Annotated in this window: 53 protein-coding genes, 1 tRNA gene and 3 pseudogenes (1 of these 57 running past the window's edge); 31 read left to right on the top strand and 26 right to left on the bottom strand. The window is 61.2% G+C overall.

Translation table 11 applies throughout. The features are described from left to right. On the top strand, positions 1-840 hold the 3' portion of the coding sequence (locus tag B0W55_RS11700; RefSeq protein WP_077046152.1) for an OprD family porin. The gene continues 429 nt to the left of window position 1, outside the view; the window shows 840 of its 1269 coding nt (coding positions 430-1269); its start codon lies off the left edge, out of view; its stop codon occupies positions 838-840. Positions 841-850: 10 nt separating this feature from the next. On the opposite strand, the gene B0W55_RS11695 is transcribed toward B0W55_RS11700, so the two are convergent. Next, a complete protein-coding gene (locus tag B0W55_RS11695) occupies positions 851-1078 on the bottom strand; it encodes a DUF2790 domain-containing protein (protein ID WP_077046151.1) in 228 nt (75 codons plus the stop codon). A 118-nt stretch (positions 1079-1196) separates the two neighbouring features. On the opposite strand from B0W55_RS11695, the gene B0W55_RS11690 reads away from it, so the two are divergent. Continuing rightward, positions 1197-2159 carry a LysR family transcriptional regulator gene (locus B0W55_RS11690; protein WP_077046150.1) on the top strand — a complete coding sequence of 321 codons (963 nt, stop codon included), beginning with the start codon at positions 1197-1199 and terminating at the stop codon, positions 2157-2159. Positions 2160-2188: 29 nt separating this feature from the next. On the opposite strand, the gene B0W55_RS11685 is transcribed toward B0W55_RS11690, so the two are convergent. The 5 genes from B0W55_RS11685 to B0W55_RS11665 form a co-directional block, all read right to left on the bottom strand. Next, positions 2189-2830 (bottom strand): 3-oxoacid CoA-transferase subunit B, encoded by a 642-nt coding sequence (locus tag B0W55_RS11685; protein ID WP_077046149.1) that lies wholly within the window; start codon positions 2828-2830, stop codon positions 2189-2191. Between the two features lie 8 nt (positions 2831-2838). Continuing rightward, positions 2839-3531, bottom strand: coding sequence for a 3-oxoacid CoA-transferase subunit A (locus tag B0W55_RS11680; RefSeq protein ID WP_077046148.1), 693 nt, complete (start codon positions 3529-3531; stop codon positions 2839-2841). A 216-nt stretch (positions 3532-3747) separates the two neighbouring features. Beyond that, a complete protein-coding gene (locus B0W55_RS11675; RefSeq protein WP_077046147.1) occupies positions 3748-4098 on the bottom strand; it encodes a lysozyme inhibitor LprI family protein in 351 nt (116 codons plus the stop codon). Positions 4099-4300: 202 nt separating this feature from the next. Continuing rightward, positions 4301-4582 (bottom strand): hypothetical protein, encoded by a 282-nt coding sequence (locus B0W55_RS30780; RefSeq protein WP_175645500.1) that lies wholly within the window; start codon positions 4580-4582, stop codon positions 4301-4303. An 11-nt stretch (positions 4583-4593) separates the two neighbouring features. After that, positions 4594-8679 (bottom strand): DEAD/DEAH box helicase, encoded by a 4086-nt coding sequence (locus B0W55_RS11665; protein ID WP_077046145.1) that lies wholly within the window; start codon positions 8677-8679, stop codon positions 4594-4596. A 283-nt stretch (positions 8680-8962) separates the two neighbouring features. Between B0W55_RS11665 and B0W55_RS30775 the strand changes: the two genes are divergently transcribed. Continuing rightward, entirely contained in the window at positions 8963-9121 is a 159-nt protein-coding gene (locus tag B0W55_RS30775; RefSeq protein WP_175645499.1) for a hypothetical protein, read from the top strand. Positions 9122-9177: 56 nt separating this feature from the next. Here the strand turns inward: B0W55_RS30775 and B0W55_RS11660 are convergent, their stop codons facing one another. The 3 genes from B0W55_RS11660 to B0W55_RS11650 form a co-directional block, all read right to left on the bottom strand. Then, positions 9178-9369, bottom strand: coding sequence for a DUF2790 domain-containing protein (locus B0W55_RS11660; RefSeq protein WP_139340897.1), 192 nt, complete (start codon positions 9367-9369; stop codon positions 9178-9180). A 17-nt stretch (positions 9370-9386) separates the two neighbouring features. Continuing rightward, complete coding sequence (locus tag B0W55_RS11655; RefSeq protein WP_077046143.1) at positions 9387-10685, bottom strand: carbohydrate porin; 1299 nt, start codon at positions 10683-10685, stop codon at positions 9387-9389. A 126-nt stretch (positions 10686-10811) separates the two neighbouring features. After that, the gene (locus B0W55_RS11650) at positions 10812-13217 is read right to left on the bottom strand and encodes a glucose/quinate/shikimate family membrane-bound PQQ-dependent dehydrogenase (RefSeq protein WP_077046142.1); all 2406 of its coding nucleotides are present in this window, start codon (positions 13215-13217) and stop codon (positions 10812-10814) included. A 371-nt stretch (positions 13218-13588) separates the two neighbouring features. On the opposite strand from B0W55_RS11650, the gene B0W55_RS11645 reads away from it, so the two are divergent. The 4 genes and pseudogenes from B0W55_RS11645 to B0W55_RS31125 form a co-directional block, all read left to right on the top strand. Further along, positions 13589-14098, top strand: a complete 510-nt coding sequence (locus B0W55_RS11645) for an SMI1/KNR4 family protein (RefSeq protein WP_077046141.1) — start codon at positions 13589-13591, stop codon at positions 14096-14098. 7 nt (positions 14099-14105) lie between these two features. After that, the gene (locus tag B0W55_RS11640) at positions 14106-15773 is read left to right on the top strand and encodes a hypothetical protein (protein WP_077046140.1); all 1668 of its coding nucleotides are present in this window, start codon (positions 14106-14108) and stop codon (positions 15771-15773) included. Positions 15774-15777: 4 nt separating this feature from the next. After that, the gene (locus B0W55_RS11635) at positions 15778-16722 is read left to right on the top strand and encodes a hypothetical protein (RefSeq protein WP_077046139.1); all 945 of its coding nucleotides are present in this window, start codon (positions 15778-15780) and stop codon (positions 16720-16722) included. Positions 16723-16743: 21 nt separating this feature from the next. Then, positions 16744-16890 (top strand): annotated as a pseudogene (locus B0W55_RS31125) (GMC oxidoreductase); the annotation flags it as partial. Positions 16891-17052: 162 nt separating this feature from the next. On the opposite strand, the pseudogene B0W55_RS11625 reads toward B0W55_RS31125, so the two are convergent. From B0W55_RS11625 to B0W55_RS31120, 6 genes and pseudogenes are all read right to left on the bottom strand, one after another. After that, positions 17053-17549, bottom strand: a pseudogene (locus B0W55_RS11625) (hypothetical protein). A 610-nt stretch (positions 17550-18159) separates the two neighbouring features. Next, entirely contained in the window at positions 18160-18429 is a 270-nt protein-coding gene (locus B0W55_RS11620; protein ID WP_256576270.1) for a hypothetical protein, read from the bottom strand. Then, positions 18426-18740 (bottom strand): hypothetical protein, encoded by a 315-nt coding sequence (locus B0W55_RS11615; RefSeq protein ID WP_077046138.1) that lies wholly within the window; start codon positions 18738-18740, stop codon positions 18426-18428. The genes B0W55_RS11620 and B0W55_RS11615 overlap by 4 nt, the downstream gene beginning before the upstream one ends. Before the next feature lie 551 nt (positions 18741-19291). Further along, entirely contained in the window at positions 19292-19417 is a 126-nt protein-coding gene (locus B0W55_RS31530; protein ID WP_371807265.1) for a DUF4406 domain-containing protein, read from the bottom strand. Positions 19418-19562: 145 nt separating this feature from the next. Further along, positions 19563-19778: a hypothetical protein gene (locus B0W55_RS30765; protein ID WP_175645498.1), complete on the bottom strand. Its 216-nt coding sequence runs from the start codon at positions 19776-19778 to the stop codon at positions 19563-19565. Then, positions 19751-19954: pseudogene (locus B0W55_RS31120) on the bottom strand (DNA cytosine methyltransferase); the annotation flags it as partial. The pseudogene B0W55_RS31120 and the gene B0W55_RS30765, both read right to left, overlap by 28 nt. A 49-nt stretch (positions 19955-20003) precedes the next feature. Here B0W55_RS31120 and B0W55_RS11595 point away from each other — a divergent pair. After that, entirely contained in the window at positions 20004-20399 is a 396-nt protein-coding gene (locus B0W55_RS11595; RefSeq protein WP_077046136.1) for a hypothetical protein, read from the top strand. 100 nt (positions 20400-20499) lie between these two features. Continuing rightward, the gene (locus B0W55_RS30760) at positions 20500-20658 is read left to right on the top strand and encodes a hypothetical protein (protein WP_175645497.1); all 159 of its coding nucleotides are present in this window, start codon (positions 20500-20502) and stop codon (positions 20656-20658) included. Between the two features lie 748 nt (positions 20659-21406). On the opposite strand, the gene B0W55_RS11590 is transcribed toward B0W55_RS30760, so the two are convergent. Next, positions 21407-21494 (bottom strand) — tRNA-Ser (locus tag B0W55_RS11590). 123 nt (positions 21495-21617) lie between these two features. Here B0W55_RS11590 and B0W55_RS11585 point away from each other — a divergent pair. Continuing rightward, the gene (locus tag B0W55_RS11585; RefSeq protein ID WP_077046135.1) at positions 21618-22289 is read left to right on the top strand and encodes a Bax inhibitor-1/YccA family protein; all 672 of its coding nucleotides are present in this window, start codon (positions 21618-21620) and stop codon (positions 22287-22289) included. 66 nt (positions 22290-22355) lie between these two features. Here the strand turns inward: B0W55_RS11585 and B0W55_RS11580 are convergent, their stop codons facing one another. Then, positions 22356-22793 (bottom strand): Lrp/AsnC family transcriptional regulator, encoded by a 438-nt coding sequence (locus B0W55_RS11580; protein ID WP_077046160.1) that lies wholly within the window; start codon positions 22791-22793, stop codon positions 22356-22358. 136 nt (positions 22794-22929) lie between these two features. Here B0W55_RS11580 and B0W55_RS11575 point away from each other — a divergent pair, with 136 nt between their 5' ends. Continuing rightward, positions 22930-23823: a DMT family transporter gene (locus B0W55_RS11575; protein ID WP_077046134.1), complete on the top strand. Its 894-nt coding sequence runs from the start codon at positions 22930-22932 to the stop codon at positions 23821-23823. A 7-nt stretch (positions 23824-23830) separates the two neighbouring features. On the opposite strand, the gene B0W55_RS11570 is transcribed toward B0W55_RS11575, so the two are convergent. Together B0W55_RS11570 and B0W55_RS11565 are read right to left on the bottom strand one after the other, a co-directional pair. Beyond that, a complete protein-coding gene (locus B0W55_RS11570) occupies positions 23831-24850 on the bottom strand; it encodes an FUSC family protein (protein WP_077046159.1) in 1020 nt (339 codons plus the stop codon). 68 nt (positions 24851-24918) lie between these two features. Further along, positions 24919-26544: an NADP-dependent glyceraldehyde-3-phosphate dehydrogenase gene (locus B0W55_RS11565; RefSeq protein WP_077046133.1), complete on the bottom strand. Its 1626-nt coding sequence runs from the start codon at positions 26542-26544 to the stop codon at positions 24919-24921. A gap of 279 nt (positions 26545-26823) precedes the next feature. Between B0W55_RS11565 and B0W55_RS11560 the strand changes: the two genes are divergently transcribed. The 17 genes from B0W55_RS11560 (at position 26824) to B0W55_RS11475 (ending at position 44148) form a co-directional block, all read left to right on the top strand. Then, on the top strand, positions 26824-27720 hold the full coding sequence (locus tag B0W55_RS11560) for a Dyp-type peroxidase (protein ID WP_077046132.1): 897 nt from the start codon (positions 26824-26826) through the stop codon (positions 27718-27720). After that, positions 27717-28685: a Gfo/Idh/MocA family protein gene (locus B0W55_RS11555; RefSeq protein ID WP_077046131.1), complete on the top strand. Its 969-nt coding sequence runs from the start codon at positions 27717-27719 to the stop codon at positions 28683-28685. The genes B0W55_RS11560 and B0W55_RS11555 overlap by 4 nt, the downstream gene beginning before the upstream one ends. Positions 28686-28884: 199 nt before the next feature. Next, entirely contained in the window at positions 28885-29637 is a 753-nt protein-coding gene (locus tag B0W55_RS11550; protein WP_077046130.1) for a GntR family transcriptional regulator, read from the top strand. Then, positions 29634-31364 carry a fumarate reductase/succinate dehydrogenase flavoprotein subunit gene (locus tag B0W55_RS11545; protein ID WP_077046129.1) on the top strand — a complete coding sequence of 577 codons (1731 nt, stop codon included), beginning with the start codon at positions 29634-29636 and terminating at the stop codon, positions 31362-31364. Before B0W55_RS11550 ends, B0W55_RS11545 begins: the two co-directional genes overlap by 4 nt. A 22-nt stretch (positions 31365-31386) precedes the next feature. Then, a complete protein-coding gene (locus B0W55_RS11540) occupies positions 31387-31632 on the top strand; it encodes a ferredoxin family protein (RefSeq protein WP_008060065.1) in 246 nt (81 codons plus the stop codon). Between the two features lie 297 nt (positions 31633-31929). Further along, complete coding sequence (locus tag B0W55_RS11530; RefSeq protein ID WP_077046127.1) at positions 31930-33336, top strand: ABC transporter substrate-binding protein; 1407 nt, start codon at positions 31930-31932, stop codon at positions 33334-33336. Positions 33337-33473: 137 nt separating this feature from the next. Further along, the gene (locus tag B0W55_RS11525; RefSeq protein WP_077046126.1) at positions 33474-34256 is read left to right on the top strand and encodes an ABC transporter permease; all 783 of its coding nucleotides are present in this window, start codon (positions 33474-33476) and stop codon (positions 34254-34256) included. Continuing rightward, positions 34256-35104: an ABC transporter ATP-binding protein gene (locus B0W55_RS11520; protein ID WP_077046125.1), complete on the top strand. Its 849-nt coding sequence runs from the start codon at positions 34256-34258 to the stop codon at positions 35102-35104. Before B0W55_RS11525 ends, B0W55_RS11520 begins: the two co-directional genes overlap by 1 nt. Continuing rightward, positions 35101-36063, top strand: coding sequence for a HEAT repeat domain-containing protein (locus B0W55_RS11515; protein ID WP_077046124.1), 963 nt, complete (start codon positions 35101-35103; stop codon positions 36061-36063). Before B0W55_RS11520 ends, B0W55_RS11515 begins: the two co-directional genes overlap by 4 nt. After that, positions 36060-36356 carry a DUF971 domain-containing protein gene (locus tag B0W55_RS11510; RefSeq protein WP_077046123.1) on the top strand — a complete coding sequence of 99 codons (297 nt, stop codon included), beginning with the start codon at positions 36060-36062 and terminating at the stop codon, positions 36354-36356. Before B0W55_RS11515 ends, B0W55_RS11510 begins: the two co-directional genes overlap by 4 nt. Before the next feature lie 160 nt (positions 36357-36516). Beyond that, positions 36517-37134, top strand: a complete 618-nt coding sequence (lexA, locus tag B0W55_RS11505; RefSeq protein WP_077046122.1) for a transcriptional repressor LexA — start codon at positions 36517-36519, stop codon at positions 37132-37134. After that, entirely contained in the window at positions 37134-37751 is a 618-nt protein-coding gene (gene imuA / locus B0W55_RS11500; RefSeq protein ID WP_077046121.1) for a translesion DNA synthesis-associated protein ImuA, read from the top strand. The genes lexA and imuA overlap by 1 nt, the downstream gene beginning before the upstream one ends. 7 nt (positions 37752-37758) lie before the next feature. After that, the gene (locus B0W55_RS11495) at positions 37759-39174 is read left to right on the top strand and encodes a DNA polymerase Y family protein (protein ID WP_077046120.1); all 1416 of its coding nucleotides are present in this window, start codon (positions 37759-37761) and stop codon (positions 39172-39174) included. Further along, entirely contained in the window at positions 39150-42248 is a 3099-nt protein-coding gene (locus tag B0W55_RS11490) for an error-prone DNA polymerase (RefSeq protein ID WP_218189762.1), read from the top strand. Before B0W55_RS11495 ends, B0W55_RS11490 begins: the two co-directional genes overlap by 25 nt. Before the next feature lie 165 nt (positions 42249-42413). Further along, positions 42414-43094, top strand: a complete 681-nt coding sequence (locus B0W55_RS11485; protein WP_077046119.1) for a CsgG/HfaB family protein — start codon at positions 42414-42416, stop codon at positions 43092-43094. A gap of 29 nt (positions 43095-43123) precedes the next feature. Further along, positions 43124-43492, top strand: coding sequence for a DUF4810 domain-containing protein (locus B0W55_RS11480; protein WP_077046118.1), 369 nt, complete (start codon positions 43124-43126; stop codon positions 43490-43492). Then, a complete protein-coding gene (locus tag B0W55_RS11475) occupies positions 43489-44148 on the top strand; it encodes a DUF799 domain-containing protein (protein ID WP_077046117.1) in 660 nt (219 codons plus the stop codon). Before B0W55_RS11480 ends, B0W55_RS11475 begins: the two co-directional genes overlap by 4 nt. Before the next feature lie 33 nt (positions 44149-44181). Here B0W55_RS11475 and B0W55_RS11470 read toward each other — a convergent pair whose 3' ends face one another. The 7 genes from B0W55_RS11470 to B0W55_RS11440 form a co-directional block, all read right to left on the bottom strand. Beyond that, entirely contained in the window at positions 44182-44844 is a 663-nt protein-coding gene (locus B0W55_RS11470) for a flavin reductase family protein (RefSeq protein ID WP_077046116.1), read from the bottom strand. Positions 44845-44854: 10 nt separating this feature from the next. After that, positions 44855-46342 carry an amidohydrolase family protein gene (locus tag B0W55_RS11465; protein ID WP_077046115.1) on the bottom strand — a complete coding sequence of 496 codons (1488 nt, stop codon included), beginning with the start codon at positions 46340-46342 and terminating at the stop codon, positions 44855-44857. Continuing rightward, positions 46339-47535 (bottom strand): amidohydrolase family protein, encoded by a 1197-nt coding sequence (locus B0W55_RS11460; RefSeq protein WP_077046114.1) that lies wholly within the window; start codon positions 47533-47535, stop codon positions 46339-46341. Before B0W55_RS11460 ends, B0W55_RS11465 begins: the two co-directional genes overlap by 4 nt. A 252-nt stretch (positions 47536-47787) precedes the next feature. Continuing rightward, positions 47788-48840, bottom strand: coding sequence for an extracellular solute-binding protein (locus B0W55_RS11455; RefSeq protein ID WP_077046113.1), 1053 nt, complete (start codon positions 48838-48840; stop codon positions 47788-47790). 17 nt (positions 48841-48857) lie between these two features. Next, on the bottom strand, positions 48858-49646 hold the full coding sequence (locus B0W55_RS11450; protein ID WP_059405972.1) for an ABC transporter permease: 789 nt from the start codon (positions 49644-49646) through the stop codon (positions 48858-48860). Then, positions 49643-50563 carry an ABC transporter permease gene (locus tag B0W55_RS11445; RefSeq protein ID WP_077046112.1) on the bottom strand — a complete coding sequence of 307 codons (921 nt, stop codon included), beginning with the start codon at positions 50561-50563 and terminating at the stop codon, positions 49643-49645. Before B0W55_RS11445 ends, B0W55_RS11450 begins: the two co-directional genes overlap by 4 nt. Before the next feature lies 1 nt (position 50564). Next, complete coding sequence (locus B0W55_RS11440; RefSeq protein WP_077046111.1) at positions 50565-51647, bottom strand: ABC transporter ATP-binding protein; 1083 nt, start codon at positions 51645-51647, stop codon at positions 50565-50567. 141 nt (positions 51648-51788) lie between these two features. Between B0W55_RS11440 and B0W55_RS11435 the strand changes: the two genes are divergently transcribed. The 3 genes from B0W55_RS11435 to B0W55_RS11425 all read left to right on the top strand — a co-directional run bounded on the left by B0W55_RS11435 (position 51789) and on the right by B0W55_RS11425 (position 57572). Next, entirely contained in the window at positions 51789-52478 is a 690-nt protein-coding gene (locus B0W55_RS11435; RefSeq protein WP_077046110.1) for a GntR family transcriptional regulator, read from the top strand. 234 nt (positions 52479-52712) lie between these two features. After that, a complete protein-coding gene (locus tag B0W55_RS11430; RefSeq protein ID WP_077046109.1) occupies positions 52713-54824 on the top strand; it encodes a PAS domain-containing sensor histidine kinase in 2112 nt (703 codons plus the stop codon). A 117-nt stretch (positions 54825-54941) separates the two neighbouring features. Further along, complete coding sequence (locus B0W55_RS11425) at positions 54942-57572, top strand: excinuclease ABC subunit UvrA (RefSeq protein ID WP_077046108.1); 2631 nt, start codon at positions 54942-54944, stop codon at positions 57570-57572. The last annotated feature ends 99 nt before the right edge of the window (positions 57573-57671 follow it).

Genomic DNA, 57671 nt, shown 5'->3' with positions numbered 1-57671 from the left:
AACTTGCCGGTGCTGTTCTTCAGTGATATCCGCCTGCTGCCACCCAGCTACCAGGGGGCGAGCATCAGTTCCGGCGAGATCGATGGCCTGACGATGCAAGGTGGGCATCTGAGCTCCACGCACCTGCGCAACGAGGGCGGCGACGAGAAGATCCAAGCCATGCTCGGCTACGTGCCTCAGCGTCAGGTCAGCAGTGATGCCTACAACTACGGGGGCGGCGACTACGCCTTCAACGACAAACGCACCAGCGTCAGTGCCTGGTACGGGCAACTGGAGGACATCTACCAGCAGGGCTTCCTGGGCCTCAAGCACAGCCAGCCATTCGGCCGGTGGACCCTGGGCGCCAATCTCGGTTATTTCGACGCCCGGGAGGAGGGCAAGAAGCTGTTGGGCAACATCGACAACCAGGCGTTTTTCTCCCTGTTGTCGGCCAAGTACGGCGGCCATACCTTCTACGTCGGCTACCAGGGCATGTACGGCGAGAGCGCGTTTCCTAGAGTGTTTGCCAACATCTCGCCGCTGGGCAACGAAGTGCCGACCTATGAATTCGCCTCCACCGACGAACGCTCCTGGCAGGCGCGCTACGACTACGATTTCGCCGCCCTCGGTGTGCCGGGCCTGACCACCACTGTGCGCTACATCACCGGCAACAACGTCGACACCGGCAAGGGTTTTGAAGGCAGGGACCGCGAACGCGACCTGGACCTGGGTTATGTGGTGCAGAGCGGCACCTTCGCCGGGCTTGGCGTGCGGGTGCGCAATGCCATGGCGCGCTCCAATTACCGCAGCGATATCGACGAGAACCGACTGATCCTGAGCTACACCTGGACGTTGTTGTGAGGGAGGTCCATCAAACCCCCGAGCAATTGCCCATCACTTGGTAAGTCACCTGGCGAGTTTCACCCTGATGGTCGATGTACACCATGGTCGCCGGAACGACGTCGCAGGCTGTCGAGGTGTCGGTGACCGAAATGACGGTCGCGATATCCAGGGTTGGCGTTGTCGTGGCCGGGCTGTTTTCGCCGGCCATGACCGCGGTGGTGGTCAGGGCCAGCAGGACGCTCAACAAGGCCTTCATGCTTTTTCTCCGTGGTGTTTTGATGAGTGAATTTTATTCTTTTGCAGGCAGGGATAAAGAGGGCTGGACATGATGCAGCGTTACATCAGATGCAACAGTTGTAGCCACGGGAGGCTTCATGGACTTGCTTAACAGCCTGCGGGTATTCGTGCGTGTCGCCGATGCGGGCAGCTTTACCACCGCGGCCCAGGCGCTGGACTTTTCCACGGCGCAAGTATCCCGGCTGGTGGCTGACCTCGAGCAGCACGTGCAGGCCCGCCTGCTGCAGCGCACCACCCGCCGATTGAGCCTCACCGAAGCCGGGGAACGCTTCCTGTTGCGGGCGCGGCAAATACTCGATGACATGGCCGAAGCCACCGCTGAAGCGCGCGGCGCTCACCTGGAGCCCAGTGGCCGTTTGCGCCTGCATTGTTTGACCGGACTGGGTGTGCTGATGACACCGCTGATCGCCCGTTACTGCGAGCTTTACCCGGACGTGGTGGTTGAGTTGACCCTGTCGCAACGCAACCCCGACCCTCTCGAAGACGGGCACGACGTGGTCATCTCCATTGCCCAGGAACTGGCCGATTCACAGTTCGTTGCCCATACCGTAGGGCGCATTTTCAGCATGCCTTGCGCCTCGCCTGCGTACATTGCGCGTCGGGGCCTGCCTACGCACCCCGAACAACTGAATGAACACCGCTGCCTGCGCATGCTCGACCCGTTGTACGGCGATGAGTGGGTTTTTCGTAACGAAGAGGGTGAGCATGGCGTGGTGCCTGGCAAGACCTTCCAGAGCAACGTGCCCGAGGCAATGGTCAATGCGTCGGAGGCGGGGATGGGCATCAGCCTGCTGCCGTTCTACACCGCATCCCGGTCGCTGCGCGAGGGCACGCTGGTGCGCGTGCTGGGGGAATACCGGCTCAGGGAGCGCAACGTCTATGCACTCTATCCTTCCAAGCGTTTTCTGGACGCCAAGGTGAAGACCTGGGTGGACTTTCTCAAGGCAGAGTTGCCCGGGCTTTTTTCCGGGCACGAGGCGACGGCGAATGATGTCCGGTACTGGGGGAGTGCAGAGGCACTCGTTGCCGGACTGGCTTGAGGCCGTCCGGCAGGAGGCTGCCCAGTCCGTTATCGGATCAACGGCACGCCACTGAGCGTTTGCAAGTCCTCGAAGCTGATATCGGCAACAATTTCCCGAACCTTCAAGCCTTGCGCAGTGACGTCCAGAATGGCCAGGTCCGTATAAATGCGGGTCACGCAGCCAATGCCGGTCAGCGGGTAGGTGCATTGCGGCACCAGTTTGCTTTCGCCGGTCTTGGTCAGGTGATCCATCATGACGAACACCTGACGTGCGCCTGTGGCCAGGTCCATCGCGCCGCCCACTGCCGGAATGGAACCTTCGGCGCCGGTGTGCCAGTTGGCAAGATCGCCTTTGACCGACACCTGGAAGGCGCCCAGCACGGCGATATCGATGTGACCACCGCGCATCATCGAGAACGAGTCGGCGTGATGAAAATAGGCACCGCCGGACAGCAGCGTCACATGCTGTTTGCCCGCGTTGATCAGGTCATCGTCTTCCTCACCCGGCGCAGGGCTCGGGCCCATGCCCAACACGCCGTTTTCACTGTGCAGGAACACTTCCTTGTCACCCAGGTAGTTGGCCACCAGCGTGGGCACGCCAATGCCCAGGTTCACGTAGGAGCCTTCGAGAATATCGTCGGCCACGCGTTGGGCCATTTCGCTGCGCGAGAGTTTTTTCATGACGGTCATGGCGGGCCTCAGTTGACGTTGGCTTTGGAGAGAAGGGCGCGCGGCACGGCGACCACGCGCTGAACGAAGATCCCCGGCGTAATGATGTGCTCGGGGTCCAGCTCGCCCAACTCGACGATGCTATTGACCTGGGCGATCGTCGTTTTCGCCGCCATGGCCATGATCGGTCCAAAATTTCGCGCAGCTTTGCGATAGGTGAGATTGCCCCAGCGATCGCCTTTTTCAGCCTTGATCAGTGCGACGTCGGCGTGCAACGGCATTTCCAGCACATAGTTGCGACCGTCGATCACGCGGGTTTCCTTGCCTTCGGCCAGCAATGTGCCGTACCCGGTGGGCGAATAAAACGCACCGATGCCAGACCCCGCCGCGCGAATGCGTTCGGCCAGGTTGCCTTGTGGCACGACCTCCAGCTGCACCTTGCCCGCCAGGTAGAGTTCGTCGAACACATAGGAATCGGATTGGCGTGGAAACGAACAGATGACCTTGGCCACGCTTCCGGCCTTGAGCAAGGCGGCCAGACCGATTTCGCCATTGCCGGCATTGTTGCTGATGATGGTCAGATCGCGAGCGCCCGAAGCGATCACGCCATCCACCAACTCCGACGGCATCCCGGCAGTGCCGAAACCACCCACCATGATGACCGAACCATCGGCAATGCCGTCCAGCGCAGCAGCGACGGATTCAAACGTTTTATTGATCAAAGAGGACTCCTGTTTTCATGTTGGCTGACCAGAATGATCCGAAGGAAAACTGCATGAATCACTGTGCCGTTGATGATGTGCCTAGCGTGCCAAGAAATCGGGCACAGTGGAGGGGTCGGCAGGCGATGTCGTGCGATTAACGAACAAAAACCGATTAACGAACAAGGCGGGAGGCCCATTGGCGGCAGGTTGAACATGACGTGCGCAGGCGTCTTTTCAAAACGGCCCATGGGTGACCACCCGGGTATCGATGATGTCTCGCAACGTCTCGATGCGCTGCTGATAGACACCCGTCAGGCAAGCCACCCTGGCGCCACAGGCCTGTCGTTGCCTGAGCCAGGCTTTTTGCTGATCGATCAACGCATCGCGTCCACCCATGGGCACGAAGCGCTTATCGAGTTCGAAGAGCAGCGCCATCTTCACGTCCATGTCGTTGAGCGCGCGGTGGGCGCAGATGGCTTTTTCATCGGTGGCAGCCGCCTTGTCGCAGTCGAAGCTGGCGGCCCAGGTGGTTGAGGCAGACAGCAGAACGGCGATCATCGACGCCTGGGAGATTTTTTTGATCATGGACAGCACTCGTGGGGGCAGGAAAACTGCAGGGTGGTGATCCTTAAAGGGTTGGGGTGTTAACTGTAGTTTTGTATTGCGGGTAGGGAGCTGGAATGTCAGGCATTCACGGCAGGAAGCTACCGTTCGTCGGGTCCAGTGCACCTTCTGTCTGCAGGTTAATCAATGAATTAGCCCAAATAGACAGGTTTCTATGCGATCTCTAATTATTAATATGCCCAATGGCCGAGAGCTCATTGATGAGCTGGATCTGGCTACCGAACAGATGATGGCCCTGCCGGTCGAGCTCATTGGCAGCCCTGAGTGGGAGCAGGCTGCCAAACGGCAGTATCAGGCCTTCAGGAAATGGCGCGAGTACCTCCATCACATGGCGGATGGGCGGGGGCGAGGCCTTAGGAAAGAGGTGGCTTAGGTTTCTGAAATAACGAAACGCACCCGCATTTTTGCGCGCTTCTCGGGTCAGGCCTGACAAGAGATCAGGCACCCATGGCGTTTCTAGCCTTTAAGCAATTCCAACAACGCATCAGCGTCCAGTTTTGCGCTGATCTCGCCACCGTCGAGCAAGCTGTCGGCCAGGTCCCGTTTGCGTCCATGCAAATTCACGATCTGCTCTTCGATGCTGTTTTCGGTGACCAGGCGGTAGATCGTCACAGGCCGTTGTTGACCCATCCGATGGGCACGGTCGCTGGCTTGATCTTCAACGGCCGGGTTCCACCAGGGATCGAGATGGATCACGTAGTCCGCCGCCGTCAGGTTGAGCCCGCTGCCGCCTGCCTTGAGGCTGATCAAAAAGATGTCGCCCACTCCGGATTGAAAGGCATTGACCCGGTTCTGCCGTTCTTTGACGGGCGTTGCGCCGTCAAGGTACTGGTAGGCGATGCCCTGCTGGTCGAGCCAGGCGCGAACGATATTCAGGTGGTCGACGAATTGGCTGAAGACCAACGCTTTGTGCCGGTTCTCAAGCAGTTCGCTGACGATTTCGGTGAAGGCCTGCAACTTGCTGCTCTGCAGCGTTGAGCCAGGCAGAACGAGCGAGGGGTGGCAGCAGAAGCGTCGCAGGCGGGTGATTTCGGCCAGCACTTGCAGGGATTTGCCCGCCGCTGAGGCGGGGCGCGAGAGGGTCTCCACCGCCTGCTGACGCAAGGCTTCATATTGGTGGGCTTCTTCGTTCGATAACGGCACCTTGTAGGTGATCTCGGTCCGTGCCGGCAGTTCTGCGAGCACCTGACTTTTCAGTCGACGGAGAATAAAGGGCTGGATCAATGCCTTGAGTGCCCGGCGTGCCGCTACGTCACCTTGTTCGATGGGGGTGGCGAAGCGGGCGGCGAAGCTTTCCTGACTGCCGAGCAGGCCGGGGTTGATGAATCGGAACAGGTTCCACAGTTCGCCAAGATGGTTTTCCAGCGGGGTGCCGGTGGCGACCATGCGAAAGTCAGCCTGCAACGCCATGACGCTCTGGGAGCGCTTGGTCTGGGCATTCTTGATGGCTTGCGCTTCGTCCAGCACCACGCTGGTCCAGTGCAGCTCGGTGAATGCAGTCGTGTCGAGCTGCAACAAGCCATAGCTGACGATGACCAGATCCCCGGGGCCGAGGTCGCTCAGGCTGCGCTGCTGTTGATAGAGGCGCAATTTGAGGCTTGGAGCGAAGCGTGCGCTTTCGGCTTGCCAATTGAGCGTGACGGATGTCGGGGCTACGACCAGTTGCGGTCCGAGGCTGGCGCGTTGCAGCAGCAGGGCCAGCGTCTGGACGGTCTTGCCCAGACCCATGTCGTCGGCCAGACAGGCGCCGACACCCCACCGGGCAAGGCGCGCCAGCCAAACGAACCCGTCGCGTTGATAATCGCGCAGCTCGGCTTGCAGGGTGCCGGGCACCAGGGGTTGATAGTCTCGCAGCGATTGCAGTTTTTCGAGGTGTGTCTGCCAGCTGGCGTCGGCGTCGAACTGGCCGACTTCCTGAGCCAGGCTGGCAAGCAGCGGCGAGGTGAGCGGGCTCAGGCGCAAGCCCTGGTCACTGACCCGGTCCGTCAGGTGAGCCAGTTCATCGAGGCGTTTGCGCAAGCTGTCGTCGAGGGCCAGCCAATCGCGTTCGTTGAGTCTCAGAAAACGACCGGGACTGGCCTTGAGCAGCTCCATCAGCTCTTTGAGCTGCAGCACCTTGCCGTCGTCGAGGGTGATATTGCCCTGCAGAACGAACCAGTCGCCCTGCTGACGAAGACCCAGCTTGAGCAGGGTCAGGCCCGGGCGGGCCTTGATCCGCATGCGCTCACCTTCCGGCCAGATGCAATGCAGCAGATCGCCGTCCAGTGCGTGCAATTCGCTGAGCAATTGCAAGGCATGCTGGGGCTGGTCCAATTGCCACTCCTGACCGTCGCTGTCGGCATAGGCGAGTCCCGGGCAATTTTGCAGTACCTGTTGCAGGGCGTGGCGTTCACCGGCCAGGTCTCGAGAGACCTGCAGCGGCCTGCCATCGCGTTCGCCCAGCAGATTCTCTGCGCCGTGACCGGGCCGCAACCAGCTGCCGTCAGCCAATGGGCGCACCAATAACTGCAGACGCACCCCTTCCGCCAAGGGCAGCAGGTGGGCGTAAAGACGGGTGTCGGCAGGTTCTCGATCGAGGTGCCCTGTGAGTTCGGGGATGTTCGAGTGGATCGGCAGCAGCGGCGCGATGGCCCCCACGGCTTCGATCAGTTGCGCCTTGGCCGATGTCGGTACGCTCAGGCCCTGGCCGACGATTTCTGCAACTTTGCGCAGTTCGCGACTGATGGCGTAGACCAGCAGACGTGTTGGGGTCTCTTTGTGCAGGTAGGTTTCACCTGCCTCGAGGATGCCGGGTGGCTCGAGGTGAAGGCGAATCTGCTCGGCATGGTTCTCAAGATGCAGGGCGGCCTGGCCCGCGTGCAGATCGATGCGCACGTCCGGCGCGTCCTGCCAGTAGATCGCGGGATGACCGATCAGGCGAGGCAAAGCATGGATGGCGGCCAACTCGTACTCGGGGCTGTGGTAGTGATAGCTCACCTGAATGGCGCTGATTGCCTGTCGGTCCTGTTCGCAGAGAAAGTCCATCAGAGTGCCGTCCTCCGCCAGGCGTTTGAGTGCCACCGCGCGCCCCTTGCTCCACTGCCCCTTCGCGTTGCGCTTCTGTTCTCGGGGTTCCACCGTGGTCCAGTACCCCCCTAACTGGACGTACCAGGCCAGGCGCGTGTTTTTCTCGTCCGCCTGGGGGGCGGTTGACCGCTTGCCCGACCTCAGTTGGCTCAGCGCAGCCAGGGCATGTTCCCACGCTTCCTGGCGTTGGCAGAGTGCAACCAGGGGCTGCAAGCCCGAACGTTGATGTACATCGGCCAATTGCCGGGGTTGACCGAATTGCACGGCAATCAGCGCGTCGAATTCCGCCGCCAGCCAGAGGTATTCATCCCGAGCCAGTGCATCACGGTAATCCTGCAGGGTGGTCCGCCACTTCTCCTGGCGTACCTGAGGCGCATCGAGCCAGTACAGGGCGATGGCGCGCACCAGTCCGTCCAGGCCATTGAGCGAGGAGGGCAAAAAAAGGGGAAGGGACGGTTGTTCTCCCGCCAATTGCTCCAACAGACCTTGTAACGCTGTGTAGGCGTTCCCGTAGTGTTCCTTGATACCCAGCGCGATGGCTTGCTTGAGCGAGGCACGCTGCAGTGGGTCGTTCTCCGCGATCAGCGCAAGGCAGTAAAACGTGTTGAGTACGGGGGGCAGATCGATCTTGCGCTTCTTGGTCAGCCTGCGCATCTCGGTCAGCCAGGTACGCAGCACCTGCAGCGTTTCGCTCACGCGGCCGCGAAGCAACAGATGGATGGTCTGTTGCAGCAACGTCAATTCATCGATGTCGATGTGTTCAAGGGTGACCCAGTCTGCTCGCCAAAGGGCCTGAAGCGCCAGTTCCAACCCCAGTGCCCGGTTGGGCCGAGCCTCCATCTCACGCTGGGCCAGTGAGTAGCTACGGCCGGCCGGGCCGAGCAGGGTGTTGATCAGATGGAGATGATCTTCGACCAGCAACAGGCGGATGTTGGCGTCAAGTCGGGCGAACACTTCGAGACCTTCAGCGTCGGACTGCAGCGAACGCATCGGATGTATAACCGGCAACTGTGGGTGTGAGAACAAATAGGCCGCCAGACGCAGGGAGCGCGCCAGCTCACCCAAATCACCCTTGAGCAGGTTAAGCCAGAGGTCCTGCAATATCCGTGGTCGGGACGGGGTTTGCCACTCGCTGAGCAACGGCAGGCTGGCCTGGATCTCGTGCAGCCATGCCTCGCGATCTGCCGACTTCAAAAGGCTCAGCAACACGCGGTTGAATCGCTCGGGCGTAACGTTGAGATAGCGCCCTTCGGGCCGCTCCTCCAAGGTGATCCAACGCTCACGTTGCAGCGACTCCAAAAGCGCGATCAGCGTTTCGTTGTCCAGCAATCGGCCGTCGGCGTCCTGCACGCCCTTCGTGCGCAACAGTTTCAGCAGCGACGCCTTGCCCTTGCCGGGGAATGACGTCACCAGGCCGTACAGAACCGCCATGCAATGATTTGGCAAGTGGTCGGGTGCGATTGACTCGGGGAGCATGCTGGACCTCGTGGCGCTCAGCCTTTCGTGAACGTGGCGGTCTCAACCCGCAGCGAAGAGATGCATTTTTCACGAGTCGGCCCGGCTTGTCGACTCACGATCCCGTGAGGCCATCCGATATAAAACAGCCCCGCGCCCGCATGCAGGCGCAGTGCCACAGGCCTTCATGGGCAAAGGCGGGTTCTTGCCTCTGGAAGACAACGCCAAGCTGTTTCGGGATCGTTGACCGGTGGAAGGGGGCAGCCTATACAATCCGTTCTTTCAATTTTTGTGTCGGTAAGCCATGAGCGAAGAACGAGATATTCCAGAGCCCGAGCACGACCACCTGCTCGATCATGAATTTCATGATGACCAGTCATGGGTCGAAGAAGACGCTCAGGCCATTGTTGATGAAGAAGAGGATGAAGTTGATTTTCTTGATCAGATTGATCAGGACGAGTGACGCGGCATTCAATGTCTTGAGTATCGGTGCATCCGCACGGGTCCAGATGGATGGAATCAAGCCCTGGCAACCGCCGGGGCTTTTCGTGTCTGCGGGCAGGGCTTGATGGTGGAGGGTATCGCTTCAACCTCGATCACCTTGGCGATATCCAAAGGCTGGGAGTAATCGTAAGCGCCGTCATTTTGCGCAGAGGCCATTGTTGCGACGGAACCTGACAACAGGGCGGTGATCGCGAGCAGTTTCATCATGTCTCTCCAGGTTGAGATCAGAGCGAAGCCTTCACCTGCAATCCGAACACCAGCGCATTGTCGATCTCCTGCCCGGAAAACGCGCCCGGCTCGATGATGTACTGCATATTCGGGCGCAGCGTCAGCCAGGGCGTGGCCTGGTAGCCGTAGCCAAGTTCGATCAATTGTTCAGCACTGTCCAGATTCGGCAACGTTGTGCCGTTGGCCTGCGCAGCGTCCTGCTGCACATCGCGGCTGCGCGGATTGGGTACAGCCCGGCCATAGCCCAGAGCGACGGTGTCACGCGGGCGACCTTCGAACGGTTTGTACAGAACCACGCCGGTGCCGTACCACTTGCTGAACGGTGAAGCCGCCTCGCTGGCCGCCGAGTACTGGCCGAAGGCGTGCAGGCTGCGGCCCTCGGACGATTGCGAACGCCACACGGCCTGATCAATCAGCAGGTAATGACCACTGCGGCCGGACACTTCTTTGTCGCTGCCGATGCGTTGCACGTCGGAACTGTCGTAGTAGTAGCCCACCTTGTACTCGCCCGGCAACTCACCCGCGTGCTTGTACACCAGTTCGATCGGCACCACGGTGCCGGTCGTGTGTTTCGGGCCCAGGTGCCAGGCACGGCTGGAATTGCCGTTGCTCTCGGGGTCGACATTGAAGGCCGCCACACGCAGTTGCCAGGATGACGACAAGTCGTACTTCACGCGCACCCCCAAGTGGGCGTTGGGGTAATTGGTCCAGCCACTGCCGCCGGACATGTTCAGCGGATGGCCGCAGAAACCGGCGTTCATGAAGTTGCAGAGAATGCCGCTGTCCAGGCCACCGAGGTCGTTGCCCATGGCCATGTAGCCCAGCTTCACGTTGAGCGCCGGGGTGAACAGGCTGCGCTCGTAACTCAATTCAGTCAGGCGGGTGTAGAGACCGCCGTAGTTTTCCTGGATGGGCAGACGGTTGCCGACCAGATCCTCGGAGGCGCTGTTGCCGCGTCGGTCGTTGATGGTCAGCTGGATCTTGCCGGCATTATCCACGCCATACAGTGTGCTCAGGTCGAACTGCGCGCCGAGCTTGATGTTTTGCGAATACCGGGCCGAATGGTGCAGGCCGCCATCGGCGTTGTAGGCGGTTTCGCCGCTGTATTCGCCGGTGAATTTGATGCCGTCCTGAGCCATCTGGTGGCGTAGACCACCCCAATCACCGGTCAGGGTATCGCGGGTCAACAGGTTCGAATCGGTATCGGCGAAGGCGGGCAGGGTGGTGCTGCAGATCAGGCCCAGGAGCAAGCCGTTGAGCCAGCCTGCATGGGAAAAGCGAACAGCCAAAAACATGTGAGTCTTCCTGGTGCAATCTTCAATGATTTCGCAAGACGGCGCGGCACCTGCAGCTGCCGCTGCCGCTGCCGCTGCCGCTGCCGCGCACAGAGAGTTGCCCGCCAGTGAGGCGGGCACGGCGGCTTACGGCAAGGCGTAGGCCATCACGTAGTCGCCGCGATCGGTCGACTGGCGCGCACCACCGGCGGTGATGACGATGTATTGCTTGCCGGTCTTCGGTGAGACGTAGGTCATTGGGCCGCCCTGGCTGCCGACGGGTAGGCGGGCTTTCCACACCTCTTCACCGTTGCCGCTGTTGAAGGCGCGCAGGTAGAAGTCCTGAGTACCTGCGATGAAGATCAAGCCACCTTGAGTCGACAGGGTGCCGCCGAGGGTCGGCAGACCGATCTTGATCGGCAGGTGCATGCGAATACCCAGCGGGCCGGTGTCTTCAACAGTACCGACCGGGACCTGCCAGGCGACTTTCTGCGTCTTCATGTCGATGGCGGTCAGCGTGCCGAACGGCGGTGCCTGGCAAGGAATGCCGGCGACCGAGAGGAAGCGGTTTTTGTTCACTGCATACGGCGTGCCCTTGAGCGGTACGGCGCCCATGCCGGTGTTCAACGCTTCGCCACCGGAAGTGGCCTGGCCTTTATTCTGCGACGGGATCATCTGAATCCACAGGCCCAGACGCATGTCGTTGACGAAGATAAAGCCGTGCACCGGGTCGGTGGAGATACTGCCCCAGTTCATGCCACCCAGCGACCCGGGAAAGCTCAGGGATTTATCAGTGCCCGGCGCGGTGTACAAACCGTCGTAGCGCATGCCCTTGAAGTCGATGCGGCAGAGCAGTTGATCGTAAGGCGTCGCCCCCCACATGTCGGATTCGGTCAGGTGCTGAGCACCGATCTGCGGCATGCCCACCGATTTCGGTTGGGTGGGCGAGTAAGGCTCGTCGGGGATGTTTGCCGCCTTTACCGGCACTTCTTCAACGTCGGTCAGCGGTTTGCCCGTGGCACGGTCGAGCACGTAGATTTGCCCGGCCTTGGTGCCGATGACCAGCGCCGGGATGCTTTTACCGTCCTTGGTAAAGTCGATCAGGCTCGGCTGCATCGGCAGGTCGAAGTCCCAGAGGTCGTTGTGAACGGTCTGGAACACCCACTTTTCTTCACCGCTGTCGGCGTCCAGCGCCAGGATCGAGGCTCCGTAGGTGTGGTCGAGCTTGCTGCGCTCCACGCCATAGATGTCGGTGGAGGAGCTGCCCATCGGCAGGAAAACGGTATGGGTTGCCGCGTCGTAAGACATGGGCGCCCAACTGTTCGGTGTGCTGCGCACATAGGTGCTGCCGTCTGCGGGCGCCTTTTTATCCTGCGGATTGCCCGGGTCGAAGGCCCAGCGCATGGCGCCCGTCATCACGTCGAAACCACGGATCACGCCACCGGGCATGTCGGTTTGCACGTTGTCGGCCACGCGACCGCCCACCACCACGGTGGTGCCGGCCATCAGCGGGGCGGAGGACAACTGATAGTAGCTGTCCGGGACATCACCCAGGCCGGCCTTGAGATCCACCTGGCCCTTGTTGCCAAAACCCTGGCAGAACTCGCCCGTGTCGGCATCCACGGCAATCAGACGAGCGTCGATGGTGTTGGTCAGCAAGCGACGCTGGCAGTTGGCGACCGGTGCGGTTTGAGACGCCGCGACTGGCGAGCTGCCTGGCTTGGCAACTGCCGCCGTGGCGTCGAAGTACGCCATGCCACGGCAACGCTGCCAGACTTTGGATTGCGCGTTGATCGCGTTTTTCCAGAGTTCCTTGCCGGTATCGGCGTCCAGCGCGATCAGGTTGTTGTGTGGGGTGCAAATGAACACCTTGTTGCCAATCTGCAGCGGGGTGAGCTGATCTTCAGCCCCGTTGCCGTCGCTTTCAGCGACGTCACCTGTGTGATAGGTCCACGCCACCTTCAGCTTGTCGACGTTGGCGCGATTGATTTGATCCAGTGCGGCGAAGCGGCTGCCACCTTCGGTGTTGCCGTAGTGCGCCCAGTCCTTCTGCGCCTTGTCCGGCTCGACCGGCGTCAGCCCAGGGCCTGTGCCGGTCGCGGAGACTGTCGGATGTGCAACGAACATATTGCCGGCGGCCACCGCCAGACCGATCGCCAATACAGCAGTGACGCCATAGGCGCCATGGCCCGGAACGTCACCGTTGGCACGCTTGAGCAGTGGATAGACCAATGTCACGGCAAGGCCGATCGCGCTGAACATGAACAGGCGCGAGAACATCGGCCAGAACACCAGGCCCACGTCGCTAACGGCCCAAATGGCTGTGCCCAGCAGAAACACAGCAAACAGCCAGGCCCCTGCTGATTTGCATCTGGCGATCAGCACACCGGAAACGGCCATCACCAGCCCGCCCACCAGGAAATACCAGGAACCTCCCAGGCTGACCAATTTAAAGCCGCCTGCAGTCAGTGCCAGGCCGAGCAGGGCGATGATCACACCCAGTCCGACCAGAATGAATTTCGATATGCCCGAGAGGCGTTGACTTTGCTTCACGTTGAACGTCCCGTTGAAATGATGAGTGCATTATATAGATAGCTAACTATCTAGTTAAATCATAAATTCAAAATAAAACGGACTTCGCTGCTTTGCCGCGCCTGCCCACAGTGGCGGGTGAGCAGGGAATTTTGCAGAGGGGGTGGAAACGTCTGCTTGAGTCTTTTTTTTGTCAGGCCACAGGGAAGTATTGACAGGTTTTGGCCAAAGCGCAGTGGTGCGAGTCGTCAGGCACGGAATGCAGTGTTCGAACATGGCTAAAGTGGACATGACAAGCCAGGATTGTTAGGGCACGATATTGAGTGGTATCTAAGTGCTATCAGTCAGAATTAACGAAAAGCTGCGCGTTGCGGCGATCATGGAGGATTACTTTGCAACAGCTATGGCATGAACTTGAGACTTTTCTGAAGACCAACAATCCAGAGCAACTGGACGACCTTAATCCTCCGGCGTCTAGCGCCCAGATCCATGAGCTCGAGAAACTGTTGGGTGTGACATTGCCTGATGACTTCAAGACGTGTCTGATGCGGCACGACGGGCAGCGGGGTGGCGCTGAATGGTTGTTTGAGGGCTATGAATTTCTTTCAGCGCGCAAAATCGGCCTCGAATGGTCAGCCTTGCGCCGACTGTTGGATCGAGGCGATCTTGATGAGCCATTGGGCAAGCCAGACCCTGCGGTGCGTCATGCCTGGTGGGATCCTCATTGGATTCCTTTCGCGGCTAATGGGGCCGGTGACAATCTCTGTCTTGACCTAGCGCCGACACGCGAAGGGAACCACGGCCAGGTAATAAGCTATTCCCACGAATTCCCCCGACGCTCGGTGAAAGCACCAGATTTCTCCGCATGGTTCAAAGCCTTCGCCAACCGTTTGTGCGCCTGAGGCTTCCATGGATCTGACGCTTACTGAAATGCGCGAGCAGCGCCTTCAAAAATTATTCAGCGATTGCCAGCAACAAGTCATCGGGCAAATCATCGGGCCCTTTGGACTGTCAACGGCGATGTTCGATGACAAGAACGGTGGGAATGTCACCACTCTGCACAATTTTTCCCGAGACGACGATCAATACGTTGCGACCGCGTCAGATAGGGCTCTGCACACCCACTCAAAGACCGAGTATGACGAGCAGACGCGCGCCCAGTACGAGATCGATACCAAAACGAAAGCCAAGGCTGCCGGAGGTAAAACCTGGGAGCAAAAACGTGCAGAGCGGATTGCCGAGGGGCGTGACGAGTACACTGGTGCCGAGGTGGCAAGCGACGGTACGACCAAAACGCACCGGGGTGAGACCGTCACCGTTGAGTTGGATCACGTGGTCTCTATTGGCGAGACCCACCGCACCGCCAAGAACCATCTAGCCCTTGGGGATGTAGTAGTCGACCCTGCGACGGGCGAGCAGCGCGTCGATGCCGGGCGCATGCGAAAAATGGTCAACGACGATGACAACCTTGCACTGACCAACAAACCTGCCAACGGATCGAAAAAAGCTCACGATCTGGACGAGTGGGCGAATCGTGAACGCCCTGATGGAAGTACCAACGCAGACGAGTTCGGACTCGATCCGGCATTGGTTGATGCGGCCTATCAGAAAGCCCGGGCGCATGCAGATCGTACTGCCAACAGAGCACTGCTAAAAAAACAGGCTGGTGAGCTCTTCACTACCGGTGGTAAGCAGGCAGCGATGATGGGACTGAGACAATCGATGGGCGTGTTACTGACCGAACTGGTCAACGGTCTTTTCAATGAGTTCAAGGTGTTGATCAAGGCCGGGGTCAGCGCAGGCAAGTCACTGTTTGAGGAGATCAAAGAGCGTCTGCAGCGGGTTATCGCATCGGTCGTGAAAAAAATCCCAGACGCTGCCTCCCAGGCCCTTCAGGGGGGAGTCAGCGGGTTCATGAGCAATTTGATCACGTTCCTGATCAACAACTTTCTGTCTACCGCCAAGCGCTTCGTCACGATCATTCGCGACGGCCTTCTGGGCTTGGTCAAAGCAATGAAGATGATCATGTTTCCGCCCAAGGGGATGACCAATGATCAAGCTATCCAGGAAGGTTTGAAAATACTCACGACGGTAGTGGTTACCAGTGTGGGGTTTCTCCTGCAAGAGAGTGTGGCGACCTTCTTGAAGACGCTGCCATTGCTGCTACCAGTCGCCGATATCGTCGCGAGTGTGCTGGTCGGCATGTTGACTGGGTTGCTCAGTGCCTTTTTGGCCTATCAGTTGGATAACCTGTTCGAGCGATACCGCTACGGCTACGACGAAAAATTGCTGGATGCGATCACGCTTGACGGTCGCTTGGCCGAACGGTTGGCGAGCGATTTGATGGGACAAGCCGACGTCTCTCTGAGATCCATCGGCAAATATGCCGAATCTATGAGCAGTTACGAGTACGTCGAAAGTGTGCTGGGTAATGCTAAGCAAGCTTCCCAAGCAACCGCGTTCAGTCTTGCTGCTTCCATCGAGACGGCCAAAGCACAAGTCAAGGAAACGCACCAGATGGTCGCGTATCTGGATGACACCCACGCAATGCTTGATGATTTTTTTAAGGCAAGGTAATGCAATGAGCAGTTTGACAGGCAAGGAAATCCAGATCGTAACCGCTCTTTCTCGAGCGGATTTGTCCGAATCGGTCATCGGTAGCAGTTGTGTGAAGGAGCTGATCGGTGCTGTGGTCGATGCTCAGAACCAGACCCAAAGTGCCAACGATGCACTGCAAAGAGCGCGTAACGAGAAAAGCTCTCAGAACGTCCTGAGCAATTGGTGGAATAACACTGAAGACAAGATCAAAGATGCTCAGCTCAGCCTGACGACGGAGATTTCCAACCTCAATCGGCACTCCTCGCAGTTGCTGATCTTTAACACGGCCGTTTCCAAGGTGCTGTGCGACCAGCAGGATGTCCTGTTAGGTCAGCAGCGGCGTCTGGAAGAGCAGGCTCGACAACTGGCGCTGCAGAACGCAACGATTCTTGACCAGCAAGAACAATTGGCGGTCCAGCAACAGGACATTCGCACGGCCAACCAGGGCCTGCTTGAAGCCAAAGGCCTTACGGCTACGCAAGCACGCGACTTGATCGGCTGTGTACGACGTGTAGAAGCCGCTGAAGAACGTATCGTTCAGGTCAATCAGCACGTTCAAGAAGCGATTGCTGAGCAACTCGAACAAGCCCGCAAAGACGTAGCTGAGTCCTTATCGGCAGCAGTCGATTCTTTGGAAGCCCGAGACCAAAAGTTGATGCGTATCGCTCAAGATCAGCAGCAGAAGCTGATCAGGCATAGCGAGGGAATTGAGGGCAAGCTCAATGCTCTCAACGAGGCGTTACCAGGACAACTCGAGCAGTCAGTTGGCCTGCATTTGGCGCCTGGCCTCGAGAAAATCGGCGCACTGGAGCTGAGACTGGAGCAACAGGCTGCCGAGCACAAACGTCTCGCCAAGCGATTGCTCATCATCTCTGTATTGTTTGGCCTTGCGTTGCTAGCGGTTGCCTGGCGGGCAGTGGTGAGCTGATACCACTGTCATTTGGAGGCGGACTTCGATGCAGTTGTCGATGTTCGACTGAGGCCTTGCGGCATTCAAGGATTGCGTATCGCAGATGCATCGGGGATGCCGGATCTGCCCTCTGGAAATACGAATGCTGCTGCCATGATGATCGGCGACAAAGCGGCAGCTATGATCCAGGAGGGCTGGCAGAAGCGTGAGCCTTTGACGTTTTGCCCCGGCTTCGCCGCAATCAGGCATCGATACTCCAGTTACAATCCAACGTCCGTTGCATGCAGTTTATGGTGTTTGCAAACGCGCTGCGTATTTGACGGTGAGCGTTGACCAAGTGGTGATGGGTTATGCGCCGGCCTTAGCCAGGACCGCGTCCGCGATCTTCATGGCCGCTTGGGCGTCATTCACATAGGCAGGATCGAAGCCGCCGGCCAGGTGGATGGTTGCCTGGCAGGCGCCCAGGTTCTCGCGGGTGAGGTTCAGTGCGGCGACGAGTTCTTCGTGAAGTCCGCGCTCCTCGCGGCCGATACCCCAGAAGCGCTGGCCCCAGTGTCCTGCCGGATGTGGGCAGGTCTTCTGCGCGCCGAGCGAAAGTACGCTGACGACACAGTCGAGCACGTCGCGCTTATAGGCGTTGTCGTCGTCGATGCTCAGGCCTTGGCGACGCAGTGCGTCGAGCGCGTTATTCAGGTTCGCCTCTGACGAAGGGAGAACCAGGGCGAAGTCAGCTTTCCGGGGCGGCAAATGATGAGGAACATCTGGCAGTCAAGCGGCAAGTGCTGGGCGATATCAGAGATGGCTTCTATCGCGACTTCGCGCAGTGGGTATTTTTCGTAGAACATGCGAATTCCTCGCCCGCCTTACACTGGCACGCTCTTGTGTGGGGTGGGGTTAGGCTGAGAGTCGCTCTGTCGAATAGCTGACTGCTATCATTTGAGGCTTTCTAATTAGGGAGTTTCATGGATGCGTTTTTATGCTGTCGGCCTTGCTGTTCTAATTGGTTCTCTATCTGGATGCGAAAGCCACTTGCCGGATACACGGCGTGACGACATAGAGACTGCTGCGACCGCTTCCGAAGCAGAGTGGAAGAGCATTAAGGCAAATGTGCATGAGGTACATAGCGCGTATGGCGGCACCCCAGAGAGCTTCGGGACGGTACTCAAACAGGTACACATAAAAATGTGTATTGCGGGGCTTCTAACCGATGGGAACGTTCAACTACTGACGAACACGTTGAAATTCAAGGCAAATGCTCTGGGGCGACTGGTATTACCAAAGTTGATTTGCACATCGTGCCCTGGAGAGGGGCCGCACCCGCTGGTAACCGCTGCGTAAACGGTTACATGGAGGGGACCGCTACAGCTCTTATCTTGGATAAGAAACGTTTCCCTTACTTGTACCCCGACGATCAAGACACAACTGTAAGAAAGCTGCCAAATTGACATTCTAAATTCAAAAGCAAAACGATGGCTCGACAAAGTGAACTGCACATGGATTCAGTGAGTCTGCACGAACATCGCCGAGCGCACCCAGGGTGCAGAACTCGCCGTCGGCTTCGAGTGTGTTTGTCGTCAGGCGCTTCACCGGCATGGCGTCCAGCGCGTCGCGCAGCTCGATCAGGAACGCCTGGCCGCGCTTGCCCTTGATGGCCGAATTAACCGCGCCCCGCCAGCAGATCAGGCTCCAGTTTTCGCAGTCATCGCTGTATCCGCTGCGGCTCATGGCGCCACCTCGAGGCGTGCCCACTGCACATATGGGCCGTCGTCCGTGTCGAAAATGCCGAGCAGGAACCAGCCATCATCGGGCGGCGTCTCTGGCTCCCAGCCGAGGCAGTGAGCCTCGCCGTCTTCCCAGTAAGGATGGGCGTCCAAGTCGGAATCCATGGTCCAGCCGATCACCTTCAGGCCCTGGGCTTCGAGCCATGCTTTCCAAGCCTCAGCGTCCTCATCGAATTCAGGAAGGTCTGGGTGATACCAGTAGCCGTCCTCGTCTCGCACGACTTCTACGGGACCAATCAACTTTTCTTCAGGCATGACTTCGTCCTTGCCGCTATAGCGGCTGACTTTGAAGGGGAGGGTTTAAATTAGTTTTTGACTTAGAATTGGCTCGCCCCTACGGCGCTTGGTAGGCGTTGTGCCGAGGGAAGCTAGACCAATCGAAGGGATAGAGTCTTATGGGTATGGAAAGCGACGCCTTGGCGTTCTTGAGACGCTATCGGTACTTGCTACTGTCGTTGATGATTACGGCTTCATTTGTAAACGCTTTTGTGCGTTTTTCTGGGGATTGGAGCAATTTCTTTGGGGCGTTGTTCGTGCATGGATGGTTCATCCAAGCAGTATTTGCTTACCTCCGAGGAGGCTGGGTCTGTATCGGACCGGGTGGGCTACCCAAGGATGCGAACCCCATGGGCAGGGCAGCGTTAGCCGCAACGGCGTTCGCGTTTTACCTTTTGATGTTCACATACGGTGGATACAGCCGCGATGAATCGGTCCATGAAAGAAGAGCTTCGGATTGGACGATGCCTACTCGAGAAGAGTTCAGGCGAGCGCCAGAGCAATAGCCAACTCGTATGAGCAACGGTTGCTCATAATGCAGTCTCCATCGATAACAGATCATGGGCATTCACAACCGGCATGCCGAGCTCGCGGGCAATGTGCACTTCGAGCCTGGCGCCTTTCGAGTTTTCCCACCCGGGCAAGACCGCCACCATTCCACACACGCCCAGGCGCGCATGTAGTCAGCCCAATCTGCATCCTCGACGACACCGTGCTCTGCCGGGTTTTCTACGACGTAACCGTGGGCGCGCAGGTCGGCGGCCATCTTGAAGGCGGGGAAGTTGAAGTCTTCGAAGCCAGTCATCGGACCCGCAAAATACAAGCGGTTTGCGCGGTCGGCGCGAGGGTGACACCACCTTTGGCGATCGCTGCGCCTCGGTTCGTGCCCATCGCGTAGGCCTGATCCCGAAACGCAATAAGCTGGTCCGAAAAGCGTTCGGCGTGCTGCTGATGCAAGTTTTCGATGGCGTGGCGATCGTCTGGGTGGTTTTGCCGGTCCACTTCAGGCCAATCCATGACAGGTTGCGTATTTTGCGTTTGCGCGGCTGGTCGCCAGCGGTCTGGCTGTGGTGAGTGCAGTCCGGCGACATATGGAACCAACCAACGGCTTTGCCGCCGCACTCGGTATCCGGATCCCCATCGAACACGTCGGTGGTGTAGTGCATCGCGCTAGGGTGATTGACGGTGTGCCTCGTCGCCAAACGGCTACAGTGTTTTAGGGTTAGGGTGGAGGAATGCGCGATGCTGAAAGGTGCAGAGTATTCGGAGCGGATTGCAGAGTTTTACGAGTACATCCAAAACGAGGAGGTCAAGGAAGCGTTCGCACTACTGGTTGGCACCTTGACCTGTTTTGATAAAGTCACCTGCAGGGTGTCGCCGCAAAAAGAGGTGCGGTCCATTGCCATCGACCTGAATGGCGAATGGTGCTTTTCGATAATGCCCTCCCACAAAAAGCTGGTGTTCCAGTGGCGCCCGCCTGTGATCGAGATGAGGCTTTACATTAAGGACATACTCAAGACTCAGTTTCCTGAAAGCTTCACTGATGACTCGCACAAGGTTGGGGGTGAGCACTGGGCAATAAAGGTTTTATCGCGCGATGACGCGCTTCTGCTTCTTCGGGCCCTCGGCCTCAACTGATGCTCGCCGGCTGGCGTGATTCGTAGAAGTGGGGTATCTGTGTTCGGCCCGGCATGGAGCCGGGGTAATTTTTGAAGTTTTTTCTATAGAGGAAGGCTCAATGAAGAGCGAGTTTGAAGTGTTTTACGTCAGCAACGGGATGAACAAAACCTCGCAGAAAACCAGGGTGATTGCTAAGGACAGAGACGAAGCTAAAAAGCTGGTCGAGGCTAGAGGCAACAAGGTTTCGGCTGTGGTTTTCCAAAAGACAATATTCTGATATTGCCCGCCCTCATCGGTCTTAAATGCAATAGGTGAGGGTGGGTCAGCCCGGTTTCCCGGCCTGTACCTTACTTCGGATAGAAAGCTCCAAGGGAAAGCGATGCGTTGGTGCCGAATTTCTCCTGAAGCTCCGTCTTGAACTCCTGCGCGATGTCTTCGCGCTGTACTTCTTCCCCTATCCAGCAAAGCTTCGCTGCCGTCAGGGCACTCTGTCCCTTCTTGAAATCTTGTAGACCATGTGCCCGCTAGTGCGACCACCACTGATGCCGATTTGGGCGGGGCCGGTGATCAGGCAGGGATTCGTAACTGCTCCAGACAGCGGATTGCTTCGCCTGCTGGCGTGATTCGTTGAAGTGGAGTATTTGTGTCCGAACCGGCATGGAGCCGGATCAAGGACAGTGAGATGACCAATCAGGCACAGATAGACGCACTGGAACATCTATTGATCGCCGTTCTAAGCAACCAGATCAACACTTCTGCCCGTCGCTGTCAGCCTCTGGCGTTTTGCCCAGCCGTTTTGAACAGGTCTGAATTCGGCATGACTGGATCCTCGGTTATAAGGTCAGCGTAGCACCGTGTTACATGAAGGTTTTTTAACGGTCGGCAGGACGCCGCAAGAGAGGGATAGGACGCTTAGTTATGGAACACTTCCAAAATAGTTATGGAACACATGGCGTGCGTCGACATTTTTTCCAAACGCCAGAAACGACAAAGCCCTGAATAATCAGGGCTTTGTCGTATAAAGATGGCGGAGGCGATGGGATTCGAACTCATGGACCTGTTACAGTCGACGGTTTTCAAGACCGTTGCCTTAAACCACTCGGCCACACCTCCGTTTGCGTTGCGGGCGCCATAATACCTGAATGAAACACACTGTCAAACTCTCTGCATAGCTTGTTACAGAGCGTCTGTTATGATCTTTGCGACTGAACGTTTCAAACCAACAGGAGTGTCGCCATGCGCGAACAGGATTACGCAGTTAATAACAGCGTGCAGGCTGAGCAGCTAGAGGTTAGCCGCGTCCTGCGCAACACATACGGCTTGCTGGCTCTCACCCTGGCTTTCAGCGGTGTGATGGCCTACGTGGCGCAGCAGATGCGTGTTGGCTACCCGAACATTTTCGTGGTGCTGATCGGTTTCTACGGCCTTTTCTTCCTCACCAACAAACTCCGTGATTCCGCCTGGGGCCTGGTGTCGGCATTTGCCCTGACCGGTTTCATGGGGTTCCTGCTCGGCCCGATCCTCAACCGTTACCTGGGCATGCAGGGCGGCGCTGAAGTTGTCAGCTCGGCTTTCGCGATGACGGCGCTGGTGTTCGGCGGCCTGTCGGCTTACGTGCTGATCACCCGCAAGGACATGAGCTTCCTCGGCGGTTTCATCACTGCAGGCTTCTTTGTCCTGCTGGCAGCGACGCTGGCGAGCCTGTTCTTCCAGATCAGCGGACTGCAACTGGCGATCAGCGCAGGTTTCGTGCTGTTCTCCTCGGTCTGCATTCTGTTCCAGACCAGCGCCATCATCCATGGTGGTGAGCGCAACTACATCATGGCTACCATCAGCCTGTATGTATCGATCTACAACCTGTTCATCAGCTTGTTGCAGATCTTCGGCATCATGGGCCGCGATGACTGATCGTCGCTCCTGAATGAAAAACCCGCTTCGGCGGGTTTTTTTTCGTCTGCGGTGTGTTGAAAGCCGCTACGCCATCGGCGGCAAGCGGCGCTTGACCGGGGTTTTCTTGACGATCGCGGTGTTGGTTTCCGCCAGGGTGTTGAGGCGATCGAGCAGGGTGTCCAGTTGCTCCATGGAGCGCACATGCAGGCGCGCGATGAAGCAGTCCTCGCCGGTGACCTTGTCGCATTCGGTGAATTCGGGGATCGCCATGATCTGGCGCTCCACTTCCTGCAACTGACCCGGCAGCGGGCGAACGCGGACGATGGCCTGCAGCTGATAGCCGAAGCATTTCGGGTCGATGTCAACGGTGTAACCCTTGAGCACGCCGCGCTCCTCAAGGCGACGCAGGCGCTCGGCGACACTGGGTGAAGACAGGCCGCTGATTTGCGCCAGGGCCTTGAGCGAGCGGCGCGAGTCTTCCATCAGGGCGCTGATCAGCACCTGGTCGATATCGTCGGTCATGGCAAAACCTTCCATTAGGCAGTTATCGGAATTCGCCTTGATAAAAAAGGCAGATGCCGAGTTTAGCCTGCTTTATGCCATGGAGAACCCTATCCGCTCATCGGCATACTTTGTCCATCCACAGAGGAGTCTGAAGATGGACAAGACAATACGCCGCGGCTCGTTCGAAATGACTGCCGCCATGCTGATCTCCGGCACCATCGGCTGGTTCGTGCTGGTTTCCGGGCAACCGGTGCTGGACGTGGTGTTCTGGCGCTGCGTGTTCGGTGCCGGCACCCTGCTGCTGATTTGCGCGGCATTCGGCTTCCTGCGCCCCGGCATTCTGACCCGCGCCACCTTACTGTTGGCCGTGCTCAGCGGTGTAGCGATCGTCGGCAATTGGGTGCTGCTGTTCGCCTCCTATTCCCGCGCGTCGATCGCCATCGGCACCGCGGTCTACAACGTGCAGCCGTTCATGCTGGTGGGCCTGGCCGCGATATTTCTCAACGAGAAAATCACCCTGCAGAAGCTGACGTGGCTGGGTGTTTCATTCCTCGGCATGCTGGCAATCGTCAGTGCCCACGGCGGGGAGGGCGAGGGTGGCAATCAGTACCTGATCGGCATTGTGCTGGCGCTGGGCGCGGCGTTCCTTTATGCGATTGCCGCGTTGATCATCAAGCGCCTGACCGGCACACCGCCGCATCTGATCGCGCTGATTCAGGTCAGCACCGGCGTGCTGCTGCTCGCGCCGTTCGCGCACTTTTCAGCGCTGCCGCAGGCGCCGAGCGCCTGGGCCAGCCTGATCACCCTGGGCATCGTGCACACCGGTGTGATGTACGTGCTGCTGTACGGCGCGATTCAGAAACTGCCCACGGCATTGACCGGCGCGCTGTCGTTCATCTACCCGATCGCGGCGATTTTCGTCGACTGGTTTGCCTTCGGTCATCGTCTGGAGCCACTGCAGTGGACGGGTGTGGCGGCGATATTGCTGGCAGCTGCGGGGATGCAGCAGGGTTGGAGCCTGAAACTTCGGCGCACGGCCACGCAATAATCAAGCGTCAAATACTCCACCGCGGCGCCGTCCTGGCCAGACGCAGACGCATCTCGCCGATGTTCGCCGCCAATTGACGGACCAGCAATCGGTAGCCATCCAGAGTGTTATGGATCGGTGTCTCCAGGCTCGAATCCAAGGGCAATTCAACCGCCCGACCGAGGCGCAGGGTTTCACCGCTCTTCAGCGCCCTGGCCATGGCGACCAGATGCACGCGGATCAGTCGGTGTTCCGCCTTCATTTCCGATTGCAGATGCGCCATGGCCTCGGTGTCCCGGGGATCGGGCCGGGTGTTGCCGAGGATCTCCAGGGTGCTGACGCACATCCGCAGATGACGCTGGATGGCATCGAGTTCTTTCATGGAGATCTTCACTTCCTTGGACACCGACGGCATCAACGAGCGCAGTTGCACCATCACTGCGTTGAGGCGGCCCATCAGCTTGAGGTGTTCGTCGTCCGTCACCGGTTGGCCGTTGATGATGCGCCCGTAGACCGCCGCGCAATCGCGCAGGGCATCGGCCAGGTTGTAGCGCCAGGAATAGACCGCATACAGCGGCAGGGCGAAGGAAAACGCCAGGGCCAACGCAATGCCGATCAGGATGTCGACGCCGCGCCACAAACCGTCGGAGACCGGGTTGTCACCATGCCCTGCGACGATAAACACAGTAATGCCCGCCAGCAGCGCGGTGTAGCCGCCCTTGCCGATGGCGTGGTATGAGAAGAACCCGCAGATCACCGCCATCGCGAAATAGGTCAGCCAGGGCATGCCGAGCCAGGACTGTTGCACCACCAGCACCAGGCCGATCGCCGCCCCGAGCAGGGTGCCGATGGCCCGTTCCGCCGCTTTTTTGCCGATGTTGCCGTGGTGCTGCAAACCGCCGATCACCACCAGCATGGTCACCGACGCCCACTCGCCGTGGGGCAGGTGGATGCCGGTGGTCAGCAGGATGGACGCCAGCAACCCCAGTGACACTCGTACCGCATGGATCACGCGCGCATGGCGATAGCGGCGGTACGGGTCCAGCAGCGGGCGCAGTAACCGGCGCACCGGCGCTGGCAGTCGATGGGCGAAGGATGTACTCAGATTCGCTCTCCTCAGAAAATGTAGTCAGTGGTCAAGAAGCTTGAACTGCGGCCACTGATGATCTCGCTGATCAGGTCCTTGTTGGTTTCCTGGAACTTGGTCGCCACCAGTGTCCGGATCGAAAATACCCTTAAAGCGTCATGCACCGACAGCGTACCTTCGGCGGAGTTTTTGCGGCCGTTGAACGGGTAGGTGTCGGGGCCGCGCTGGCACTGGGCATTGAGGTTGATCCGGCCGACCTGATTGGCGAAAGTGTCCACCAAACGACCGACCGCGACCGGGTTGGTGCCGAAGATACTCAATTGCTGACCGAAGTCCGATTCCAGGACGTAATCGATCACCGTGTCCAGGTGGCGGTACGGCACGATCGGCACCACCGGGCCAAACTGTTCTTCCTGGTAGACCCGCATCTGCGGCGTCACCGGGTACAGCACCGCCGGGTAGAAGAACGAGGCGCGGGCCTCGCCGCCATGGGGGTTGACCACTTTTGCACCCTTGCCGACGGCATCGGCCACCAGACCGTGCAGGTAATCGACCTTGCCCGATTCCGGCAGGGGCGTCAGGGCCACGCCGCTGTCCCAGGGCATGCCGGGTTTGAGCACGGCCAGTTTGGCGTTGAATTTTTCGATGAAACGGTCGACCACGTCTTCGTGGACGAAGAGGATTTTCAACGCCGTGCAACGCTGGCCGTTGAACGACAGGGAGCCGGTGAGCGCCTCGTTGACCGCATTGTCCAGATCCACCTCGGGCAGGACGATGCCGGGGTTCTTCGCATCCAGCCCCAGTGCCGCGCGCAGGCGATGAGGGCGCGGGTGCAGTTTCTTCAGGTCGCTGGCGGCCTTGTTGGTGCCGATGAACGCGAAGATATCGATCTTGCCGCTGGCCATCAGGGCGCTGACGGTCTCGCGGCCGCTGCCGTAGATCACGTTGATCACCCCGGCCGGGAAACTGTCGCGGAACGCCTCGAGCAGCGGGCGAATCAACAGCACACCGAGTTTGGCCGGCTTGAACACCACGGTGTTGCCCATGATCAGCGCCGGGATCAACGTGGTGAAGGTTTCGTTCAACGGATAGTTGTAGGGGCCCATGCACAGCGCCACGCCCAGGGGGACGCGGCGGATCTGGCCGAGGGTGTCCTGCTCCAGTTCGAAGCGGCTGGAGCGACGGTCGAGTTCCTTGAGGGCATTGATGGTGTCGACGATGTAATCGCAGGTGCGGTCGAACTCTTTTTCCGAGTCCTTGAGGTTCTTGCCGATTTCCCACATCAGCAGCTTGACCACCGCTTCGCGCTGCTGGCGCATGTGCCCCAGGAAGGTTTCCACGTGCTGGATGCGCTCAGCCACGCGCAGGGTGGGCCACAGGCCCTGGCCCCGGTCATAGGCGCGCACGGCGGCGTCCAGGGCAGTCAGTGCAGTGTCGGCATCCAGCAGCGGTGTGCTGCCGAGGATGACTTGCTCGTCGCCCGCTGCGCCCTTGAGGTACACCGGGCTGCGCACGGTGGCGAGGGGGCCGGACCAGGTTTTCAGGACGCCGTCGACCAGGTATTCACGCTGCTCGATCGGCGCGTCGAAGCGGTATTTTTCCGGGATGCTGCCGGCCTCGGGAAACAGGTTGCCAAGGATGTCTGCTGTGCTCATGTCGCTACCCCGTGTGATATGTCGGCGGGCCCGGCCCACTGCAGGCGCGAGCTCGCTCGCGATGGTCTTGAACGATGACGCGTGAAATCAGATGCCCCGCGGCGGCTTTGGGCTTTTCGCGAGCAACTCGCTCCTACAGTTAATACATCAATCAAGCGGCGAAGGGCAGAGTAGAGGGGTCGAGGCTCTGGATCTTGTGTCTCAAGCGTAGACCGCTTTGCGCGGGTGTTGAAAAACCTTGTTGCGGTTAAACTTCGCACTCTTTCTGAAGGAGTTCACATGAGTCACTACCAGCCGGGCATTCTCGCCACCCCTGTTCCGCTTCACGCCCGCCATCTGTTCTTCGCCCTCGAATCCGTCGCCGACCTGCCGGCCGCGCTCGACAAGCTGATGCAAATGGTGGACGGCCAGTCGGCAGTGGTGGGTTTTGGTGAATCGCTGGTCAAGGCGCTGGATGGCAACATTGAAGGGCTGCGCGCGTTCCCGGCGCTGACCGGCGTGGGCGTGGACAACCCGTCGACGCAGCAGGCGCTGTGGTGTTGGTTGCACGGCACCGACCGTGGCGAGTTGCTCAATCGCAGCAATGCGTTCGTCGCCGCGCTGGCCCCGGCGCTGCGTCTGGTGCAGGTGACCGAAGGCTTCCGCCACCGCGACGGCCATGACCTGACCGGCTACGAAGACGGCACCGAAAACCCTCGTGACGAAGCGGCGGTGACTGCGGCGCTGGTGGCCGAGGGCATCGAAGGCACGGTGGGCGGCAGCTTTGCCGCGATCCAGCAGTGGCAGCATGACCTCCAGCGCTTCCACGCCATGGCGTCCCACGAAACCGACGACATCATGGGCCGTCGCCTGAGCGACAACGAAGAGCTCGACGACGCGCCGATCTCTGCCCACGTCAAACGCACCGCCCAGGAAAGCTTCGCGCCCGAGGCCTTCATCGTTCGTCGGTCGATGCCGTGGATCGAAGACGACCGCGCCGGTTTGATGTTCCTCGCCTTCGGTTTCTCACTCGACGCCTTCGAAGTCCAGCTGCGCCGCATGAGCGGCCTGGAAGATGGCATCACCGATGGCCTGTACCGCATCAGCCGGCCGATCACCGGTGGCTACTACTGGTGCCCGCCGCTCAAGGACGGTCGGCTGGATCTGCGGGCATTGAGCATCAAGGCCTCTGTGTGAAAGTGATCCGCTGGGGGATGATCGGCTGCGGCAGCGTCGCCGAGCGCAAGAGCGGGCCAGCCTTCTACAAGGTCCCCGGCTCGGCGTTGGTGGCGGTGATGGGGCGACGGCTGGAGGCGGTCAGCGATTACGCCGCCCGTCACGGCATCGCCCGGGTCTACACCGACGTCGATGCCCTGATCAATGACCCGCAAGTGGACGCCGTGTACATCGCCACGCCCCCCGACAGTCATCAGGCCTATGCCTTGAAAGTGGCGGCGGCGGGCAAGCATTGCTGCGCTGAAAAACCAATGTCGCTCAATGCCGGACAAAGCCGAGAGATGCACAAGGCGTTCGCCGATGCCGGGCTGCACCTGTTCGTGTCCTACTACCGACGTTCGTTGCCGCGCTTTCAGCAGGTGCGCCAGTGGCTGGCGGACGGGCGGATCGGCGAGGTTCGGCACATGAGCTGGACACTGACCAAACAGGCATCGCCGGTGGACCTCAGCGGCAGCAACAATTGGCGAACCGACCCGACGATTGCCGGTGGCGGTTATTTCGCAGATCTGGCCAGCCATGGTCTGGACCTGTTTCAGTATCTGCTGGGTGACATCGTCGAAGTGGCCGGGCTCACGGCGCGTCAGGCAGGTCTGTACGCGGCTGAAGATGCGGTCAGTGCCACCTGGCGCTTTGCTGGTGGGGCACTGGGCATGGGCTGCTGGAACTTCGTTGCCGACCGTCGAGAGGATCGGGTCGAGATCATAGGCAGCCTGGGGCGCATCGGTTTTTCGGTGTTCGATGAGCATCCGGTGCAGTTGCACGCCGATGAACACCTCAGCCTGACCATCGGCAACCATGAACACATTCAATGGCATCACGTGCTGGGCATGAACGCGCATATTCGCGGTGAGGCGCAGCATCCTGCCGTCGCCGAGCAAGCCCTGAAGACCGACTGGGTCATGGACCAGATCCTCAACCGCCGCTGAACCTTGGTGGGAGCGGGCTTGCTCGCGAAGGCGTCGTGTCAGCCGACATCCCTGTTCAATGACCCACCGCTTTCGCGAGCAAGCCCGCTCCCACAGGGGAACACATCGTGTGTCTAACCTTATATCCAAACAATATTTCCCACCCCTCCCGTTAGAACCCTAAGATCACGTCATAACTCGTTATAACAAGTGATCTCAGATGACCGATAACGTTCTCTCCCTCAGCAGCGTTCCACTGCACACCCAACTGCGGGACGTGCTCCGTGCGCGCATCCTTGACGGTGAATACCCGCAAGACAGTCAGATGCCCTCTGAAAGCGAATTGGGCGCGCTGTTCAAGGTCAGCCGCATCACCGTGCGCCAGGCCTTGGGCGATCTGCAGAAAGAAGGGCTGATCTTCAAGATCCACGGCAAGGGCACCTTCGTCGCCAAGCCGAAAACCTTCCAGAACGTCAGCACCCTGCAAGGCCTGGCCGAGTCCATGACCGGTCGCGGCTACGAGGTGATCAACCGCCTGCGCAGCTTCAAATTCATCGCCGCCGACAAGCTGGTTGCCGAGCGCTTGCAGGTGGCCGAAGGCGAAACCGTGGCGCAGATCAAACGGGTGCGCCTGATCAACCGCGAGCCGATCTCCCTGGAAATCACCTACCTGCCCAAAGCCATCGGCGAGCGCCTGGAGAAGGCGGACCTGGTCACCCGCGACATCTTTCTGATTTTGGAAAACGACTGCGGCCTGGCCCTCGGGCACGCCGACCTGGCCATCGATGCAGTGCTGGCCGACAGCGACCTGACCCAGGCGCTGAACGTCGAGGCCGGCGCGCCGATCATGCGCATCGAGCGCCTGACCCATGATGCAAACGGCCAGCCCGTGGACTTCGAACACCTCTACTACCGTGGCGATGCGTTCCAGTACCGCCTGCGGATCGACCGGCAAAAAGGGGATCAGGCATGACACGCACTACGCTGGAGCAGGAATACGACATCGTCGTGATCGGCGGCGGCACCGCTGGCCCCATGGCCGCGATCAAGGCCAAGGAACGCAACCGCGACTTGCGCGTGCTGCTGATCGACAAAGCCAACGTCAAGCGCAGCGGCGCGATCAGCATGGGCATGGACGGTCTGAACAACGCGATCATCCCGGGCCACTCGACGCCGGAGCAGTACACCAAGGAAATCACCATCGCCAACGACGGCATCGTCAATCAGGCCGCGGTCTACGCCTACGCCACCCACAGTTTCGAGACCATCGAGCAACTGGACCGCTGGGGCGTGAAGTTCGAGAAAGACGAGACCGGCGACTACGCGGTGAAGAAAGTCCACCACATGGGCGCCTACGTGCTGCCGATGCCCGAAGGCCACGACATCAAGAAAGTCCTGTACCGCCAGTTGAAGCGGGCGCGGGTCAGCATCACCAACCGCGTGGTGTGCACCCGTTTGCTCAAGGATCAAGAGGGCGCGGTCAACGGTGTGATGGGCTTCGACTGCCGCACCGCTGACTTCCACGTGATCAAGGCCAAAGCGGTCATCCTCGCCTGCGGTGCCGCCGGGCGCCTGGGCCTGCCGTCCTCGGGCTACCTGATGGGCACCTACGAAAACCCGACCAATGCCGGCGACGGTTACGCCATGGCCTACCACGCAGGCGCCGAACTGGCGAACCTGGAGTGCTTCCAGATCAACCCGCTGATCAAGGATTACAACGGCCCGGCCTGTGCCTACGTCACCGGTCCCTTGGGCGGCTATACCGCCAACAACAAGGGCGAACGCTTCATCGAGTGCGACTACTGGAGCGGCCAGATGATGTGGGAGTTTCACCAGGAACTGGAAAGCGGCAATGGCCCGGTGTTCCTCAAGCTCGATCACCTGGCCGAGGAAACCATCCAGAACATCGAAGAGATCCTGCACAGCAACGAGCGCCCCAGTCGCGGCCAGTTCCACGCCAATCGCGGCACCGACTACCGCACGCAGATGGTCGAGATGCACATCTCGGAGATCGGTTTTTGCAGCGGTCACTCGGCCTCCGGGGTGTGGGTCAACGAGAAGGCCGAGACCTCGGTCAAAGGTTTGTACTCGGCCGGTGACATGGCCGCGGTGCCGCACAACTACATGCTTGGCGCGTTCACCTACGGCTGGTTCGCCGGCACCAACGCCGCGGACTTTGTCGCCGGGCGCGGGTTTTCGGCGGTCGATGCCCAGCAGGTCGAAACGGAAAAACAACGGGTCTACGCGCCGCTGGACCGCGAACACGGCCTGCCGCCGTCCCAGGTCGAGTACAAGCTGCGGCGTTTCGTGAACGACTACCTGCAACCGCCCAAAGTGACCAAAAAAATGCAGATCGGCCTGCAGCGCTTCAGCGATATCCAGCGCGACCTCGACCAGATCAAGGCCCATAACGCCCACGAGCTGATGCGCGCCATGGAAGTCAGCATGATCCGCGACTGCGCCGAAATGGCTGCCCGGGCTTCGCTGTTCCGCGCCGAAAGTCGCTGGGGGCTGTACCACTATCGGGTCGACCACCCGCAGCGCAACGACAGCGACTGGTTCTGCCATTGCCACCTGAAAAAGGATGAAAACGGCCAGATGAGCAGTTTCAAGAAAGCCGTCGAGCCCTACATCATCCCGCTGGATGCCGAAGAAATGCAGGCCTACGACCGGTTGCGGGTCGGAGCCTTTGCCGCCTGAGCCGTTAAAAGAGAGAGCGAACATGGCCTATCAACCCCAGGAAATCTTCTTCCGCTCCAACGCGCCGGTCACGGTGGACGAAGACCTCTGCATCGCCCACAAAGGCTGCACCGTGTGCGTCGACGTCTGCCCGATGGACCTGCTGGCGATCAACCCGGCCACCCAGAAGGCCTACATGGCGTTCGATGAATGCTGGTACTGCATGCCGTGCGAAAAGGACTGCCCGACGGGGGCGGTGAAAGTGGACATACCCTATCTGCTACGCTGAAACCCCCGGTGGGAGCGGGCTTGCTCGCGAAGAGGCCGGCACAGCTTGCATCTTCATCAACTGACAGGACGCTTTCGCGAGCAAGCCCGCTGGCACAGGGATCCAGGCCAGCCGCAAATCCTGCATACACCAATGGACCCTGTAGGAGCGAGGCTTGCCCGCGAAGAGGCCCGCCAGACACCCAAAAAACGCCATCCGGCCACCCCCGGACGCTCGCTTGAAGACACCCCTCGTTTCCCACCACGCCCTGATCGTGGCGGAGACGAACATCCTATAAATGATTCGAGGGGAACACCCATGTTATTGCGTGCAGCATTGGCCGGTCTGGTACTGGCTTCATTCACCCTGTCGGCCTCGGCCGAAACCATCCGCATCGCCATCGGCACCCAGGACACCACCATCAACTGCGCCGCCGGCGGCCTGTTGATTCGCGAACTGGGCCTGCTGGACAAATACCTGCCCCACGACGGCCAGTACAAGGATGCGAAATACGAGGTGGAGTGGAAGAACTTCACCAGCGGCGCGCCGCTGACCAACGAGATGGTCGCCGGCAAACTCGACTTCGGCGCCATGGCCGATTTCCCGGGTTCGTTCAACGGCGTGGCGTTCGAAGCCGCCGGCAAGCACAGCCTGTTCATCAGCGTGCTGTCGGGCAGCACCCGGGGCAGCGGTAACGGCATCGTGGTGCCGAGCGCATCCGGCGTGCAGTCGCTGGCCGAACTCAAGGGCAAGACCATTTCCGTGCCGTTTGCCTCCACCGCCCATGGCATGTTGCTGCGCGCCGTGGCGGCCCAGGGCTGGGACCCGATCAAGGACGTGAACATCATTGCCCAGCCACCCGAAGTCGCCGGTTCCGCGTTGCAGGCCGGCAAGATCGACGCCCACGCCGACTTCGTGCCCTTCGCCGAACTGTTCCCCAGCCGTGGTTTCGCCCGCAAGATCTACGACGGTTCACAGGCCGGCGCGCCGACTTTCCACGGTGCGCTGGTCGATCAGGCCTACGCGAAGAAGTACCCGGAAATCGTCGTCGCCTACCTGCGCGCCAGCCTCGAAGCCAACCAGTTGCTGGCCGCCGAGCCTGAGAAATACAGCGAGCTGATCGCCAAGGTCACCGGGGTCGATGCCGAGGTCAATTACCTGTTCCACGGCCCGCTGGGCGTGCAGACCCGCGACCTGAGCTGGAAGCCGGAGTATCGCCAAGCGGTCGGTACCGCTATCGACACCCTCAAATTGCTGAAGAAAGCCGACCGCGGCCTCGACCTCAATACCTTCATCGACGACCAGTACATCCGCGCCGCGTTCAAGGCCTCGAACCTGGACTACTCGGCGCAACTGGCCAACTACGCACAAACGCCGCTCAAGGCCGTGGATGCGGCGAGCGGCAAGCCCATCACCGACTTCAGTCATGTGGCCGAGATCTGGGTGCGCGGCGAGTCGAAGGTCCGCCAGTACGCCTCGGCGGAAGCGGCCTTCAGCGCATTGGCCGGCCTCAAGCAGCAAGGCAAGAACATCCGCGCCGTGTATGCCCAGGCCAGCGACAGCGGGATCAAGCTGCTGGCGGATCAGGCGTGGTTTGCCAGTGACGCCAAAGGACGGCTCAGCGCCTTCCTGCTCAAGGGCCAGGCCCAGCAATTCGCCACGGCCCAGGGCGGCAAGGTGTTCGACTTCACCGACGCCACCACCCAGGCCGTGGCCGTTCGCTAACCGCTGGAACGACTCGATCCCCTGTGGGAGCGGGCTTGCTCGCGAAAGCGGTGGGTCAGTCGACATGAATGTTGAATGTCAGTCCGTATTCGCGAGCAAGCCCGCTCCCACAGGGGGCGGTGTCGAGAGGAAACATTGTGCACGGATCCTATTTACGCTGGCTCCCCCGAGCCGCCTCACTGCTGCTCTGCCTGCTGTTCTGGCAACTCGCCGCCAGCCACCACTGGAACCTCGGCCTGGTGACTTTCGCCAACGTGCCGACCCCCCTGGCCGTGATCGAAGCCGCAGTCGGCCTGGGCGACTCCGGCAAGCTCGCGCAACACCTGAGCAGCAGCCTCGGCCGGGTGTTCGCCGGGTACCTCGCGGCGTCGATCATCGGCATCACCCTGGGCCTGGCCATCGGCCGCTCGAAATGGGCCGAGGACCTGTTGCTGCCGCCGCTGGAAGTGCTGCGACCGATTCCCGCCGTGGCATGGATTCCCCTGGCGATCCTGATGTTCCCGTCGTCGGAGCTGTCGATGGTGTTCATCACCTTCACCGGCGCGCTGTTCCCGATCCTGCTCAACACCGTGCACGGCGTCGAAGGCGTCGACCCACGACTGATCGCTTCGGCGAAAAGCCTGGGGGCAGGGCGCCGGGCGATGCTGCTGGAGGTGATCCTGCCGGGCGCTGCGCCGAGCATTATCACCGGCCTGGCCATCGGCATGGGCACCTCCTGGTTCTGCCTGGTCACCGCGGAAATGATCTCCGGCCAATTCGGCATCGGCTATTACACCTGGGAGTCCTACACCATCCAGAACTACCCCGACATCGTGGTCGGCATGTTGCTGATCGGCGTGCTCGGGATGGGCAGCAGCCTGCTCATCAAACGCCTGGGCGGGCTGTTCACGCCCTGGCATCGACCACGAGGAAAAGCCTGATGAGCATGTTTCAACAACCTGAAGGGCGCATCGATATTCGCGATGTGTCCATCAGCCTGGGTGAGGGCAGCGCGGCGTTCGAAGCCGTGCAGGGCCTCGATTGCCAGATCGAAGCGGGCCAGTTCGTGTGCATTCTCGGGCCATCGGGTTGCGGCAAGTCCACTTTGCTGGGGGCGTTGGCCGGGCATTTGGCAACCTACAGCGGAACCCTGAAGGTCGACGGCGCAGCGGTCGCGGGCCCTTCGCCACAGCGCGGCATGGTGTTCCAGCATCACACCCTGTTCCCCTGGCGAAGCGTGCGCGACAACGTGGCGTTCGGCCTGAAAATGCGCGGCATCGGCAAAGCCGAGCGGCATACAGCGGCGGATGAAATCCTGGCACTGGTCGGCCTCGATGGCTTTGCCGACCGCTGGCCGGATCAGTTGTCCGGCGGCATGCAGCAACGGGTGGAAATCGCTCGGGTGCTGGTCAACCGCCCACGGCTGTTGCTGATGGACGAGCCGTTCGGCGCGCTGGATGCCTTGACCCGTCTGAACATGCAGGAACTGCTGCTGAAGATCTGGACCCAGATCCGCACCACCGTGGTGTTCGTCACCCATGACATCGACGAAGCGCTGTTCCTCGCCGATCGTTTGCTGGTCATGAGTTCGCGCCCGGGCCGGATCATCGAAGACCTGCGCCTGGACTTCCCCCGGCCACGCACCACCGAACTGGTCACCCGCCATGAGTTCTCCCGCTTGAAGCGTCACTGCCTCGCGTTATTGCGTCACGAGGACGGTCAGCAGCTGCCACGGCTGAACCCCCTCGGACTTCCCCCCGAAAACAAACTGCCGCGATTTGCCCTATGACCTCACTATTCGATGTAACCGATAACGACGACATTCTGGCCCTGCAACCGCGCCTGACCGATGACGATGCCGGCGTGCGCCGCATTGCCCTGATCGAACTGGCCGACCTGGAAGAACCGGACGGCCTGCTGTGGCTGGTCGATCGGCTGGCTCAAGACCCGGCCGAAGAGGTCCGCGCCGAAGCCGCGCGATTGCTCGAAGCCTGGGAAGACACGCCGGTGGTCGAAGCCTTGTGCCAGGCCCTGACCGATCCTTCGCCGGCGGTGCAGGCTGCCGCCGCGCAGAGCTTGAGTCTGCTCAAGAGTGAAGGGGCAGGCAGGGTGATCTTGCCGCGGACTGGGCATGCCGATGTCAGCGTGCGCATCGCGGCGTTCAGGGCCCTTCGCGAATTGCGCTTTGACCAGGCGGCCCCGGCGGCGTTGCTGGCCCTGGGCGACCCGGATGCCAGTGTCCGGCGTGAAGCGGTCGGCGTACTGGGCTGGCTCAAGCAGCTCGATGCCTTGCCGGCCTTGGCGCGCCTGGCCAGTGACGACCCGGACACCGAAGTGCGCCGTGCGGCCACCGGTGCCTTGGGCCTGGCCTCGGATGCACAGGTGCTGCCCGCGCTGGGCCAGGCCTTGCGGGACCAGGCCTGGCAGGTGCGCGAAGAAGCCGCGACCACCTTGGGCAAGGTCGGTCACGTCGACGCCGGGCCCGCCCTGATCGAAGCCTTGGGCGACGACTACTGGCAAGTGCGCCTGCGCGCCACCCGCAGCCTCGGCCGCTTGCGCTTTGCCCCGGCGCTGGAACCCTTGATCGAAACCCTCGGCCATCGCATCAGCAACCTGCGCAAGGAAGCCGCCCTGGCACTCGGCGAATTGAACGACAAAGGCGCCATCGCCCCGTTGCAGGCCGCCCAGGACGACGGTGACCCGGAAGTGCGCAAAGCCGTGCGCATCGCCCTGAGTCAACTGCAATGAACCCGCTGGCAATCGGCAATTCCCGCAGCCGGCAGCAATTGCGCCTGAACTGGCCGGATGGTCGCGAGCAGTTGCTGAATCATGTCGAGTTGCGTCGGCAATGCCCGTGTTCGCAGTGCCGGGCGTTTCGCTTGCAGGGGCTGACGCCGCTGGTAGACGAAAGGGTGTGTGTCGTCGAGCTCAACAGCCAAGGCTACGGCCTGCAATTGATCTTCAGCGATGGCCATGAACGCGGCATCTACCCCTGGGCTTATCTGGCCAACCTCACTCCAACAACGCCTGACCCCCTGTAGGAGCGAGCTTGCTCGCGATGGACGTCAACGATAACGCTGGCAATCTGAAGACCCGCGTTGGCTAGAGGTTTTTCGCGAGCAAGCTCGCTCCCACAGGGTTTGTCTCGGCGCCTGCATTTCGTCTGCAAATTCTTGAAGGGAAAATCGTAAAAGAGTACAAATGTACTCCATGACTACTTTATCTCCCCGCCGTACCGCCATCCTGACCTTCATCCGCGATCGCATCGCGCAGCACGGTCAGTCCCCGAGCCTCGCTGAAATCAGCGAGGCCTTTGGTTTTGCCTCTCGCAGCGTGGCGCGCAAGCATGTGCTGGCGCTGACCGAAGCCGGTTTCATCGAGGTCAACCCGCATCAGGCCCGGGGCATTCGCCTGCTCGGGCAGCCGGCGCGTCCCGAGTTGCTGGACGTTCCGGTCCTCGGCCGGGTAGCGGCCGGTGCGCCCATCGGAGCCGATGCCGATATCCATAGCCGCTTGCTGCTGGACCCGTCGATCTTCTCCCGGGTGCCGGACTACATGTTGCGGGTCCAGGGCGATTCGATGATCGAGGACGGCATCCTCGACGGTGACCTGGTGGGGGTGCACCGCAGCCCCGAGGCGATCAACGGCCAGATCGTCGTGGCGCGCCTCGACGGCGAAGTGACCATCAAGCGTTTCGAGCGGGTCGGCGACAAGGTGCGCCTGTTGCCGCGCAACCCCGCCTACCAGCCGATCAACGTTCAAGCCGACCAGGACCTCGCCATCGAAGGGGTGTTCTGTGGTCTGGTGAGGCAAGGCTGATGGGTGCCGTCGTTGCGCTGGATACGCTGTTCAATGGCGGCCAGGTCTGGAAGGGCAGGCCTGCGCCACCGGCCGCCAGCCCGCAACCCACCGGGCATGCCGCGCTGGACGCGGCGCTGCCCACCGGGGGCTGGCCGGAAGCGGCGCTGAGCGAAATCCTCCTGGCCGGGCAGGGCGTGGGCGAGTTACAACTGGTATGGCCGACGCTGGCGCGATTGTCGGCGGCGGGCGAACGCATCGTGTTGGTGGCGCCGCCGTTCGTGCCCTATCCGCAAGCCTGGCAGAACGCCGGGGTGGACCTGCGTCAGTTGTCGATCATCCAGGCCAGCGAGCGCGATGCCCTGTGGGCGGCGGAACAATGCCTGCGTTCGGGCAGTTGTGGCGCGGTGCTGTGCTGGCCGCACAAGGCCGACGACCGGGCGCTGCGGCGCTTGCAGGTGGCGGCGGAAACCGGCTCGACCCTGGCCTTTGCCTACCGCTCGATCCATGAGGCGATCAACCCGTCACCGGCGGCCCTGCGCATTGCCATCGATGCCAGGCCTGCGCAATTGCGCGTGCTCAAGTGCCGGGGTGGGCTGGCCCGTTCGGCGCCGATTGCCTTCCCCGTGGGGCATTGAGGTTGCCATGCGTTGGGTGTGCATTCTGTTTCCGCAATTGGCGCTGGACGCGGTACTGCGTCAGCGTGACGACCCCGAGCAGCCATTGGCGCTGCTGACCGGCCCGGCCCAGCGCCGGGTGTTGCAGGCGGTCAACGCTGCGGCCCGGGAGCTGGGCCTGCGCCCCGGCCAGTCGATGACGGCCGCCCAGGCGTTGAGCAAGGGCTTTGCCACGGCGGAATACGACGCGGCCGAGATCGAACACTGGCAGCAGTTCCTGGCGGCCTGGGCCTACCGGTTCAGCTCACAGGTCAGCGTGCATTACCCCCGTGCGGTGGTGTTCGAAATCGAGTCCAGCCTGGGGTTGTTCGGCGATTGGCCGCAATTGGAGGCCCGCCTGCGCCGCGAACTCGGCGAACTGGGGTTTCGCCATCGCATCGTCGCCGCGCCCAACCCGGTGGCGGCGCGGATCCTGGCCAACGCCTATGACGGCCTGGTGGTGCCCGACGATCAAGCCTTGCACTATCACCTGGGGCAATTGCCCGTGGACCGCATCGGGCTGCCGGCCACTGTCTCCACCGCCTTGTCGCGCATGGGGCTGCGCACCCTGAACCAGGTGCAGGCGCTGCCCCGGCAAAGCCTGGCCCGGCGTTTCGAGGCCCAAGTGCTCAAGCATCTGGACACCTTGCTCGGGGCACGACGGCTGGCGCTGGCGTTCTACTTGCCGCCGGATCGCTTCGATGTGCGTATCGAGCTCAATTTCGATGTGCAATCCCATCAAGCCTTGCTGTTTCCGCTGCGTCGCTTGACCGGCGACCTCTCGGCGTTCCTCTGCGGGCGTGACAGCGGCGTTCAACGGTTCGACCTGCATCTGGAACATGCGGGGTTGCCGGACAGCGTAATCAAGGTCGGCCTGCTCAGCGCCGAGCGCGATCCGGCGATGCTGTTCGAGCTGGCCCGGGGGCGGCTGGAGCAGGTTCAGGTAGAGGCTCCGGTGCGCGGCTTTCGCCTGCGTGCCGAAGACTTGCCAGCCTTCGTTCCCCAGTCTCAGGAACTGTTCGACGACCGCCCCCAGCAGTCCTTGCCCTGGGAACAACTGCGCGAACGCTTGCGCGCCCGCTTGGGCGATGACGCAGTGCATGGCTTGCGCTTTCAGGCCGATCACCGCCCTGAGTGCGCGTGGCAGGCCAGTGTCGACAGCCAGCGTTGCGCGATCATCCCGGGGGTGCAACGTCCGGGCTGGTTGCTGACTGAACCGCAGGCGGTGCACGAAGCGTCGACCCGTATCCTCATGGGGCCGGAGCGTATCGAGTCCGGCTGGTGGGACGGCGATGATGTGCGCCGGGACTATTACCTGATCGAAACCCGATCCGGCCAACAGGGGTGGGCCTATCGGGCGGTCGGCGAGGACGGCCCGTTATGGTTGCAGGGCTGGTTCGCATGAGCATCGACTACGCCGAACTGCACTGCCTGTCGAACTTCAGTTTCCAGCGCGGTGCCTCCAGTGCCCTCGAGCTGTTCCAACGGGCGAAAAAACAGGGCTATCAGGCCCTGGCGATCACTGACGAATGCACATTGGCCGGTATCGTCCGGGCCTGGCAAGCGGCCAAATCCGTAGCGCTGCCACTGATCATCGGCAGTGAAATGCGCATCGAGGATGGTCCGAAACTGGTGTTGCTGGTGGAGAACCTCGAGGGTTATCAGCACCTGTGCCGGCTGATCACCCGGGCGCGGCGGCGCACGCAGAAGGGGCAGTATCAGGTGCTGCGCGAAGATTTCAGCGAGCCGTTGCCGGGCCTTTTGGTGTTGTGGGTGCCGGATGCCGTGGATGACTTTGCCAGCGGTCACTGGCTCAAACAGACGTTCGCCGAGCGCCTGTGGCTCGCGGTGCAGTTGCATTGCGGACAGGACGATGGGCGACGGCTGAACGCCTTGCTGACGTTGGCCGGTGAGTTGCGAATCCCGGCGGTGGCCAGCGGCGATGTGCACATGCACGCTCGCGGCCGGCGTGCCTTGCAGGACACCATGACCGCCATCCGCCATCATCTGCCGGTGGCCGAGGCCGGGTTGCGTCTGCACCCCAATGGCGAACGGCATCTGCGCAGCCTAGATGTGCTGTCCGCTCTGTATCCGCCGGCGTTATTGCAAGAGTCCGTGAACCTGGCCCGGCGCTGCACCTTCGAGCTGGGGCAGTTGCGTTATCACTACCCCAAAGAGTTGGTGCCCGATGGCCACTCGGCCAGTTCCTGGCTGCGGCATTTGACGAAAGAGGGCGTCGCCTGGCGCTGGAAAAAAGGTGCGCCATTCAAGGTGCTAAGGCAGATCAACAAGGAGCTGAGGCTGATCGCAGAGCTGGGCTATGAAAGCTACTTCCTGACCGTACACGACGTGGTGCGCTTCGCCCGGGAACAGCACATCCTCTGTCAGGGGCGTGGCTCGGCGGCGAACTCGGCGGTGTGCTTTGCCTTGGGCATCACCGAGATCGACCCGGATCGCACCACGTTATTGTTCGAGCGATTCATGTCGAAGGAGCGCAACGAGCCGCCAGATATCGATGTGGATTTCGAGCACGAGCGCCGAGAGGAAGTGCTGCAGTATGTCTTCCGTCGCTATGGCCGGGGCCGCGCCGCCTTGACGGCGGTGGTCAGCACCTACCATGCCGCCGGTGCGGTTCGCGATGTGGCCAAGGCCCTGGGCCTGCCAGCGGACCAGATCAACGCGCTGGCAGACTGTTGTGGACACTGGAGCGACGAAACGCCGCCCGTGGAGCGCTTGCTCGAGGGTGGTTTCGATCCCGAGAGCCCTGTGCTGCGCCGGGTGTTGAGCCTGACCGGGCAACTGATCGGCTTCCCTCGGCACCTGTCGCAGCACCCCGGCGGCTTCGTGATTTCCGAGCAGCCGCTGGACACCCTGGTGCCGGTGGAAAACGCCGCCATGGCTGACCGCACCATCATTCAGTGGGACAAGGACGATCTGGATGCCGTCGGGTTGCTCAAGGTCGATATCCTTGCCCTGGGCATGCTCAGCGCGATTCGTCGTTGTTTCGATCTGCTGCGTCAGCATCGCAACCGCGATCTGAGCCTGGCCACGATTCCGTCCGAAGACCGTGCGACGTACGACATGATCAGCCGCGCCGATACCGTCGGCGTGTTCCAGATCGAGTCGCGGGCGCAGATGTCGATGCTGCCCCGGCTGCGGCCGCAAACCTTCTACGACCTGGTGATCGAGGTGGCCATCGTCCGGCCCGGGCCGATCCAGGGCGGGATGGTGCATCCGTATCTGCGCCGGCGGAACAAGGAAGAGCCGGAGACGTACCCTTCGCCAGCGTTGGAAGTGGTGCTCAAGCGCACCCTCGGCGTACCGCTGTTCCAGGAACAGGTGATGCAAATCGCCATCGTCGCCGCCGATTACAGCCCCGGCGAGGCCGACCAGTTGCGCCGCTCCATGGCGGCCTGGAAGCGTCACGGTGGGCTGGAACCGCACAAGGAGCGGCTGGCTGCCGGCATGAAAAAAAACGGCTATACGGCTGAGTTTGCGGCGCAGATTTTCGAACAGATCAAGGGCTTCGGCAGTTACGGCTTTCCCGAGTCCCACGCCGCCAGTTTCGCCTTGCTGACCTATGCCAGTTGCTGGCTCAAATGCCACGAACCGGCGGCGTTCGCCTGTGCGCTGATCAACAGTTGGCCGATGGGCTTCTACAGCCCGGACCAGATCCTGCAGGACGCGCGCCGCCATCATCTGCAGATTCGCCCGGTGGACGTGCGCGCCAGCGACTGGGATTGCAGCCTGGAACCGATTGCCGGCGCGCAACCGGCGATTCGCATGGGCCTGCGGATGATCAAGGGCTTTCGCGAGGAGGATGCGCGGCGTATCGAGGCGGCACGCGGGCGCGGCGCATTTGCCGACATTGCTGACCTTGGCGAGCGGGCACGCCTGGATGCCCGTGCTCAGGAGCTACTGGCCGATTCCGGGGCGCTGCGCGGCTTGGCCGGTGACCGGCATCGGGCGCGCTGGGAAGTGGCGGGGGTGCAGAGGCAACTGGGGTTGTTCGCCGGTTTGCCGAGGCAGGAAGAGGACGTGGTGTCACTGCCCAAACCCACGGTGGGCGAGGACCTGGTGGCCGATTACAACAGCGTCGGCACCACCCTTGGGCCCCATCCGCTGGCCTTGCTGCGCGGTGAATTGAAAGCCCGGCGCTGCCGCAGCTCGAAGGAGTTGCTGGACGTCGACCACGGCCGCCCGGTCAGCGTCGCCGGCCTGGTCACCGGTCGCCAACGGCCGGGCACCGCCAGTGGCGTGACCTTCGTCACCCTCGAAGACGAATTCGGCAACGTCAACGTGGTGGTCTGGCGCGACCTGGCCGATCGCCAACGCCGGGTACTGGTGGGCTCGCAACTGCTCAAGGTCGACGGCCGCTGGGAAAAAGAGGGCGAAGTACGCCACCTGATCGCCGGCCGCCTGAGTGATTTAAGCGAACTGCTGGACGGCATCACCGTACAAAGCCGGGACTTTCGCTGACCCGCCTCTTGGCGTCAGGACAGTGAGCGAGCGGCTCCAAACAATTGACGTCAATAAACGAATTGGCGCTGTCATCAGTGATGGCACTTTGGCATAATGCCGCTCCTTTACATTCCCTTGGCATCGCAACGCCGGGATACATCTTTTTTTCAGAAGGAATGCTCAATGAGAATGATCTCACGGATGTTGGTTTCAGGCGTCACGATTGCTGTACTGAGCGCGATCGCAGGCTGTGCGACGGAAAGCTCCCGTGCACTGCCGGTGGCCAAGGTCGAAAGCGCCACACAGACCTGGGCGGGTACCCGCATACCCATGGCAGTGGGCAAGTTTGATAACCGCTCCAGCTATATGCGCGGGATCTTTTCCGATGGCGTCGACCGTCTCGGCGGACAGGCCAAGACCATACTGATCACTCATCTGCAACAGACCAACCGTTTCTCCGTTCTAGATCGCGACAACATGGGCGAGATCCAGCAGGAGGCGGCGATCAAGGGCCAGGCCCAACGTCTGAAAGGCGCCGACTATGTTGTGACCGGCGATGTCACCGAGTTTGGTCGCAAAGAGACCGGTGATCATCAGTTGTTCGGCATTCTCGGTCGTGGCAAGACTCAGGTCGCCTACGCCAAGGTCAACCTGAACATCGTCAACATCAGCACTTCCGAAGTGGTGTATTCGACCCAGGGCGCCGGGGAGTACGCCTTGTCCAACCGCGAAATCATCGGCTTCGGTGGCACTGCCGCCTACGACTCGACCCTCAATGGCAAAGTCCTGGATCTGGCCATGCGCGAGGCGATCAATCGCCTGGTGGATGGCATGAACACCGGTGCATGGAAACCGGGTAACTGAACAACATTCATCGCAAGGAGCAACAACCCATGAATCTGTCCCTGTCGCGGTCATTACTGGCCCTGACGCTGGCCGCCAGCGCCCTGCTCGCCGGTTGCAGCAGCCCGAAAACCCTGTACCAGTGGGAAGACTATCAACCCCAAGTCTACGAATACTTCAAAAGCGAAACGCCGAAAGAAGCCCAGGCCGAGGTGCTGGAGCGTGATCTGCAAAAGATCCGTTCCACGGGCAAGAGCGTACCGCCCGGTTATCACGCGCACCTGGGGCTGTTGTACCTGAGCATGGGCAAGGATGATCAGATGGTGCAGCAATTGCGCACCGAAAAAACGCTGTTTCCCGAGTCCGGCCCGTACATGGATTTTCTGCTTAAAAACGCCAGGACAGGAGACGTCAAATGATCCCGCGTACTCTCAAACTGCTGGCCAGCGCCTTGGCGTTGGTCATTCTGGGTGGCTGTGTCGCGCCCAAGACCGTGGATTATTCGGCGTACAAGCAAGCGCGTCCGAAATCCATTCTGGTATTGCCGCCGCTGAACACGTCGCCGGACGTCAAGGCCTCCTACAGCCTGTTGTCGCAAGTGACGTTCCCGTTGGCTGAGGCGGGTTACTACGTGTTGCCGATCACCTTGGTCGATGAAACGTTCCGCCAGAACGGCCTGACCACACCCAATGACATCCATCAAGCACCGACCAACAAGTTGCACGAAATCTTCGGCGCCGACGCTGCGCTGTACGTCACCGTCAGCGAGTACGGTACGCGCTACATGCTGATCAGTAGTGAAACCGCAGTGACGGCCAGCGCCAAACTGGTGGACCTGAAAACCGGCACCACCCTCTGGACCGGCTCGGCGCGGGCTTCGAGCGAAGAGGGCGGCAACAACAGCGGTGGCGGTCTGGTGGGTATGCTGATCTCGGCGGCCGTGAAGCAGATCATCAACAGCGCCACCGACGCCGGTTACCCGATTGCCGGCGTGGCGAGCAATCGCTTGCTGTCGGCCGGACAGCCAGCAGGCCTGCTGTATGGGCCCCGATCGCCAAAGTACGGTACCGATTAACCGCATAGGAACTGCGTGCAGGCCGGGGGGCATTTATTTGCCGACCGGCCAAAACCGCTCCCCACCTCCCGGTGCATCCGTCCAGGCTTGCAGCGATCGGGTCGGCAAGTCGAAATAATCCCGCGTACGCGCATACCCATGGCCGCCCATGCGGCCAATGGCATCCAGCCCCAACTGATCGATATACAGGGTTTTCGGGTCGATCAGTTCGTCTCGCACATGAGCCATCAGCACTTCGCCGAAGATGATCTCTCGCGATTGGCCGATGTTCAGCGCCATCATCCGACGGCATTCCAGGGCCACCGGCGCTTCGCCGATGCGCGGGCATTTGACGGTGGTGCCGGGGATGGCGGTAAGGCCGGCGGCGGTCAGTTCGTCGAAGCCGGGGGCAAAGGGCACGGCGCAGACGTTCATGGCTTCCACCAGGGCATCGCTGACGATGTTGACGGTGAATTCCTGGTTGAGCTGGATGTTGCGCGTGGTGTCCTTGGGGCTTTGGTCACCGTAGTTTTCCACGCCCAACGCGAGGATGGGCGGATCGGCCGACAGCGCGTTGAAGAAGCTGAACGGCGCGGCATTGACCCGGCCCTCGCCATCGACGGTGGTCACCAGGGCAATCGGCCGCGGCACTACGCTGCCGATCAGAATCTTGTATTTGTCCCGCGCACTCAGGGTGCTGAAGTCGAAGCTTTGCATGGCAGATTCTCTAAAGAAGGGGATCGATGGCGCACAGTGGCGCCTGTGCGCTGTAGTCGTCGGCGAACGGGATGGCCGGCTGGAACAGACCTTTCCAGTCCGGCTGGCCGAAGGCCCGATCGCTGTGACTGCGCATCAGTGTTTCGAATTGTCGTTGGGCCTGGCGTTGCAGGGTGGGGTAGTCGATGCCGTTGACCTGGCCGTCCTGCATCACGCAGCGGCCGTCGATGTAACTGGCGATGCAGTCGTCGCCGCGGCCTGCCAGAACGAGGTTTTTCAGCGGATCGAACAGCGGCCCCAGATGCATACCCCGCAGGTTGAACACTGTGATATCGGCCTTGCACCCCGGCGCCAGTCGCCCGAGATCATCACGTCCAAGGGCTCTGGCGCCGCCGAGGGTGGCAGCGTTGTACAGGTCCAGCGTGCTGGTCAGCGAACTGCCGCCCTCCATCAAGCGGGCGATGTTCAAGCCCTGACGCATGTTGTCCAGCAGATCCGCGGGCCAGGTGTCGGTGCCCAACGCAACGTTGATGCCCCGGGCCCGATAGCGGCCAAAGGAATTCAGTGCCTCGCCATCCCGGGCGAACACCACCGGGCAATGCACCAGGCTCGCGCCGCCATCCACCACCCGTTGCAAGTCGTCATCGCCACGGGTGTAGATGCCATGGGGCAGCAGGCTGCGCGGCGTCAGAAGCCCAAGCGCCTGCAACCAGCCCAAGGGCGAAGCACCGCGCAATTGCTCGACCATCGCCACTTCACCCAGGCCCTGGCAGCAATGCAAACGCATTGGCGCGTTCAGTTCACGGCTCAAGGCAGCCGTGCGTTGCAACAGCGCCGGCGTGCAGGTCTGGATACGGTCCGGCAAAAGCGCACCACGGATCAGGCCATTGCTGGCCCCGTCGAAATCCCGAAAAAACCGTTCAGCCGCACACAGCCCGGCCAGCCCCCGTGGCTCATCCCAGTGATGCTCCAGCGTACCGTCGGCCTGCCAGTAACTCATGCCGCTCATGTAGCAGGGACCAAGGTACGTGCGCAGCCCCAGTTCGGCAGCGACGCCCGCCACCGCGGCAAACTCGTCGTAGGTTTCCGCCCACTCGCGGTAGTACATCGAGGTGATCGGCATGGCCGTGGTGATGCCGTTGCGGATCAACTGGGTGAAGGCATAGCGGTACTTGAAAACCTCTTCATCGGCGCTGTAACTCTCCCGTGGGCCGCGGGCCAAATACTGCGCCGACCACATCCGGCCCATGTCGCGCTCGTCGCCGTTGTCCAGGGTCAGCACGGTGGAATCCAGATCGCCCAGCGCATCCAGGTCGATGAACCCGGGGCCGATCAGCGCATTGCCGTAGTCGATCCACTGATCCACCGTCCCCGGATAGTCACGCCCGACAAACACAACGCGCGAGCCTTCGAACACCACCTCACCGTCGCGCCACAGCACATGTTGCGTGCCGTCGAAGCCGACCACGCAACGGCTCTTCAGACCGACACGTTTCACAGACGACTGTCCAGCAAACGACCGCCCGCGGCGATCAACTGCCCGGCGCGATACACCTGGCGTTGCGGCCGCGAGACCACCGCCTCACCGAGGGTCTGCACCGGCATCAGCAGAAAGTCCGCCGGCCGACCGATCTCCACGCCATACCCTGAACAGCCCAGCGCCCGGGCGCCATTGACGGTGGCCGCGTCGAACGCCGCCGCCAGCTCCTCGTCCTTGTTCAGATCGAAACGAAACGCCAGCAGCATCGCCCGTTCCAGCATGTCGCCGTTGCCCATGGGCGACCAGGCATCGCGAATGCCATCGGAGCCCAGACATACGTTGACCCCCATCTCACGCAGGGCGAGGAATGGCGGCACCGCGCAATCGGCCGGGGCGGAGCTCATCAGGGAAATCCCCAGCGCCGCCAGACGCTCGGCCACCGGTTTGACCTGGCTCCACGGCAGCATGCCCAGGCAGTACGCATGACTGATCATCACCCGGCCCTGAAGGGCAAAGCGTTCGGTGTAGTCGGCGATCAACGCGATCTGCCACAGCCCCAGTTCACCTTTGTCATGCAGATGAATGTCGACGCCACGGTCGAACTCCGACGCCAGTTTGAACACGACGTCCAGTTGCGCGATGGGGTCGTTGTCGATGCCGCAGGGGTCCAGGCCGCCGACGTTTTCCACGCCCAGGGCCATGGCTTCGCGCATCAGTTCGGCGGTACCGGGGCGGCTGATCAGGCCGGTTTGCGGGAACACCACCAGTTGCAGGTCGATCAGGTCGCGATAGCGTTCGCGCAGTTGTTGCATGGCCTCGACGTGGCGCAGGCCGAATTCCGGGTCGATGTCGACGTGGCAGCGCAGGGTCAGCGAGCCACGGGCGATGCAGTTTTCCAGCAGGGCACCGGCACGGTGGGCGATGGGCGTGGTGACTTCACGCAGGATGCGCCGTTCGTTGGCGATGTAGTCCTTGAGGGTCGGGCCGGCGCTGTTCGGGCGCCAGGGCTGGCCCCATAGGGTCTTGTCCAGGTGCACGTGGCTTTCCACCAGGGCACCGGTGAGCAATTGGTTCTGGCCGTCGATGTCGGTGGCCAGCAGTTCGCGGGTCGAGGCCGGGCGGCGTTCGGTGAAGCGGCCGTTCTCGATCAGCAGGTCTTCGGCGGGGGCGCCGTAGGGGCGTACGTTGCGTAGCCAGCGGGGGTGGGTCATACAAACCTCATTAAGGTATTAGATTTTGTAGTGCCTGGGCGGGCCTTTTCGCGAGCAAGCCCGCTCCCACAGGGTTCGGCGGTGTTCACAAATGTTGTGATCGACGCCCGCCTGTGGTGTGTGGGAGGGCCTCTTCGCGAGCAAGCCCGCTCCCACAGGGTTTGGGGGTGTTCACAAATGTTGTGATCGACGCCATTCATTGTGGGAGCGGGCTTGCTCGCGAAGGCCGCGACGCGGTCTCAAGTCAGGCAATCAGCCCTTGAGCTTCGCCCAGATCCGATCCTGCAGTTCGCGGGCCTTGTTGCTGCACTCTTTTTCGGGGCGCAGGCGCGAGGCGAATGCTTCGGGCATGTTGATGGCGTCCATCACACGCCATTTCGCATCGATCAACTTGTCGCTCTGGATGCCGTTGTCATAGGCGATGGCGTTGGACACCGCGGCGGCGTTTTCCGGTTTCATCATCCAGTCGATGAAAATCTTCGCGTTGCCCGGGTGCGGCGCACTTTTCGGTACGGCGAAGTTGTCCTGGAACATCGCCAGGCCTTCCTTCGGGTACACGTACTTGATGGTGCTTTTCTGCAAGGTGGCCCGGGCCGTGGAGCCGTTCCAGTTCTGCATCATGATCACCTCGCCGGAGGCCATGCGGTCGACGGTGTTGTCCGAGCTGTACATCTTCAGGAAGGGCTTCTGTTTTTGCAGCAGCTCGAGGATGCGCTTGGCGTCCTGCGGGTTTTCGCTGCATTCGTCGACGTTCAGGTAATGGCTGGCGGCATTGATCACGCTGCTGGAGGTGTCGAGGGCGGCCAGTTGGCCTTGCAGTTCCTTGCGCGGCTCGAAGAACTCTTTCCACGAATCGTCCAGCTTGCCGCCAGGCACCCGCGCACTGTCATAGGAAAACCCGGTGGTGCCCCACAGGTACGGCGCAGAGAATTTACGGCCAGGGTCGAAGCTCGGGTCGCGGAACGCCGGTTTCACGTACTGGAAGTTGGGCAGGGTCGAGGCGTCGATTTCCAGCAACAGGTCCTGGTTGATCAGGGTGCGCATGATCGACTGCGACGGCACGATCACGTCATAGGCCGCGCCACCGGCCTGCAACTTGGCCAGCAGGGTTTCGTTGCTGTCGTAGCCGTCCATGGTGACCTTGATCCCGGTCTCCTTTTCGAACTTGGCCAGCAGGTCCACCGGGTAGTAGTCGGTCCAGTTGTAGAAGAACAGCTCCTTGGGCTCGGCGGCCTGGGCGGTAAAAACGGTGAAGCAACTGAGGGCCAGACCGGCGACGCCGTAACCAATGTTTTTCAGTTTCATGCAAGAACGCTCCAGGCTCATTGTTGTTTGCCGCGCTGTCCCAGCCAGAAGGCCAGCACCACCAGCACGATGGAAATCACCAGCATCAGGGTCGAGATCGCGTTGATCTCCGGCGTCACGCCGGCCTTGATCGCCGAGAAGATGTACACCGGCAGGGTGGTCGAACCCGGCCCGGCGACAAAAAACGTCATGATGAAATCGTCCAGGCTGACCACGAACGCCAGCACCGAACCGGACAGCACCGCCGGCCACAACAGCGGCAGCGTCACCCGGCGAAACACCTGCCAGGGGTTGGCGTACAGGTCGTTCGCCGCCTCCAGCAGGCTCTTGTCCAGGTCATTGAGCCGCGCGCGGATCGGCAAGTAGGCGAACGGAATGCAGAAGCCGATGTGCGCGACGATCACCGTCAGCAAGCCGAGCTTGATCCCCAGCGCCATGAACAGCAGCAGGGTGGCCACGGCGGTGACGATCTCCGGCAGGATCAGCGGCAGGTTGATCCCGCCCTCGACCATCTTCTGCCCATAGAACGGCCGGTAGGTTGCCAGCGCCGCCAGCAGCGCAATGGCGGTGGCGCAGACCGTGGCGATGCTGGCGACGATGATCGAGTTCAGCGCCGCAGTCTGGATCGACGGGTTGGCCAGGATCCGCCCGTACCAAGCGAACGAAAACTCGGTCCAGACCGTCGCCGAGCGGTTGGCGTTGAAGCTGTAGGCGATCAGCACGAAGATCGGCAGGTACAGGTAGGCCAGGATCAGCAGGCTGACTTCCCGGGTCATCGGCAGTTTTTTCAGGTGCAGGGCAATCATGCGGTGGCTCCCCGGCTTTTGAGGGTTTTGGCGGCGCTGCGGCTGTACAGGGCGTACAGCACCAGCGACAGCAGCAGAATCCCCAGCAACAGGAACGACAGCGAACTGCCCAAGGGCCAGTTGCGCGCCGTGCCGAACTGCTGCTGGATCAGGTTGCCGATCATCAGCGTCTTGCCGCCGCCGAGAATCGCCGGGGTAATGAAGGCGCCGAGGCTCGGCACGAACACCAACAGAGCACCGGCAATCACCCCCGGCATCGACAGCGGCAGAATGATCCGCCGCAACGCGTGCCAGCGATTGGCCCCCAGGTCGTAGGCCGCTTCCACCAGGCGCCAGTCGAGTTTTTCCAGGGTTGAATAGATCGGCAGGATCATGAACGGCAGGAAGCTGTAGACCAGCCCGACGCTGACCGCGAAGTCGTTGTAGAGCAGGGTGATGCCGCCGGCCGAAGGGAACAGCGCATTGATCGTCTGGGCCACCCAGCCCTGCTCGCGCAGGATGATCAGCCAGGCGTAGTTGCGGATCAGCAGGTTGGTCCAGAACGGAATGGTGATCAGCAACACCATCAGGTTGCGCCGACGCGGTGTCAGGCTTGACATCCACAACGCCACCGGAAAACCGAACAGGAAACACAGCACCGTGGTGCCGCCGGCCTGGAACACCGAGCGGATCAGCGCCTGGGCGTAGACCCAGTTCAGCTCCAGCTCACCGTCGAAGCCTTCCTGGAAAAACAGCTGCACGTAGCTTTGCAATTGCCAATTGGCCTGCCAGTCAACGCCGCCGTAAACGTTGCGCGGCAGCAGGCTGATGTAGCCCATGATCCCCAGCGGAATGGCGATCAGGGCTAGCAGGGTCAGCACCACCGGGCTGAGCAACAGCGCCCGGTTGAGGGCTGGAGAAGTGCTACTGACGCTCATCTCAGGCCTCCATCAGCAGGCAGGCATGGGGCGGCAGGTTGACCGCCACGCGATCGCCGACCCCGCGATTGCGGGCCAGGCCTTCGTTGTTCTCCCGCAGCATGACCTTGATGTCATTGTTCAGGCGGCACTGGTAGAGGGTCGCGGTGCCGACGTACAGCACCGCTTCGATCACCCCGCGCAGGTGATGCGGTTGGGTCGGGTCCACCAGTTGCGAGCGTTCCGGGCGAAACGCCAGTTGCACCTTGCCGTCGATGCCCTGGGCCGGGCAGGGGATTTCCACCGGCATGCCGCTGGGCACGAACAGGTTTTCGTTGTGCTGGCCGCGCTTGAGGTGGCCGGGCAGGAAGTTGATATCGCCGATGAACTGGGCAACGAACTGGTGCTTGGGGTGTTCGTAGATTTCGTTCGGGGTGCCGATCTGCAGGATCTTGCCGGCGGACATCACCGCGATGCGATCGGACAGAGTCAGGGCTTCTTCCTGATCGTGGGTGACGAAAATGAAGGTGATGCCGGCTTCTTTCTGTACGCGCTTGAGTTCGACCTGCATTTCCTTGCGCAGCTTGAGGTCCAGCGCCGACAGCGGTTCATCGAGCAACAGCACCTTTGGTTTCGGCGCCAAGGCCCGGGCCAGAGCCACCCGTTGCTGCTGACCACCGGACAGTTCCGCCGGTTTGCGTCGCGCCAGGTGCTGCATTTGCACCAGCGCCAGCATTTCATCGACTCGCTGCGGGATCAGCTTGCGTTCAAGACCCTGCATCTCGAGGCCGAAGGCGATATTCTGCGCGACACTCATGTGCGGAAACAGCGCGTAACTCTGGAACACCGTGTTGACCCGACGCTTGAACGGCGGCAGGTCATTGACCGGTTCGCCGGCGAGGCGGATTTCACCCTCGCTGACATGCTCGAAACCGGCGATGGTGCGCAGCAGGGTGGTCTTGCCGCAGCCGGAGGGGCCAAGCAGGGTGAAGAACTCGTTGTCGGCAATGTCCACCGAGACGTTGTCCAGGGCTGGCGCCAATCCTGGATCGTCGGAATAGCGTTTTGAGACGTTACGCACTTCGATTGCAACTGGATGACCCATAATGGTGCATTCCTCTAATTATTGTATGCAAAATCTGGATGCAATTTAGAAATACCCGGATTAACCTGCTGGTGCAACCCCCTTTTTCGATGGCTGTGCATTCGCCAGGGGGCAATTGCCAAGCGCTGAAGGAGTCATTCAATGGCCGAAAAGAAATTGGAAACCACGGTCGACCGCGTCTACCAAGGGGTTTACGAGGCGATCAGCAAGCGTTCGTTGCGCCCGGGAATGAAGCTCGGTGAGGCATCGCTGGCCGAGCTTTTCAACGTCAGCCGCACGTCGGTTCGGGCGGCGCTCAAGCAATTGGAAGCCGATGGGCTGGTCACCACCGAGCCCAATAAAGGTGCGTCGGTGTCCTTGCCCAGTGATGAAGAGATTCGTTCGCTGTTCGAAACCCGACGCCTGGTCGAGATCGGCATCGTCAGCGAGCTGTGCCGGCGTCGCGACACCGCCGTGACCCAGGACCTGCGCGATCATTTGTTGCTGGAGGACGAGGCGCACCAGAGCGGCGACCACGAACGGCTGATTCATCTGCTCGGCGAGTTCCATATCAAACTGGCCCGCAGCCTAAACAACCCGGTGCTGCTGGACTGGTTCCAGAAGTTGATTTCCCGGGCCTCGCTGTATGCCGCCGCGCTGGATGACGACAGCCACGAAGCCTGTCGCGACGATGAACACCTGCGCCTGATCGAATACATCGAAGCCGGCAACCAGAGCGCGGCGATCGAGTTGACCTGCATGCATCTGAACGGCATCGAGAAAGCCATCCTCGACGTCGCCGCCACCCTCAAAACCAGCTATAACCCGCTCAAGCACCTGATAGAGGTGTGACACCGACGATCAAAATGTGAGAGCGGGGTTGCTCGCGAAAACGGTGTGTCAGCCAGCATCCATGTCGGCTGACGCACCGTTTTCGCGAGCAAGCCCGCTCCCACAGGGGGCGATGCAAATCACAGGTTTGCAGTGATTGAGATGGGCCACTGAAATCAGCTATACCTCTATGAAACCATTGCCCCGCGCCATGCTCGAAACAATCGGGTGCAATTACCGGGACTCAGCCAGCCAATGCAGTTTCTAGACAATAGCCACGGATGTGCCGGTTGGAGCGGCGAAATGGCCGAGCGCATCCGTGCGTTCGACTGGGGCACCACCGAGCTTGGGAATATCGATAGCTGGCCCAGGAGCCTGAGCAGCACGGTGCAAATGATGCTCGCCTCGCCGTTGCCGATGGTGATGCTGTGGGGCCGGGCCGGCTACATGATCTACAACGATGCCTATTCGGTGTTCGCCGGCGGGCGCCATCCTTATCTGTTGGGTTCACCGGTGGAAATGGGCTGGCCGGAAGTCGCCGAGTTCAACCGGCATGTGGTCGATACCTGTCTGGCGGGCGGCACCTTGTCCTATCGCAACAAAGAACTGGTGCTGTTGCGTGACGGCGTTCCCGAGGAAGTGTGGCTGGACCTTTACTACAGCCCGGTCGCCAACGACGATGGCTTGCCGGCCGGGGTCATGGCCATGGTGGTCGACACCACCGAATTCGTGATTTCCGAGCGCCTGCGCCAGGCCGCTGAAAACGCCTATCGCGCCGACAACGAGCGGGTACGCCTGGCTCTCAATGCCGGGGCCTTGCTCGGCTCGTTCGTCTGGGACATCAAGGCCAACGTGCTCAGCGGCGATGAGCGATTTGCCCGGACATTTTCCTATCCCCCCGGGCAACCGCTGGACAGCCTGCCCCAGGACATCGCTGAACAACGCATCCACCCCGATGATATTGCCTGGGTGCAGGAGCAAGTCGTGCGCTCGGTGCAGACCGGTGCGCCTTTCAACGCGGAATACCGGATATTGCGACCGGACGGCAGCTACCTGTGGGTATTGGCCAGCGGGTGTTGCGAGTTCGATGAGCAGGGTGAAGCCTTCCGCTTCCCTGGGGTGCTGATCGACATCGATGAGCGCAAGATCGCTGAAGAGTCGTTGCTCAGGTTCACCCGCAACCTGGAGCAGCGCGTAGCCGCCGAAGTGGAGGCGCGGCTGGCAGCCGAAGAGCAATTGCGTCAATCGCAGAAACTCGAAGCCATCGGTGGACTCACCGGTGGCGTGGCGCACGATTTCAATAACCTGCTGCAGGTGATTGCCGGCAATCTGCATTTGCTGGCGCGACACGAACCGGACAACCCCAACGTACAACGGCGGGTCAGCGCTTCGATTGCCGCCGTCGAGCGCGGCGCCAAACTGTCTGCGCAATTGCTCGCGTTTGCCCGTCGCCAGCCGCTGTCCCCGGCGATCTGTGCGCCGCAGCAGATCTTCGACGGCCTGGGCGAGTTGCTCCAGCGCGCGCTGGGGGAAACCATTCAGATGCAGATGAGCGTCGCCGCCGATACCTGGCCGATTTTTGTCGATCGCAATCAACTGGAAAACACCATTCTCAACCTGACGATCAATGCCCGTGATGCGATGAAAGGCGAGGGGACCATTGGGCTTTGTGCCGAGAACGTGAGCCTTGATTCGTCGTTCTGCGCGGGCAAGGGCATGGTCGCCGGTGACTACGTCTGTGTGACGGTGGCAGACACGGGCGCAGGCATGTCACCGCAGGTACTGGCCCAGGCGTTCGAGCCGTTTTTTACCACCAAGCCTGACGGTCAGGGTACCGGGCTGGGGTTGAGCATGGTGTTCGGTTTCGTCAAGCAGAGCGGCGGGCATGTCGAGATGTCCAGCGTCATGGGCCAGGGCACCCGGGTTCAGCTGTATTTCCCCCGTAGCCTGCGCTCGGTGCCCCACGAACCGAAGGTCCTCGATGTGCAGCAACAGGGCGGCCATGAACGGATTCTGGTGGTCGAGGACAATGACGCGGTGCGGGCCTCCACGGTAGATCTGTTGCGCGAGGAGGGTTATCAGGTGCTGACGGCAGCCAATGCCGATATCGCCATGCAGATGCTGCTCGAAGGCGTGGTGGTGGACCTGATCTTCACCGACGTGGTCATGCCCGGCCTGATCAAGAGCTCGGACCTGGCGGCCTGGGCCAAGGTAAAAATCCCGCCGGTGGCCGTGCTGTTCACCTCGGGCCACACCCGTGACATCATCTCGCGCAACCACCAACTCAGCCCCGACACCCATTTGCTGAGCAAACCCTACAGCCCGCAGGCGCTGACCCAAATGATCCGCATGGTGCTCAACGGCTGAACACATCCAGTTCTGCAGGAGCCGAGCTTGCTCGCGATGGCGGTGTGTCAGACCAGACGCCATCGCGAGCAAGCTCGGCTCCTACAGGATCGCTCACCTTCAATTAAAGGCCGCCCGATGAACTCCAACCGAACCGCAACCCCTCCCTCAGGCATGGTCAGGGTGCGCGGCGCCCGGGAGCACAACCTCAAGAACGTCGATGTCGATATTCCCCGTGATGCCCTGGTGGTGTTCACCGGGGTGTCCGGGTCGGGCAAGTCGTCGCTGGCGTTTTCCACGCTCTACGCCGAGGCACAGCGCCGTTATTTCGAATCCGTGGCGCCGTATGCGCGGCGCCTGATCGATCAGGTCGGGGTGCCGGATGTAGATTCCATCGAAGGCCTGCCGCCAGCCGTGGCCCTGCAGCAACAACGGGGCACGCCCAGCACACGCTCGTCGGTGGGCAGCGTCACCACCCTGTCGAGTCTGATCCGCATGTTGTATTCCCGCGCCGGCAGTTACCCGGCGGGTCAGCCGATGCTCTATGCCGAGGACTTTTCGCCAAACACGCCCCAGGGCGCGTGCCCCGAATGCCATGGCCTGGGCCGGGTGTACGAGGTCACGGAAGCCTTGATGGTGCCGGACCCGAACCTGACCATTCGCCAGCGTGCAGTGGCGTCCTGGCCGTTGGCCTGGCAGGGCCAGAACCTGCGGGACATCCTGGTGACCATGGGCATCGACGTCGATATCCCATGGCGAAAACTGCCGAAAAAACAGCGGGACTGGATTCTCTTCACCGAGGAGACCCCCACGGTGCCGGTGTATGCCGGGCTCACCCCGGAGGAAACCCGCGTCGCCCTCAAGCGCAAGATGGAGCCCAGTTACCAGGGCACGTTCACCGGCGCCCGGCGCTACATCCTGCACACCTTTACCCATTCGCAAAGTGCGCTGATGAAGAAGCGCGTCTCGCAATTCATGCTCGGCAGCCCCTGCCCGTTGTGCGAAGGCAAACGCCTCAAGCGCGAGGCGTTGTCGGTGACTTTTGCCGGTTACGACATCGGTGAGTTGTCGCAGATGCCGTTGCTGCAGGTGGCCGATGTGCTCAGGCCGGTGGCGGCCGAGCACTATCTGGAGGAAGGTGAAGAGGCCGGCGAAGTGCTGAGCCACAGCCAGACTCGACAGGCCCGTGAACAGCGGGTGGCCCACGGCGCCAGCTGTCACGCCAATGCCCCGGACGTGCGGCACACGCCGAACCTGTCGGTGGAAAAACGCCTGGCGGCGCAACGCATCGCCCAGGATTTGCTGGAGCGAGTCAGCACCCTGACCGACCTGGGCCTGGGTTATCTGGCACTGGAACGCAGCACGCCGACACTGTCCTCCGGTGAATTGCAACGCCTGCGCCTGGCCACGCAATTGGGGTCGCAGTTGTTCGGGGTGATCTACGTATTGGACGAGCCGTCGGCGGGTTTGCATCCGGCCGATGGCGAGGCGTTGTTCGACGCGCTGCAACGCTTGAAAGCGGCCGGCAATACCTTGTTCGTCGTCGAACATGACGTGGAAACCATGCGCCGCGCCGACTGGTTGATCGACGTCGGTCCGGCGGCGGGTGAACATGGCGGCCAGGTGCTGTACAGCGGCGCGCCGGCCGGTCTGGCGGACGTGGCCGAATCGCAAACCCGCGCCTATCTGTTTGCTGCGCCCGTCAGCAACCACCGAACAGCGCGCACGGCCAGCGACTGGCTGCGGCTGGAAGGCATCACTCGCAATAACCTGAACGACCTCAGCGTCGAGTTTCCTTTGGGTTGTTTTACCTCGGTGACCGGGGTGTCGGGTTCGGGCAAATCGAGCCTGGTGAGTCAGGCGCTGCTGGAACTGGTGGGCGCGCATCTCGGGCGTCCACCGGCCGACATTGAGGCTCAAGAGCCGAGCCTGGAAGACGATGCGCCGCAAACCAGCGGCGGCCAGGTCACGGCAGGGCTGGCGTCGATCAAGCGTTTGGTGCAAGTCGACCAGAAACCCATCGGCCGCACGCCGCGTTCGAACCTGGCGACCTACACCGGGCTGTTCGACAACGTGCGCAAGCTCTACGCCGCCACGCCTGACGCCCAGGCCGCGGGATATGACGCCGGGCAGTTTTCCTTCAACGTCGCCAAGGGCCGCTGTCCGACCTGTGAGGGCGAGGGTTTTGTCAGCGTTGAATTGCTGTTCATGCCCAGCGTCTACGCACCGTGCCCGACCTGCCACGGCGCCCGATACAACCCGGACACCCTGGCGATCCACTGGCAGGGCCGCAACATCGCCCAGGTGCTGCAATTGACCGTCGATGAAGCGGTGCAGGTGTTCGCCGAACAACCGGGCGTGCGTCGATCGCTGGAGGTGTTGAGGGACATCGGCCTGGGCTATCTGCGCCTTGGCCAACCGGCGACAGAGCTGTCCGGTGGCGAGGCCCAACGCATCAAACTGGCCACCGAGCTGCAGCGCAACCCGCGAGGGGCAACCCTGTATGTGCTCGACGAACCCACCACCGGCCTGCACCCAAGGGACGTCGATCGACTGCTGGAGCAGTTGAACAACCTGGTGACGGCGGGCCACACGGTGATCGTGGTGGAGCATGAAATGCGCGTGGTGGCGCAGAGCGACTGGGTGATCGACATCGGCCCAGGGGCGGGGGATCAGGGCGGCAAAATCGTGGTGGCCGGCACGCCGCAGAAAGTGGCGAAAAGCAAGAAAAGCCGCACGGCACCATTCCTCGCCAAAGTACTCGGATGATCGCGCCCCTGTGGGAACGAGCCTGCTCGCGATGGCGAGGGGGCAGTCGCCGGCGATGTTGAAAGTGCCGGCCTCTTCGCGAGCAAGCCCGCTCCCACA

This window comes from Pseudomonas sp. KK4, from assembly GCF_001984065.1.
GTDB lineage: Bacteria > Pseudomonadota > Gammaproteobacteria > Pseudomonadales > Pseudomonadaceae > Aquipseudomonas.
The sequence above is the reverse complement of the archived record's forward strand: the minus strand, read 5'-3'. Positions and strand labels throughout refer to the sequence as shown.

Coding starts and splice junctions, on each gene's coding strand:
- B0W55_RS11695 (WP_077046151.1), bottom strand. CDS start 1,078: ATGAAGGCCTTGTTGAGCGTCCTGCTGGCCCTGACCACCACCGCGGTC.
- B0W55_RS11690 (WP_077046150.1), top strand. CDS start 1,197: ATGGACTTGCTTAACAGCCTGCGGGTATTCGTGCGTGTCGCCGATGCG.
- B0W55_RS11685 (WP_077046149.1), bottom strand. CDS start 2,830: ATGACCGTCATGAAAAAACTCTCGCGCAGCGAAATGGCCCAACGCGTG.
- B0W55_RS11675 (WP_077046147.1), bottom strand. CDS start 4,098: ATGATCAAAAAAATCTCCCAGGCGTCGATGATCGCCGTTCTGCTGTCT.
- B0W55_RS11665 (WP_077046145.1), bottom strand. CDS start 8,679: ATGCTCCCCGAGTCAATCGCACCCGACCACTTGCCAAATCATTGCATG.
- B0W55_RS30775 (WP_175645499.1), top strand. CDS start 8,963: ATGAGCGAAGAACGAGATATTCCAGAGCCCGAGCACGACCACCTGCTC.
- B0W55_RS11660 (WP_139340897.1), bottom strand. CDS start 9,369: ATGATGAAACTGCTCGCGATCACCGCCCTGTTGTCAGGTTCCGTCGCA.
- B0W55_RS11655 (WP_077046143.1), bottom strand. CDS start 10,685: ATGTTTTTGGCTGTTCGCTTTTCCCATGCAGGCTGGCTCAACGGCTTG.
- B0W55_RS11640 (WP_077046140.1), top strand. CDS start 14,106: ATGGATCTGACGCTTACTGAAATGCGCGAGCAGCGCCTTCAAAAATTA.
- B0W55_RS11635 (WP_077046139.1), top strand. CDS start 15,778: ATGAGCAGTTTGACAGGCAAGGAAATCCAGATCGTAACCGCTCTTTCT.
- B0W55_RS11620 (WP_256576270.1), bottom strand. CDS start 18,429: ATGAGCCGCAGCGGATACAGCGATGACTGCGAAAACTGGAGCCTGATC.
- B0W55_RS11615 (WP_077046138.1), bottom strand. CDS start 18,740: ATGCCTGAAGAAAAGTTGATTGGTCCCGTAGAAGTCGTGCGAGACGAG.
- B0W55_RS31530 (WP_371807265.1), bottom strand. CDS start 19,417: ATGGTGGCGGTCTTGCCCGGGTGGGAAAACTCGAAAGGCGCCAGGCTC.
- B0W55_RS30765 (WP_175645498.1), bottom strand. CDS start 19,778: ATGGATTGGCCTGAAGTGGACCGGCAAAACCACCCAGACGATCGCCAC.
- B0W55_RS11595 (WP_077046136.1), top strand. CDS start 20,004: ATGCTGAAAGGTGCAGAGTATTCGGAGCGGATTGCAGAGTTTTACGAG.
- B0W55_RS30760 (WP_175645497.1), top strand. CDS start 20,500: ATGAAGAGCGAGTTTGAAGTGTTTTACGTCAGCAACGGGATGAACAAA.
- B0W55_RS11585 (WP_077046135.1), top strand. CDS start 21,618: ATGCGCGAACAGGATTACGCAGTTAATAACAGCGTGCAGGCTGAGCAG.
- B0W55_RS11580 (WP_077046160.1), bottom strand. CDS start 22,793: ATGACCGACGATATCGACCAGGTGCTGATCAGCGCCCTGATGGAAGAC.
- B0W55_RS11575 (WP_077046134.1), top strand. CDS start 22,930: ATGGACAAGACAATACGCCGCGGCTCGTTCGAAATGACTGCCGCCATG.
- B0W55_RS11565 (WP_077046133.1), bottom strand. CDS start 26,544: ATGAGCACAGCAGACATCCTTGGCAACCTGTTTCCCGAGGCCGGCAGC.
- B0W55_RS11560 (WP_077046132.1), top strand. CDS start 26,824: ATGAGTCACTACCAGCCGGGCATTCTCGCCACCCCTGTTCCGCTTCAC.
- B0W55_RS11550 (WP_077046130.1), top strand. CDS start 28,885: ATGACCGATAACGTTCTCTCCCTCAGCAGCGTTCCACTGCACACCCAA.
- B0W55_RS11545 (WP_077046129.1), top strand. CDS start 29,634: ATGACACGCACTACGCTGGAGCAGGAATACGACATCGTCGTGATCGGC.
- B0W55_RS11540 (WP_008060065.1), top strand. CDS start 31,387: ATGGCCTATCAACCCCAGGAAATCTTCTTCCGCTCCAACGCGCCGGTC.
- B0W55_RS11530 (WP_077046127.1), top strand. CDS start 31,930: ATGTTATTGCGTGCAGCATTGGCCGGTCTGGTACTGGCTTCATTCACC.
- B0W55_RS11520 (WP_077046125.1), top strand. CDS start 34,256: ATGAGCATGTTTCAACAACCTGAAGGGCGCATCGATATTCGCGATGTG.
- B0W55_RS11515 (WP_077046124.1), top strand. CDS start 35,101: ATGACCTCACTATTCGATGTAACCGATAACGACGACATTCTGGCCCTG.
- B0W55_RS11510 (WP_077046123.1), top strand. CDS start 36,060: ATGAACCCGCTGGCAATCGGCAATTCCCGCAGCCGGCAGCAATTGCGC.
- lexA (WP_077046122.1), top strand. CDS start 36,517: ATGTACTCCATGACTACTTTATCTCCCCGCCGTACCGCCATCCTGACC.
- imuA (WP_077046121.1), top strand. CDS start 37,134: ATGGGTGCCGTCGTTGCGCTGGATACGCTGTTCAATGGCGGCCAGGTC.
- B0W55_RS11495 (WP_077046120.1), top strand. CDS start 37,759: ATGCGTTGGGTGTGCATTCTGTTTCCGCAATTGGCGCTGGACGCGGTA.
- B0W55_RS11490 (WP_218189762.1), top strand. CDS start 39,150: ATGGTTGCAGGGCTGGTTCGCATGAGCATCGACTACGCCGAACTGCAC.
- B0W55_RS11485 (WP_077046119.1), top strand. CDS start 42,414: ATGAGAATGATCTCACGGATGTTGGTTTCAGGCGTCACGATTGCTGTA.
- B0W55_RS11480 (WP_077046118.1), top strand. CDS start 43,124: ATGAATCTGTCCCTGTCGCGGTCATTACTGGCCCTGACGCTGGCCGCC.
- B0W55_RS11475 (WP_077046117.1), top strand. CDS start 43,489: ATGATCCCGCGTACTCTCAAACTGCTGGCCAGCGCCTTGGCGTTGGTC.
- B0W55_RS11470 (WP_077046116.1), bottom strand. CDS start 44,844: ATGCAAAGCTTCGACTTCAGCACCCTGAGTGCGCGGGACAAATACAAG.
- B0W55_RS11460 (WP_077046114.1), bottom strand. CDS start 47,535: ATGACCCACCCCCGCTGGCTACGCAACGTACGCCCCTACGGCGCCCCC.
- B0W55_RS11455 (WP_077046113.1), bottom strand. CDS start 48,840: ATGAAACTGAAAAACATTGGTTACGGCGTCGCCGGTCTGGCCCTCAGT.
- B0W55_RS11450 (WP_059405972.1), bottom strand. CDS start 49,646: ATGATTGCCCTGCACCTGAAAAAACTGCCGATGACCCGGGAAGTCAGC.
- B0W55_RS11445 (WP_077046112.1), bottom strand. CDS start 50,563: ATGAGCGTCAGTAGCACTTCTCCAGCCCTCAACCGGGCGCTGTTGCTC.
- B0W55_RS11440 (WP_077046111.1), bottom strand. CDS start 51,647: ATGGGTCATCCAGTTGCAATCGAAGTGCGTAACGTCTCAAAACGCTAT.
- B0W55_RS11435 (WP_077046110.1), top strand. CDS start 51,789: ATGGCCGAAAAGAAATTGGAAACCACGGTCGACCGCGTCTACCAAGGG.
- B0W55_RS11430 (WP_077046109.1), top strand. CDS start 52,713: ATGCAGTTTCTAGACAATAGCCACGGATGTGCCGGTTGGAGCGGCGAA.
- B0W55_RS11425 (WP_077046108.1), top strand. CDS start 54,942: ATGAACTCCAACCGAACCGCAACCCCTCCCTCAGGCATGGTCAGGGTG.